At 65.2% G+C, this 41,794-nt stretch carries 34 protein-coding genes and 1 pseudogene (1 of these 35 cut by a window edge); 13 read left to right on the top strand and 22 right to left on the bottom strand.

Annotation, left to right across the window (positions count from 1 at the left end; genetic code table 11):
• The 3 genes and pseudogenes from C0R46_RS16295 to C0R46_RS16285 form a co-directional block, all read left to right on the top strand.
• Positions 1–601, top strand: a pseudogene (locus tag C0R46_RS16295) (calcium-binding protein); the annotation flags it as partial.
• Positions 602–687: 86 nt separating this feature from the next.
• Positions 688–2,481, top strand: coding sequence for a type I secretion system permease/ATPase (locus tag C0R46_RS16290; RefSeq protein WP_102960714.1), 1,794 nt, complete (start codon positions 688–690; stop codon positions 2,479–2,481).
• Positions 2,468–3,811 carry an HlyD family type I secretion periplasmic adaptor subunit gene (locus C0R46_RS16285; RefSeq protein WP_102960713.1) on the top strand — a complete coding sequence of 448 codons (1,344 nt, stop codon included), beginning with the start codon at positions 2,468–2,470 and terminating at the stop codon, positions 3,809–3,811. The genes C0R46_RS16290 and C0R46_RS16285 overlap by 14 nt, the downstream gene beginning before the upstream one ends.
• Here the strand turns inward: C0R46_RS16285 and C0R46_RS16280 are convergent.
• Complete coding sequence (locus tag C0R46_RS16280) at positions 3,801–5,030, bottom strand: acyltransferase family protein (RefSeq protein ID WP_102960712.1); 1,230 nt, start codon at positions 5,028–5,030, stop codon at positions 3,801–3,803. The two genes, C0R46_RS16285 and C0R46_RS16280, sit on opposite strands and share 11 nt — an antisense overlap.
• Positions 5,031–5,316: 286 nt before the next feature.
• On the opposite strand from C0R46_RS16280, the gene C0R46_RS16275 reads away from it, so the two are divergent.
• Complete coding sequence (locus tag C0R46_RS16275) at positions 5,317–6,168, top strand: hypothetical protein (protein ID WP_102960711.1); 852 nt, start codon at positions 5,317–5,319, stop codon at positions 6,166–6,168.
• A 277-nt stretch (positions 6,169–6,445) separates the two neighbouring features.
• Positions 6,446–7,267, top strand: coding sequence for a class I SAM-dependent methyltransferase (locus C0R46_RS16270; protein WP_102960710.1), 822 nt, complete (start codon positions 6,446–6,448; stop codon positions 7,265–7,267).
• A 183-nt stretch (positions 7,268–7,450) separates the two neighbouring features.
• Here C0R46_RS16270 and C0R46_RS16265 read toward each other — a convergent pair whose 3' ends face one another.
• The 5 genes from C0R46_RS16265 to cysD form a co-directional block, all read right to left on the bottom strand.
• Complete coding sequence (locus tag C0R46_RS16265; RefSeq protein WP_102960709.1) at positions 7,451–8,422, bottom strand: NAD-dependent epimerase/dehydratase family protein; 972 nt, start codon at positions 8,420–8,422, stop codon at positions 7,451–7,453.
• Entirely contained in the window at positions 8,422–13,644 is a 5,223-nt protein-coding gene (locus tag C0R46_RS16260; protein WP_157944669.1) for a glycoside hydrolase family 99-like domain-containing protein, read from the bottom strand. Before C0R46_RS16260 ends, C0R46_RS16265 begins: the two co-directional genes overlap by 1 nt.
• 176 nt (positions 13,645–13,820) lie before the next feature.
• On the bottom strand, positions 13,821–14,621 hold the full coding sequence (cysQ, locus tag C0R46_RS16255) for a 3'(2'),5'-bisphosphate nucleotidase CysQ (protein WP_102960707.1): 801 nt from the start codon (positions 14,619–14,621) through the stop codon (positions 13,821–13,823).
• The gene (gene cysN, locus C0R46_RS16250; RefSeq protein ID WP_102960706.1) at positions 14,621–16,534 is read right to left on the bottom strand and encodes a sulfate adenylyltransferase subunit CysN; all 1,914 of its coding nucleotides are present in this window, start codon (positions 16,532–16,534) and stop codon (positions 14,621–14,623) included. The genes cysQ and cysN overlap by 1 nt, the downstream gene beginning before the upstream one ends.
• A 2-nt stretch (positions 16,535–16,536) precedes the next feature.
• Complete coding sequence (gene cysD / locus C0R46_RS16245; RefSeq protein ID WP_102960705.1) at positions 16,537–17,457, bottom strand: sulfate adenylyltransferase subunit CysD; 921 nt, start codon at positions 17,455–17,457, stop codon at positions 16,537–16,539.
• 415 nt (positions 17,458–17,872) lie between these two features.
• Here cysD and C0R46_RS20825 point away from each other — a divergent pair, with 415 nt between their 5' ends.
• Positions 17,873–18,145: a helix-turn-helix domain-containing protein gene (locus C0R46_RS20825; protein WP_157944668.1), complete on the top strand. Its 273-nt coding sequence runs from the start codon at positions 17,873–17,875 to the stop codon at positions 18,143–18,145.
• 75 nt (positions 18,146–18,220) lie between these two features.
• Here the strand turns inward: C0R46_RS20825 and C0R46_RS16235 are convergent, their stop codons facing one another.
• From C0R46_RS16235 to C0R46_RS16210, 6 genes are all read right to left on the bottom strand, one after another.
• Positions 18,221–19,000 (bottom strand): succinate dehydrogenase iron-sulfur subunit, encoded by a 780-nt coding sequence (locus C0R46_RS16235; RefSeq protein ID WP_102960703.1) that lies wholly within the window; start codon positions 18,998–19,000, stop codon positions 18,221–18,223.
• Positions 19,001–19,179: 179 nt separating this feature from the next.
• Entirely contained in the window at positions 19,180–19,701 is a 522-nt protein-coding gene (locus C0R46_RS16230; protein WP_102960702.1) for a hypothetical protein, read from the bottom strand.
• A 294-nt stretch (positions 19,702–19,995) separates the two neighbouring features.
• Complete coding sequence (gene sdhA, locus C0R46_RS16225; protein ID WP_102960701.1) at positions 19,996–21,840, bottom strand: succinate dehydrogenase flavoprotein subunit; 1,845 nt, start codon at positions 21,838–21,840, stop codon at positions 19,996–19,998.
• A 1-nt stretch (position 21,841) separates the two neighbouring features.
• On the bottom strand, positions 21,842–22,219 hold the full coding sequence (sdhD, locus tag C0R46_RS16220; protein ID WP_102960700.1) for a succinate dehydrogenase, hydrophobic membrane anchor protein: 378 nt from the start codon (positions 22,217–22,219) through the stop codon (positions 21,842–21,844).
• Between the two features lie 11 nt (positions 22,220–22,230).
• On the bottom strand, positions 22,231–22,623 hold the full coding sequence (sdhC, locus tag C0R46_RS16215) for a succinate dehydrogenase, cytochrome b556 subunit (RefSeq protein ID WP_102960699.1): 393 nt from the start codon (positions 22,621–22,623) through the stop codon (positions 22,231–22,233).
• Positions 22,624–22,857: 234 nt separating this feature from the next.
• The gene (locus tag C0R46_RS16210; protein WP_102960730.1) at positions 22,858–23,337 is read right to left on the bottom strand and encodes a GNAT family N-acetyltransferase; all 480 of its coding nucleotides are present in this window, start codon (positions 23,335–23,337) and stop codon (positions 22,858–22,860) included.
• A 127-nt stretch (positions 23,338–23,464) separates the two neighbouring features.
• Here C0R46_RS16210 and C0R46_RS16205 point away from each other — a divergent pair, with 127 nt between their 5' ends.
• Complete coding sequence (locus C0R46_RS16205; RefSeq protein ID WP_102960698.1) at positions 23,465–24,739, top strand: GGDEF domain-containing protein; 1,275 nt, start codon at positions 23,465–23,467, stop codon at positions 24,737–24,739.
• Positions 24,740–24,776: 37 nt separating this feature from the next.
• On the opposite strand, the gene trmD is transcribed toward C0R46_RS16205, so the two are convergent.
• The 7 genes from trmD to C0R46_RS16170 form a co-directional block, all read right to left on the bottom strand.
• Positions 24,777–25,469, bottom strand: coding sequence for a tRNA (guanosine(37)-N1)-methyltransferase TrmD (trmD, locus tag C0R46_RS16200; protein ID WP_102960697.1), 693 nt, complete (start codon positions 25,467–25,469; stop codon positions 24,777–24,779).
• Positions 25,466–26,068 carry a ribosome maturation factor RimM gene (rimM, locus tag C0R46_RS16195; RefSeq protein WP_102960696.1) on the bottom strand — a complete coding sequence of 201 codons (603 nt, stop codon included), beginning with the start codon at positions 26,066–26,068 and terminating at the stop codon, positions 25,466–25,468. Before rimM ends, trmD begins: the two co-directional genes overlap by 4 nt.
• A 90-nt stretch (positions 26,069–26,158) precedes the next feature.
• Positions 26,159–27,643 (bottom strand): GGDEF domain-containing protein, encoded by a 1,485-nt coding sequence (locus C0R46_RS16190; RefSeq protein ID WP_102960695.1) that lies wholly within the window; start codon positions 27,641–27,643, stop codon positions 26,159–26,161.
• Positions 27,644–27,892: 249 nt separating this feature from the next.
• Positions 27,893–28,282, bottom strand: a complete 390-nt coding sequence (gene rpsP, locus C0R46_RS16185; protein ID WP_102960694.1) for a 30S ribosomal protein S16 — start codon at positions 28,280–28,282, stop codon at positions 27,893–27,895.
• A gap of 55 nt (positions 28,283–28,337) precedes the next feature.
• On the bottom strand, positions 28,338–28,691 hold the full coding sequence (locus tag C0R46_RS16180; protein WP_102960693.1) for a chorismate mutase: 354 nt from the start codon (positions 28,689–28,691) through the stop codon (positions 28,338–28,340).
• An 11-nt stretch (positions 28,692–28,702) separates the two neighbouring features.
• The gene (gene ffh, locus C0R46_RS16175) at positions 28,703–30,274 is read right to left on the bottom strand and encodes a signal recognition particle protein (protein ID WP_102960692.1); all 1,572 of its coding nucleotides are present in this window, start codon (positions 30,272–30,274) and stop codon (positions 28,703–28,705) included.
• A gap of 419 nt (positions 30,275–30,693) precedes the next feature.
• The gene (locus C0R46_RS16170; RefSeq protein WP_245413619.1) at positions 30,694–32,403 is read right to left on the bottom strand and encodes a methyl-accepting chemotaxis protein; all 1,710 of its coding nucleotides are present in this window, start codon (positions 32,401–32,403) and stop codon (positions 30,694–30,696) included.
• A 512-nt stretch (positions 32,404–32,915) separates the two neighbouring features.
• Here C0R46_RS16170 and C0R46_RS16165 point away from each other — a divergent pair.
• The gene (locus C0R46_RS16165) at positions 32,916–33,911 is read left to right on the top strand and encodes an aldo/keto reductase (protein WP_198598372.1); all 996 of its coding nucleotides are present in this window, start codon (positions 32,916–32,918) and stop codon (positions 33,909–33,911) included.
• A gap of 158 nt (positions 33,912–34,069) precedes the next feature.
• On the opposite strand, the gene C0R46_RS16160 is transcribed toward C0R46_RS16165, so the two are convergent.
• Both C0R46_RS16160 and C0R46_RS16155 read right to left on the bottom strand, forming a co-directional pair.
• Positions 34,070–34,600, bottom strand: a complete 531-nt coding sequence (locus C0R46_RS16160; protein ID WP_102960690.1) for a TetR/AcrR family transcriptional regulator — start codon at positions 34,598–34,600, stop codon at positions 34,070–34,072.
• A 55-nt stretch (positions 34,601–34,655) separates the two neighbouring features.
• Positions 34,656–35,186, bottom strand: coding sequence for a DinB family protein (locus C0R46_RS16155; protein ID WP_102960728.1), 531 nt, complete (start codon positions 35,184–35,186; stop codon positions 34,656–34,658).
• A 330-nt stretch (positions 35,187–35,516) separates the two neighbouring features.
• On the opposite strand from C0R46_RS16155, the gene C0R46_RS16150 reads away from it, so the two are divergent.
• The 3 genes from C0R46_RS16150 (at position 35,517) to C0R46_RS16140 (ending at position 38,709) form a co-directional block, all read left to right on the top strand.
• Positions 35,517–36,443 carry a DMT family transporter gene (locus C0R46_RS16150; RefSeq protein WP_425349896.1) on the top strand — a complete coding sequence of 309 codons (927 nt, stop codon included), beginning with the start codon at positions 35,517–35,519 and terminating at the stop codon, positions 36,441–36,443.
• A gap of 98 nt (positions 36,444–36,541) precedes the next feature.
• Positions 36,542–37,624 (top strand): MBL fold metallo-hydrolase, encoded by a 1,083-nt coding sequence (locus C0R46_RS16145; RefSeq protein ID WP_102960689.1) that lies wholly within the window; start codon positions 36,542–36,544, stop codon positions 37,622–37,624.
• A complete protein-coding gene (locus C0R46_RS16140; RefSeq protein ID WP_102960688.1) occupies positions 37,621–38,709 on the top strand; it encodes an endonuclease/exonuclease/phosphatase family protein in 1,089 nt (362 codons plus the stop codon). Before C0R46_RS16145 ends, C0R46_RS16140 begins: the two co-directional genes overlap by 4 nt.
• Before the next feature lie 42 nt (positions 38,710–38,751).
• Here the strand turns inward: C0R46_RS16140 and C0R46_RS16135 are convergent, their stop codons facing one another.
• Positions 38,752–40,566, bottom strand: a complete 1,815-nt coding sequence (locus tag C0R46_RS16135) for a methanol/ethanol family PQQ-dependent dehydrogenase (RefSeq protein ID WP_102960687.1) — start codon at positions 40,564–40,566, stop codon at positions 38,752–38,754.
• Positions 40,567–40,727: 161 nt separating this feature from the next.
• On the opposite strand from C0R46_RS16135, the gene dapF reads away from it, so the two are divergent.
• A complete protein-coding gene (dapF, locus tag C0R46_RS16130) occupies positions 40,728–41,651 on the top strand; it encodes a diaminopimelate epimerase (RefSeq protein ID WP_102960686.1) in 924 nt (307 codons plus the stop codon).
• A gap of 10 nt (positions 41,652–41,661) precedes the next feature.
• Positions 41,662–41,794, top strand: the start of a protein-coding gene (gene mtaB, locus C0R46_RS16125) for a tRNA (N(6)-L-threonylcarbamoyladenosine(37)-C(2))-methylthiotransferase MtaB (protein WP_102960726.1). It continues 1,154 nt past the right edge of the window; 133 of the gene's 1,287 nt are visible here — the first part of the coding sequence; the start codon lies at positions 41,662–41,664; the stop codon falls past the right edge of the window.

Here is a 41,794-nt window from a genome sequence, read left to right as displayed (position 1 = left end):
TACCATGCAGGGCCTCGGCGGCAGCGACCGCTACTATGTCGACAATGTCGGCGACGTTGTCGACGAGAGCGCCGCCGGCTCCAGTGGCTTCGATGTCGTCTGGTCGAACCTGTCCATCAATTTTGCCGATACGCTCCACTTCAAAGGCGCGATCGAGGCCGCGCGTCTGACCGGCACCGGAGCGGTCAGCGTCACGGGCAACGGCCTCGGCAACACGCTCATCGGCAATGACTCCGCCAATACCCTTGCCGGCGGCTTCGGCATGGACACGCTCACCGGCGGCGGGGGTGCTGACATCTTCTTCTTCAACACTGCGCCCGGTGCCGGCAACGTCGACACAATTACCGATTTCTCCGTCCCGGACGACACCATTTTCCTGCAAAACAGCATCTTCACGGCACTTGCGACCGAAGGGCCGCTGGCCGCGGCTGCCTTCGTGATCGGCGCAGCCGCCACCACCGCGGCCCAGCACATCATCTACAACTCCGTCACGGGCGCGCTCAGCTACGATGTCGATGGCAACGGAGCCGGCGCTGCAGTCCAGTTTGCCACCCTCGGCACTGGTCTCGCGATGACCAACAACGACTTCTACGTGGTCTGAGCGGCAATTGATCGTCGGTCTTCGTCGACCGAATTACCGACGTCCCTTCATTCCGGTCGTTGTAGCGACCGAGGAGAGTTCCCTTGATGCGTGCCCTGCCCGAGCATGGCCATCGGGATGTGCTCGGCACCGCTTTGCGCAGCTGTGCCGGGCCTCTGGTGGCGGTCTGTCTGTTCTCGGCCGTGCTCAATGTGCTCGGCCTGACAGGCTCGCTCTACATGCTGCAGGTCTACGACCGGGTTCTGCCGTCGCGCAGCATCCCGACCCTTGTGGCACTGACGATCATGGTCGTCGGTCTTTACCTGGCCTTCGGCCTCCTCGACTTCGTCCGCCTCCGGCTTCTGGTGCGCATCGGCAACCGCTTCGACCAGCAGCTGCATGCGCTGGTCTTCAGGCTTTCGCTTGTTCTTCCACTTCGTAGTGGCCTCGACGAAGCCCGGATGCAGCCGACGTCGGATCTCGACCAGATCCGCAGCTTCATGTCCGGCTCAGGTCCCTCGGCCTTCTTCGACCTGCCCTGGCTGCCCTTTTATCTCCTGCTCATCTACATGCTGCATCCGATGCTGGGCGTGCTTGCAACTCTCGGTGCGCTCGTCAGCGTCGCAGCCACGGTGATCGCGGATCTCCTGTCACGTGCACCAGCACGGCGCGCCACAGAGGCCATGGTGGCTCGCAAGATCCAGGCGGATGCCGCCCGCCGCAACGCCGAAGTCGTGCAGGCGATGGGCCTCGGCGCGCGGCTGTCGGAGCGGTGGGCTTCGCAGAGCCGCACGTTCCTGGCTGATCAACGTCGCATATCGGACGTCGTCGCATCGACCGGCACCCTGTCGCGCACGCTGAGGATGATGCTGCAGTCGCTGATGCTGGGCCTCGGCGCCTACCTGGTGATCGAGAACGAAGCGTCGGCCGGCGTCATCATTGCCTCCTCGATCATGCTGTCGCGGGCTTTGGCGCCGGTTGATACAGCGATCAGCAGCTGGCGTAGCTTCGTCAATGCACGGCAAAGCTATGCGCGGCTGAAGCGTCTGCTCGCCGTGCCCATGGCACATCACCCAACGACGGTACTTCCCGCACCCAAACGCACGCTCAGTGTCGAAACACTGAGCGTTGCCGCTCCTGGTCAGCAGAAAGTGCTGATCCAGAACATCGGCTTCACCCTGTCTGCGGGCAGCGGCCTTGGGATTGTCGGCGCAAGCGGCTCCGGAAAGTCGACACTGGCGCGTGCGCTCGTCGGCGCCTGGGCACCGGCCCGCGGCAAGGTGCGTCTTGACGATGCGGCACTCGATCAGTGGGATCCGGACGCGCTCGGGCGTCACATCGGCTATCTGCCGCAGGACATCGAACTCTTCGACGGCTCGGTCGCCGACAATATCAGCCGGTTCGACGAGGCGGCGACGCCATCCGCCGTTCAGGCGGCAGCCCAGGCCGCCGGCATCCTGCCGATGATCCTGCGTCTGCCACAGGGCTTTCAAACGCGTATCGGCGAGGAAGGCGTCGCGCTGTCCGCCGGCCAGCGTCAGCTCGTCGGCATAGCACGCGCGCTCTATGGCGATCCGTTCCTGGTGGTTCTCGACGAGCCGAACTCCAACCTCGACGGCGATGGCGAGGCGGCACTGTCGAAGGCCATCGCCAGCGTCCGTCAACGTGGCGGCATCGTTGTCGTGGTCGCGCACAGACCGTCCGCACTGGCAGGTCTCGATCATCTTCTTTTCATGGTCGATGGAACGATGCAGGCCTTCGGCCCGCGTGACGAGGTCCTCGCCAGGATCATCCGCCCTGTGCCGGCCGCCGCGAACGCCGCGACGGCATCCTCGGCTGCGGCCGCGCCGCTTGGCGACGACCGGGCTCAGGTCGTCGTGCCGCTGCATGAGCGACGCTGACATGAACGCCACCACCCTCACCTCGTCCAGCAATGCTCCGGTGCAGGCGAGAGATGGCATTCGTGGCACCTGCCTTCTCGGAGGCGGCGTCACGCTGCTGCTGCTCTGTGGGCTCGGCGGCTGGGCAGGCACGACGTCACTGGCGGGCGCCGTGGTTTCGGCAGGAACGGTCGTCGTCGAGAGCAATGTGAAGAAGGTGCAGCACCAGACCGGCGGCATCGTCGGGACCATTCTGGTCCATGATGGCGATAGGGTCAGAGCAGGACAGGTCCTGGCCCGGCTGGATGAAACGGTTACCCGGGCCAACCTGCAGATCGTCAGCCAGCAGCTCGATGCCGCCGCCGTCCGGAAGGCCCGCCTGCTTGCGGAGGCCACCGGAGCATCGTCCATCACTCTGCAGCCCGCCATGGCGCAACGCGCTTCGGAACCCGGACTGATGGCGTTGCTGACGGGTGAGCGGGCGCTTCTGGACAGCCGCAGGCGATCCACCGCCGGGAAAGAGGCCCAGCTGGCGACGCGCGAGCGCCAGTACCAGGATCAGATCGTCGGGCTGAATGCGCAGAAGCAGGCGACGGACGAGTCGCTTCGTCAGGTCGATAGCGATCTTGCCACCGTGGAGTCGTTGTACCGGCGCAAGCTCATGCCGCTGGAGCGGGTGAGTTCCCTGCGCATCGAGGCGACGCGTCTGCGCGGCGAAGCGGGACGCCTGATCGCCGCGGTTGCCGAAATCGAGGGGCGGATCAGCGAGACGCGGCTGCAGCAGCTTCAACTCGGCGAGGAGATGCGCAAGGAGGTCAACACCGACCTGCGGGAAACGGAGACGACGCTTCTGGAACTCGTTGAGCGCAAGCAGATCGCCGATGATCAGCTGGCACGCGCCACGATCCGCGCGCCTCAGGATGGCATCGTGCAGCAGCTTGCCGTCCACACCGTGGGTGGCATCGTTGCTCCGGGCGAAACGCTGATGGAGATCGTACCGGCCAGCGATGCGCTCTCCATCGAAGCACGCATCGCAACGTCGAGCATCGACGACGTCGCGCCGGGGCAGCCCGTCAGCATTCGCTTCTCCGCCTTCGATCGGAACACGACTCCGGAATGCGACGGACACGTCCGGCATGTCTCGGCCGATCTCATCAAGGATCCGGACTACAAGACGGTGTTCTACGAAGCCCGGATCGACTTCAACGACGCCGCCGACTGCCTCAAGGCATCACAGCGCCTTCTGCCGGGCATGCCGGCCGAGGTCTACATCCAAACGGGCGAGAGGGGCGTCTGGTCCTATCTGATGAAGCCGCTGACCGACCAGCTGGCACGGGCGTTCAGGGAGTAATCCGGACCAACTCCCCCGCCTCCGCTGCCTTGCTGCGATTGGCGCGCCACCGATCATAGTGCTTGGCCGCGTTCATACCCGGCACCTCGATGAAGCGGAAGGTGAGAAGCGACAGCGGGATCAGGATTGCCCAAGTCAGCCCAGAGCACAGAAGAAGACCCATCTCCGGCGAGGTTCGGGCAGTGATCTTGGCAAAGAGCCCACCTCTCGATCCATCCGACAGTAGGCCAATGATGGCTGGATGCCAGAGGTAGAGGCTGAAGCTCGCGCGTCCGAGCGCTGTGGTCAGGCGGTTGACTAGGAAGCCTCCCCCGCCCGTTGCCAGACCGAAAACGACGAACGACAGTCCAGTCGCCATCAACAGCTTAGCGGGTAGCGACTGATCGAGCGAGGGGATGTAAGGCAGCATCCTCCAGACGATGACGCTGAGGAGATGTGCAGCAAACAGCGGCACCGCAGCGACGATACCGATGCCGGCCACCAGGATCAGGTTCGCCACCGCTTCACTGATGCGGCCCCGCCACCGCACCCATAAGAAGAACAGTACAACGCCGAAACCGAAGTAGAAAAGGTAGGACAGGATGAAAAACTGCGCAAAATTAGCCGAGAGGCCCGCGAAATCCTTCGAGCCAGAGCGCCAGAGCTGCGCTAGGAAGATGGTGATCAGCGCAAAAACAACGGCACTTCGGAGCGAATTAACCGCGATGAGAATCATCGGCAGAAGGAGATAGAACATCATCTCCACACCGATCGACCATGACGCCCAGACGAGACCACCGGTATGCTGTGGTATGACGTTAAAGATGAACAGGGCGGAGACGATGATCTGCACCACATCCGGCGTTTTGCCGAATTCGAAGTATAGATAGACTGAGTAGTATAGCAGCATAAAATAGAACAGCGGAGCGATGCGGAAGAAGCGCCTGTTCGCATACGTGCTGATCTCGTCTGCCGTCCGCAGACGGTTCGAGTACCCGATGCATAGGCCGAAGGCGCTGATCACGAAGAAAAGCGGGACGCCGATGCCGAAATTGTTGGGGATGAAGGTAAGGTAAGGGCCGACCTCGAGCTTCGGCATGCGCACGGTGTGGAAGAAGACGATCAATGCCGCTGCATAGAAACGTCCCGCCTCCAGGCCGATCAGACGATGGTGCGCTTTGACCGACTGCGTTGACAGGTCGACCTTCGCACCCTGTGATGGCACTCCCGATTTGCTCATCGCCGCCAGCCTTCCATCAGAGCGTCGACGACGCCTCGATTCTAAGATCCCAACAATAGCAACGATGGAGGCTGCGAGCCTAGCGGGATCGCGCAGTGGTACGAACGTTTATGGCGATGCGTCTTGGCATACGCAGGAGCGCAGCTGATCCGCAGGATGTATCTGTACGCCTTCGGCACCGCTGCGTTATGTCTCTTGCCATCAAGTCAGTACATTGATCATTCTCAGGAACCCTTGAGCTCCCTCGCGGTAAGAGGTGGCCGCAACTTCAGCTAGTGTCGTTCCCATGCGTCTGATTTTTCACGTTGGTGCTCATAAGACCGGAACGTCCGCAATTCAGGCCTTCCTCAGCAAGAACCGTGACGAACTCGCCGTTCAGGGCATCTGGTATGCTCCCTCGGCGGGGCACATGAACCACTCGCCCCTTGCGCAGGACTTTCAGCGCAGCGGACAAGCGGGCTCGGCTGCGATTCACGAATGCATCGAAGATGGCGAGCGGGCAGGATGCTCGACGATTCTCTTCAGCTCCGAATGCTTCAGCGAGCACCCCTTCCGCGAAGTCGCGTTCCAGGAGTCACTGCGCGGACTTGAGACTCTAGTCATCGGCTATGTTCGCAGACCGGATGATATCGTCATCTCAGCTTACAACGAAATCGTACGCGACAGTACGCATCGCTGGACCGACAGCCTCGATGCCAAGCTCCCCTATGATCCGACTTACATCAGCATATTCAAGCGATGGATAGGCCCGGGCAAGCCATGGCGCTTCATTGTGGCACCGTATGATCAGGATCAGTGGGTCGGTGGAACCCTCTTGAGCGATTTCAGCGTGATGATCGGAGCGGATCCGAGTTCGATGAAGCAGGAGATCGACAGGGACGCGGCGAACAGGAGTCTTCCCGCCCCGCTTATCGAGGTGATGCGGGCGATCAACCGCATCGGCTTGTCCGACGACCATCATCGTGCCGTTGTGCAGGCCATGTATCGCGCGTCTGAAGATAGCCCTCATCTATATGAGGTGGACGACGGGATCAGTGATGCGCGGAGAGCCGCCTACCGGAAATCCTTCGAGTCCGTCGCCGTACTGTTCCGTCCGCACTACCGCCCGGGCTTCAACGAGGATTTCATGATCGCCTGAGCGGTCGACCCTTGCGTAGCCCTGGCGCTTGCGAGACGCAGGGCGAGGGTATGTATGCTCCGAGCCATGACGTTGCGGCTGGCCGCTGCCAACAGATTCTCGCGGCGGCATCTCGGCAGCGTTGGGTCCCATCGACCTGATCATCCGAAGGCTTGCCGTTACAGACGCGAACCTGTTCCGTGATTGACGTTGAACAGGTTGGTGTGGTTGTTCTTGCTCCGTCGATCCAGTGAGGGCGCATCAGTTGCAAGAGTTTAGTCGTACTATCGTTCGGCGGGTGGAAGACGAGATCGCGGCGACCAGTTCTGTCGACGAGATCCTCGGCAAGCTTCGTGCGTTGAGCCTCGACGATTTCGGACGCTTGATGTTCTCGCTCCCCGATCCGGCGCTGCCGAAAATTTCAGCCAAGCTGCCAGCGATGGCTCCGGAGACGGTTCAGAAGAGTTGGACGGGCGCGTCTGGCCACGAGCTGCTGCGGCAAACTCTCGCCTTCACCAAGCAGCTCGAGACGAATGTCGTGCGCCATAGGCGCAGGCCGCTGCAGGATCTTCGCGTTCTTGACTTCGGATGCGGCTACGGCCGCTTCATCCGCATGCTCTACTACTATACGTCGCCGTCACGCATCTGGGGTCTAGATGCGTGGGATCGGTCCCTCGCGACTTGCTATGAGGCAAACGTGCTTGCCAACTTGGCTCAGTCCGATCGGGTCCCGACGTCGCTTCCGGTCAACGATGTAAAGTTCGATCTCGGCTTTGCTTTCTCGGTCTTCACGCACCTCTCGCCTAGTACTGCCGTGTCAGCTCTAGCAGCCATCCGCAAGAGCATAGAGGTGGGCGGCCTCTTCATAGCGACCATACGCCCAGTGGAGTTCTGGCCCTTCATCGACAAAAATCGCGGTACAACGCATTCGGAGCGCCTGATGGCGGAGCACCGCGATCACGGCTACGCCTATCTTCCTCACAATGGTCCAGAGGGCGAGACCTATGGTGACTTCTCCACGACGCCGGCATTCTTCGATCGTCCCGGCTGGGAAGTCCTCGGTTACGACAGCACGGTTATGGACGAATTCCAGACCTCGGTGATCCTCCGCGCAGTCTGAGCACAGCGCGGAGAGTCAAAACATAAAGTCGAGCTTGTGGCCGGTTTCACATTGTATCGCTGCAGGCGATCTTTCAGCCTCACGGTTGACTGCAGCGAGAGAGCCGAACGCCCTGAAGGGTAGAGCCGTTCGTGCGTTATCTCCACATTGTCGCGGTGTGCGATCCGGTTTGGCCAGACTGTCTCACACACTTCGCTGTGTCGCAGGCTGGAGAATCTTCTTCTCCGCTCCGCGCAGCCAGCAATGGGTATGCTCCAGACCCGCCTGCAGTGAAAGCCGAGGCTGCCAGCCGAGTTCGTTCTTGATGCGGCCGATATCGAGGACGTTGCGTCTCACATCGATGCCGCGCGCCGGTCGGAAGACCAGATCGGCCGGGGTGCCGACTATCGTGCCGATCATTCCTGCGAGTTCCACCACCGTGGTGCCGCGCCCTGACCCGACATTATAGACGCGCCCGGGTGCGGCACCTTCACCGATCGCGATCAACGCCGCCACGGCGTCATCGACATGGACGAAGTCGCGGATATTGCCGCCGTCGCCCCAGATCTCGATCGTTCGTTTGTTGGCGACGCGATCGAACAGCGCCGCAACGACGCCCTGCCCCGTCGTCGTCTTCTGCCACGGGCCGTATGGGTTGGCGATTCGGGCGATGGCGTAGTCGGTCGAGTGCACTCGGCCGTAGAGCGCGAAGTATTTTTCGATCGCCAGTTTGACGATCCCATAGGAGGAGATCGGCTCGGTCGGATGCGTTTCCGCGATCAGCTCGGCCGAAGGCTGCCCGTACACCGTACCGCCGGATGATGCGAAGACCCAACGGCAGGCAAGGTCTTTGGTTTCCTCCAGCAGCGCAGCCGTTGCTCCGGCATTGGCAGCAAGCTCCGTCGCCGCCGCGGCGGTGTCGGCGGATGGCCGCGACGAGCTGACGAGATGAAAGACGAGCGCACTCCTCATCGCATCGAGGAGAGCGGCTGGCGGCCCCACGAAATCGCCCAGGATCACGCGGCACGCAGGCGGCCAGTGCGGCGACTGCGACCGCGCAAAACACGTCACGTCGTAGCCTGCCGCAATAAGCGCATGCGCGAGATTGATCCCGATGAAGCCGGACGCTCCAAGGATCACGGCACGGCTTTGCGGCCGCTCGACGGACACCATCATCAGGCCGAAAGCTTCAAGTCGTCAGCGATGTCGAGATAGGTGCGGACATGCTCGCGATAGGCTTGCGCGATCTCGCCTGTTTCCGGGGAGACGTCGACCAGTGAACGTGCGATCGTCTGCGCGCTCACGACCTCGGCGAGATGACGTTCGGCCATGCCGGACCGCGTCACACTCTGCGCATGCCGGCGGTGCGAGTTCAGCGCCTTGTGGCTGAAGCGGATTTTCCCCTGCAGCAGGACCTGCATGTAGAGCACCCAGTCGCCCGCGATGCGATATTCGTAGAGGCCCTCGCCCACCGTCTCAAACGCGCTCTCCAGCGCCGCGCGGCGGAAGAGGACGCCGCTGACATTGGGGATGACGTTCTTGACCGCCAGAGCTTGGGCGATCTCGTCACGCCCGTCATGCACGTAATCCGCCGTCCAGGCATCAGAGATGTCCGACGTGTAGGCGAGGTAATCGGGTGCAAGCACCTTGCCTGTGCCATCGACCTGACGCGACTGGCTGAAGGCGAGCACGATCTTCGGGTCGCTGAACGAGGGCACGAGTTCGGCGAGAAAGTCCTCGTCGGCGAAATCGTCGGCCTCGGCGATCCAGACGACATCGCCGCGGCAGCGCGACAGTCCCTTCTGCCACTGGCGGAACACCGAGCCGGAGTTTTCCTCGTTCACCACCAGTTGCCAGTCGATCCCGGGATGGTCGGCGAAGAAGCGGCGTATGACGGCAAGGCTGTCGTCGCTCGATCGATCATCGAGGACGATGATCTCGTAGATCGGGAAGCTCTGGCGCACGATGCTGCTCAGCCGCTGTACCAGATGATGGGCATAGTTGTAGTTCGGCACCACGACGGAGACGCGCGGCATCCCGTTGGCATAATGGAGAAGGTCATAGTTGTACTGCCGCAGCGAAGCCCCCGGCGTGTCCTCGGCGGATCGTCCATTCTCCAGCAGCGAGATCACATTCGCCGCGAAGTCATCGGTGTCGAAGGCCTGCGCCAAGCGACCGCCTCTCTCGACGATGAAGTCGCTACCGCCTGAAGCGCCGGCGAAGGCAACGACAGGAACGCCGACCTCGGCCGATTCCAGGATGACGTTGGGGAACGGGTCTTCACGCGAGGTCAGCGCGTAGACGGATGCCCCGGCATAATAGGCCATCGGCTCCTTGTCGAAGCCGATGAACAGAACACGGTCTTCGAGGCCCAGCGCGGCGATCCGCGAGCGGACAAGGTCTTCCATCTCGCGCTCGGTGTGTCCGACCCAGATGAAGACCGTCTGAGGGCGCGCCGCAATTACCTTGGCGGCGGCCTCCACCAGGAGATCCGGCCCCTTGCGATGATCGACATAGCCGACGCTGACGACGATTTCAGTGTCCGACGGCAGTCCATGACGTTCGCAGACAAGCCGCCGCGCTTCCTCGTTGCGTCCCTTATAGGGATTGGGACGCAGCACCCCTTGTGGCCGGATGACCACCTTGCCCGCTTCGATCGGCACGATCTCCTGGAAGCGCTGGCTGACGAGGTCTGCGGCAAAGACGACGATGTCCGCCTCGCGAGCCACGGCTTCGGCATTCGCCTCCTGCTTCATGTCGCGGATAACGCCCGGCATCTCGTGGATGAGGCTCACCACACGGAAGCCGAGAGCCTTCAGCTCGGGCACGATCGCGCCGCTGACCACCGTGTTGACGATGGCGTCGGCGGCCCCTGCAGCCCGCGCCTCGGCGAGGAACTGTGCGCGTTCGGCCGGCGAGGCCGATCCCGCGTGGAGGAAGTGTCCCTGACGGGCGAAGTCGCCGAGCAGCGGCCCTTCACCGAGCGATACGATGTAGAGGTCGAACCCATCGGCCTTGAAGGCGCGCGCCATCGCCAGTGCCAGGAACTGCGCCCCATGCGGATGAGCGTCATGGGTGACCAGCAGGAGCGCGCCCCGCGCTTGGTTTGCCTGTTCCAGGACGTTGCGGACAGCCTGCAGATAGGCAAAGCCGTAGCGCTGGTCCGGCTCGAGATGCGCACCCTCGGCCCATTCGTTCCAGGCGTTCACGAAGACTAGCCGCTCGCTCGGCTTATCGAAGCGGCGCAGCGTGTCGGCGACCGCATTGCCGAACCACTCCTCAAATAGAGCCGGCGAACTGTTGGCGAAGACCGTACCCTTGTTCTTGCGACGCGCCGTGTTGTCCCAGGCCGGGCAGACGCTGCGGAACAGAGTGTACTCCGGAGCCGCGTAGCTGCGGCTGCGCTCCGGAAAGATCTCCCAGTCGTAGATCTTGGTGGCAAAATCCGGAACGAGGGGCGTTGCCGACGTCGTAATGTCCGGCGGCATCGAGTTGTTGGGTGGGAACTCGACCGCAGCATCGAAGCCGTAGAGGGCCGGATCGGCGGATTCGAACGACTGCGTATAGGCCAGGAAGATTTCGCCGATGCCGTTCTCGCGGCACCAGTCCCGCCAGCGGCCCGCCGTCGCGGCAGGCTCCGGCAGGAGGCTTGGCCGGTAGACCAGCAGCACGGGCTTACCGTCGACGCGAATGTTGCGGGGATCGCGCAGATAATCCGAGACATGCGCGATGAAGGCGAGGTCATCCTCGGGCGAGTGGTCCTGGGCCATCAGGATCTCGCTTTCGAGTCCGTCCCAGCGCCGGCTCCAGTTCTCGTTCGCCCAGCACAGGCAGAAGGGTAGATCGAGTTCGGAACTCGCGAGATAGTTCTGCGTCGGCGTTTCCAGCAGCAGCTTGCCGGCAAACCAGTAAAAGTAGAAGCAGAAGCCTCCGATGCCGTAGAGCTTTGCAAGCTCCACCTGCCGCCGCTGCGTCTCGCTGTCGCGCAGATCGTAGTAGCCGAGATAGGAGTCCGGCACGTGCGGCTGGTAGTGGCCCTCGAACTGCGGTACCGCCGGGCGCACATTCGTCCACTCGGTGAAGCCCTCGCCCCACCAGCGATTGTTCTCAGCGATCGGATGGAACTGTGGGAGGTAGAAGCAGACGACATTGACCGGCGCATCGCGCAGCGGCTCAGCCGTGGTGATCGGCACATAGTTCGCCGTCTCGATCTTCAAGCCGCGCTCGCGCGCTGCCATTCCGCTGAGGTCCAGCGTTTGGGCCCGTGCAGCCGATTGACGCAACGCGCCCGTCAACCCCCGTACGCCGCTTCGCCGCAGCATCGACAGGCCCTGTCGCAGCGTGCTGGTGAGCCCGATACCCCGTTCGCGCCGCGCCGCCATAACCTGGCTGGCCAGGTTCATGTAGTGCTGGATTCGCGGCAACAATCGCAGGCGGGCATTGCCGAATACGATCTCGCCGGGACGCTCGCTCGGGTCGAACCGCAGCGCCACGGCGCCGTTCGGCAGCGTGAGGCGCGCGACAAAGCGCTTCGGATCACTCGAGACACTCGTCAGGAGAGCAGCCTCGTTCTCGCTGTAGCCGTGTCCGCTGTCGATATAGAGCTTTGGCCGGTAGAGCTTCTCATGCCCCTCCGGCGTCTCGATGGTCAGGCGATAGTGGCCGCGATGCAGCCGGATTCCGCCGCTCCAGCCGAGGACCATTTGAGGGTCGACGCCCTTCATCGTCCAGCGCACGGCCGGACCGCCCTGATCCACCGCCTCGATGTCCTGGGACGCATGAAGGCCGACGCGACGGCCGAAATGGCTGCGAATGCGCGACGCGGCCCGCTTGGTCTGCCGCCACGGGAAGCCGATTCGCCACCATATGCTGTGTCGCAGGCGATCCAGCTCGGCTTGTGTGGCCGCTCGAGCGCGCTCCGCGACGTGAAGATGATGCGCATGTTCGCCAGCCAAGCGCTCCACGTCGGCCTGACGATCCGCCAATTCCTTGGTCAGCGCAGCGAACTCGATCTCGAAATGCGCCCTGGCAAAGGCAAGATCCGCCTCCAAGGCCGATCGCCTGGCGATCTCTCTCTCGAGTTCGCCACCCATCGCCGTCAATTGCTGTCGAAGCTCATCGACCTCGACCGTGCGCGCGACAATGTCGCCCGCAAGTCGAACTGCTTCCGCTTCGCGCGTGGCGTGGGCGGTGCGAAGCCGGCCCATCTCGTCGCCGAGCTCAGCGATCCGCAGCTCGGACGTCTCCAAAGCGGCCGATCGCTTGGCGAGCTCAGCCGACAGTGACTCCTTCTCAGACCTGGCCAGCGCGAGCGCCGCGTCACGCTCGGCAAGTGCCGCCACACGCTGCTCGGCGTCCTGATTGCCACGGTCCAGACGCTCTTCGATCTCGTCGCGGGCTGCCTTTGCGGCCTCGACTGAGGCCTGGAGCTCTGCCAGGTCGCCTTCCATCCGCTTCAGCACCTCGGCATGAGATGCATCGCGGACCGCCAACTCGTCATACAGCGCGGCGCCGAAGAGCGGGGCGGCCGCGTCAAACTCGCTGCTAATCCGGTCCAGCGTCGCCATCGCACCCGCAGCGGTCGGATCGGTCTCGAACTCCATGAGTGCGGCGTAGGCATCCTTGATCCAGCCGGCGATATCGGCGCGCTGCTGCAATTCGTCCTTGCTTGCACGATGGTGCCGAAGGTCGTCCTGCAGGAAGGCCTCGATCTCGCCCTGCGCCGCGTCCGGTGCGATCGGCCATTCCAGCCCGGCGTCGCGCGCTACCTTATCAACTGTCGAGCGCCAGTCCGCCATCAGCGCTTCGAAGGACAGGAAGGCGCGAGGCAAGCCACGCGTCGCCTTCTCCGCTTCCAGCGTGTGGCGCAGCCACAGGAGGCTGGCAAAGGCCGTTGTCATTCTGTCGCGGGTCTGAAGCGACTGAATGACGTCGATCGGATTGCGATGCGGCAAGACCCAGCGCGCGGTAAACCCGTGCTCCCGAAGGAGCTCGGCATACAGTCCGGCAAAGCGAGCGATCCGGGGCTCTTTCAGGATAATCGGGCCTCCGCCGGGGTAGTTTTCTTCGACCGTGCGCCAGATCTCGCCGCGATAGGCCTCGGTTCGATCCACGCCGAGCTTGCCCAGCTCGAACACGCGCCAGTCGTCCCAGCGGCTACCGGCTTCGATCAACATGCGGTCGTGGAGCCGCATCAGGTCGATCGGCTCCCAATGCCCGGCCGGGTTGGTCGGGTTGGCTTCAATCAGGCGACTGGGCAGGGCGTAGCCGAGAAGACTGAGCACGCGCGTGAGCGCGCTCGTTCCCGAGCGATGCATGCCGAGAACGACGATCGCCGTCCGGCCGTTCGTCGTGACGGCCTCGCTCCGGATGTCTTCGATGCCTTCGGATGTGCTCATGATCGTCCCGGTCATCTCGTCAACCTGCCGATGCGCAGCAAAGCACCAGGCAGCAACGTTGCAGGTGGATAGCCTTCATCGAAGCACCGGCCAAGCGCTTCCGCCGGCCGGCGGCATCGTTACATCCCCCGCGGCCGAAGCCAACAGCCGGAGCTTCCTAGGCTGATATCGCCTCATCAGGCGGGAGCACCGCCGAAGGCCACGAAGTGCGGATTGGCGAAGTCGCAGTCCCCGGCCTGATGGCGCTTACCATACACTAGCGGACGTCCGTCCAGCGTCGTGGTCGAACCGCCAGCTGCACGCAGCACGGCGTCGCCGGCCGCCGTGTCCCATTCCATCGTGCGGCCGAGACGCGGATAAAGATCGGCCTCCCCCGCCGCCACGACGCAAAACTTCAACGACGAGCCGACCGAAACGCAATCGGCCACCTCATAGCGGGCGAGATAGGTGTCCGTTTCCGGCGTGCGATGCGAGCGGCTCGCGACGGCGGCGATCTGCGACGGCCTTGCCCTCACCGTGATCGCCCGCCTGTCCGCGACGGCACCGTCCGGTCCGATCGTCGCCAGAAAGGCTTCACCGGCACTGCCGCTGTAGAGGACGCCGCGGGCCGGCGCGTAGACCACGCCGAGGACAGGAACGCCCTCCTCAATCAGCGCAATGTTGACGGTGAAATCGGCGCGCCCTTCAACAAATTCGCGCGTCCCGTCGAGCGGGTCGACAAGGAAGAACTGCCCGTCGATCTCCGTCGGCACATCGCCCGCCGCCGTTGCCTCCTCAGCAACGACGGGAACGGTAGGCGCCAGCGCGGCAAGCCCCTCGAGGATGAGCGCCTCGGCCTGCTGGTCGGCTTCGGTGACCGGCGAGGCGTCCGCCTTAAGGCAGATGCTGATCCCACCGTCGCGCACGGCGAGGATCGCCTGCCCGGCGGCAATGGCTAAGGACTCGACGGCGGCAAGGTTCACTGCGACTGCGTCCATCAGATCACGCCTCTCCAACGCAGTTCGGTCTCGATCGCTTCGGCGAGGTCTTCGGGCCGCTGTCCCGTCGTGGAGAGCTTGATCTCCGGCGCCTCCGGCGCCTCATAGGGAGAGTCGACGCCGGTGAAGTTGCGGATCTGCCCGCTCAGTGCCTTGGCATAAAGGCCCTTCGGGTCACGCCGCGCACATTCTTCGAAAGGCGTATCGACGAAGACCTCGATGAACTCGCCGTCCCCCATCAGGTCGCGCGCCATCCGCCGATCGGTTCGGAAGGGCGAGATCAGACAGACCAGCACGACCAGCCCGGCGTCGGCCATCAGCCGCGCCACCTCGGCGACCCGGCGCACATTCTCGACGCGGTCCTCCTCGGTGAAGCCGAGATCCTTGTTGAGGCCGTGGCGAACATTGTCGCCATCGATGATGTAGGTGTGCTTGCCGGCCGCAAAGAGCTTCTTGTCGAGAAGATTGGCGATGGTCGATTTGCCTGACCCGGACAGGCCGGTGAACCACAGGACGGCCGGCCGCTGCTGCTTCTGCTCGGCCCGCTCGCGCCGGCTGATCTCGATCGCCTGCCAGTGGACGTTGGAGGCGCGGCGCAGCGCGAAATCGATCATTCCGGCGCCGACCGTCCGATTGCTGACCCTGTCGATCAGCACGAAGCCGCCGGTCGCACGGTTGGCCTTGTAGGCGTCGAACGCGATCGGCTCCTGCGTGTAGATGTTGCAGACGCCGATCTCGTTCATCTCAAGCGACTTCGCCGCCTCGTGTCCGTGATGATTGACGTCGATGCGATATTTCAGCTCGGTGACCGTCGCTGTCGTCTGATCGGTTTCGGTCCTCAGCAGGTAGGAGCGGCCGGGGATCATCGCATGATCGTCGAACCAGACGATGTGAGCGGCGAACTGATCGGCGACTTCGGGCCGCGCATCCGGCGCGACCAGCATGTTGCCGCGCGACAGCTCCGTCTCGTCATCGAGGACGATGGTGACGGCCTCGCCTTCGCGCGCGCTGGTCCTCAGGCCATCTTGGACGACGATCCGCTTGACGGTGGAGGCGCGGCCGGATTTTGCGACGACGACGGGATCTCCGACGGCGATCCGTCCGCCGGCGATGGTGCCGCAGAAGCCGCGGAAGTCGAGGTTCGGCCGGTTCACATACTGGACGGGGAACCGGAAGGGCTGATCGGCGGCGAAATCCTCGACCGGCACCGTTTCCAGATGCTCGAGCAGGGATGGCCCCTGATACCAGGGCATCGAATCGGAGCGCGCCGTGACATTGTCGCCGTAGCGCGCCGAGATCGGAATCGCGGTGATGCCGGCAAATCCCAGCGCCTCGGCGAAGCTGCGGTATTCGGTTTCGATCCGGTCGAACACGGCACGATCGAAGCCGACGAGGTCGATCTTGTTGACCGCCAGCACGATCCGCCGGATTCCCAGCAGCGATGCGATGAAGCTGTGACGGCGCGTCTGCGGCAGCATCCCCTGGCGCGCGTCCACCAGCACCACGGCAAGGTCCGCAGTGGAGGCCCCGGTCGCCATGTTGCGGGTATATTGCTCGTGCCCGGGCGTATCCGCGACGATGAACTTGCGGCGCTTGGTGGCGAAGAAGCGATATGCGACATCGATGGTGATGCCCTGTTCGCGCTCGGCCTCGAGCCCGTCGACGAGCAATGCGAAGTCGATGTCGTCGCCTGTTGTGCCATGCTTGCGGCTGTCGTTCGCCAGCGCCGACAGCTGGTCCTCGAAGATCAGCTTCGTATCGTAGAGGAGGCGGCCAATCAGCGTCGACTTGCCGTCGTCGACCGAGCCGCAAGTCAGGAAGCGCAGGAGCGATTTATGTTCCTGCTCGCGCAGAAAGGCGGCGATGTCGGCGGCTGCAGGGTCGCCGACGGCGGAATCAAGCCGACCGTCCATGCTCAGAAATAACCCTCGCGCTTCTTCTTCTCCATCGATCCGGCTTCATCCTTGTCGATCAACCGCCCCTGCCGCTCGGACGTCCGTGCGATCAGCATCTCCTGCAGGATAGCCGGCAGCGTTGCCGCCTCGGATTCGATCGCGCCCGTCAACGGGTAACAGCCGAGAGTGCGGAAGCGGACCATCCGCTGCTGCGCCGTTTCGCCTGGCGCGAGCTTCATCCGGTCATCATCCCTCATGATCAGCATGCCATCGCGCTCCACCACCGGGCGCGGTGCCGCGAGATACAGCGGGACGATCGGGATGTTCTCCATCAGAATGTATTGCCAGATGTCGAGCTCGGTCCAGTTCGACAGCGGAAAGACCCGGATCGATTCGCCCCTGGAGATCCGGGTGTTGTAGACCTTCCACATCTCCGGCCGTTGATCCTTCGGATTCCAGCCGTGCTGGGCATTGCGGAAGGAAAAGATACGCTCCTTCGCACGGGACTTCTCCTCGTCCCGCCGGGCGCCGCCGAAGGCAGCGTCAAAGCCATGCTGGTCGAGCGCCTGCCGCAAGCCTTCGGTCTTCATGACATGCGTGTGCACGTTCGAGCCATGGTCGAAGGGATTGATCCCGCGCTTTATACCGTCCGGATTGACATGCACGATGAGATCGAGACCGAGCTCCTGCGCGGTCTGGTCGCGGAAGGCGATCATCTCGCGGAACTTCCAGGTCGTGTCGACGTGCAGAAGTGGGAAGGGTGGCTTGGCCGGATAGAAGGCCTTCATCGCCAGGTGCAGCATCACCGACGAGTCCTTGCCGATCGAATAGAGCATCACTGGCTTGGAAAAGGTCGCAGCGACCTCCCGCATGATGTGGATGGCCTCAGCCTCCAGCCGCTGCAGATGCGTCAATGTCTCTCGCGACACTGGTTGCGACATTCCGTCTGAACCTTCCGCTGTTCGGCAGGCCCTCCTCTGCCGTCGCCGAACCTCAATGGCTGGATTGTGAGCGATCCCATGCCCGAGCTATGGGCGACTAGAGGCATTACGTTGCCACATCAAGGCAGGAGCAGAAAATGTTTGCTCGGATGGATCAGCCGAGAAGCCTTCGCTGACGAGCCCGAGCAATTCAGCGGCAGCCGGACGAGAACTAATCCGGTCATAATTGCCGAGATCAACATCCAGAACCTGAATGGTTAGCTCATATTCGCTGCGACCTCCGGCCGCAGTTGCCGGCATTCCACTGGATTGCAGTTCACCAACAGGTGACTTTTCGCCCGAATGGCAATCTATACAAGAAGATCGTCGCGTCCTGCAGGAGCAAGCACGGACGAAGGCGATGGGATGGAGCAACATGACGATCGAGGAAATCTCAGCAACGTCTCTATCCGGCCGCCAGATCGAGTGCCTGTACTGGGCCGCTCAAGGCAAGACCAGCAACGAGACGGCCATGATCCTTGATCTGTCAGTATTTACGGTCAATAATCACTTGCGAGAAGCCGCAATCCGGCTGAACGCGGCGAATAGGACTCACGCCGTCGCAATGGCTCTACGTCTCGGCATGATCTGCGTTGCGGTGACTTTAGGGAGCGTCGCTCCCATGTCGGATCTTTGCGGCACGAGCTGACCGCCACAGGAGAGCGCATCTTCGGCCCTTCGATATGCCGAAGATGCGCGACCTCTCAGCCCGCCTGCGTCCGTCTCAGACCCGCCGCTCGACCATCATCTTGCGGATTTCCGCGATCGCCTTCGCGGGGTTCAGGCCTTTCGGGCAGGTCTGAGTGCAATTCATGATGGTGTGGCAGCGATAGAGCTTGAAGGGATCCTCAAGCGCGTCGAGCCGATCCCCTGTCGCCTCGTCGCGGCTGTCGATCAGCCAGCGATAGGCCTGCAGCAGCACGGCCGGTCCGAGATAGCGCTCGCCATTCCACCAGTAGGACGGGCATGAGGTCTGGCAGCAGAAGCACAGGATGCACTCATAGAGGCCGTCGAGCTTCTCGCGGTCGGCATGGCTCTGCTTCCATTCCTTTTCCGGCGCCGGCGTCTCGGTCTGCAGCCACGGCTCGATCGAGCGCAGCTGCGCATAAGGCAGTGTCAGGTCCGGCACCAGGTCCTTGATCACTGGCATGTGCGGCAGCGGGTAGACCTTGATGGTCCCGTTGATCTCATCCATGCCCTTGGTGCAGGCGAGGGTGTTGCCGCCATCGATGTTCATCGCGCAGGAGCCGCAGATGCCCTCGCGACAGGATCGCCGCAGCGTCAGCGTCGCGTCGACCTTGTTCTTGATCCAGAGCAGCGCGTCGAGCACCATCGGCCCGCAATCGTCGAGATCGACATGGAAGGTGTCGATGCGCGGATTGGCGTCGTCGTCCGGCGACCAGCGATAGATCGCGAACTCGCGCGTGCGGGTGGCACCGGCCGGCCTGGGCCATTCCTTACCCTTGGTGATCCGGGAGTTTTTCGGGAGCGCAAGCTCGACCATGCTGATGTTCCGGTGCCAGTTTGGAATCGTTCGCGAACATAAGCATTGCGCCGCAAAAGGCCAGCGGCGAATCAGCCCACGCCGGACGGAGAAAGGCTTTCAGCCTCGGCGCCCCGCCGGCGCCGCCGGCCACCTCTGTGGCGACGGTGCTGCGCCGCTTGCGCAGCGCAGCAGCAGCGTCAGTTTGCTGGCTTGTTGCCTTGGCTGCCCTCAGGCGCGGAAGGTTGAGGCTGGGAAGCCGCACCCGGCGCCGCCGACTGGACAGCGCCTCCCGACGGCTGGGCGGTCTTCGGGGGCTCCTTGAATGTTCCGGTCGCGCAGGCGCTCGATGTCGTATCGAGGAAACCGAAGATAAGGACCTGGTCGGGCTTGCCGACCCGTCCATCCTTCAGCATGCGATCGGCAACCGGCGGAGCCACCGCGCTGGCGATCAGGTAATCGCGCTGGGGATCGGAGAGTTTGTCCAGCGCCTGTTCCGCAAGGCAGGTACAGGCCTCCTTGCTCATCGCCTTCATCTGCACGCCGCAAAGGCCGGAAATCAGCTCGACCTGATTGTCCTTGCCCACACGCGGCAGTTCGAACTTGTCGCCTACGGCATTGCGCGGCTGGCCGGGCGCTTGTGCCGCCGAGGCTGGCGGCGTTGCCGTGCCAGCGTTCTCCTGCGCTGACGCCGGCCCGCTGACCAGCGCTGCAAGAAGCATTGCCGCGACAGCGTGGGTTGATTTGGTCATGATCTCCCTCCCGAGAGCATTTCGCCGGCCTGGGCCGGCGCACAAGTGCCCAGCCGCAGACGTAGCTCCGACAACGGCGGTTGGCGAGCCCTCATACTCACGAGCCGCGCACCGTACCTGATCGCCGTCCTTGCCAATCCGGGACTCATGCGATCCGCAGACCGGGTTGAAGCCTAAGTCTGCCACTTCGAAGTTCTTCCGCCGCCACCCGCGGCCAAAGGCGGACAGAAGACCCGCGCTCTGGCGCGGCGCGGGTCTTGTTGATCAATACACCCGCTTCTTCGGCTTGATGTATTCGATCTGGTTCGACAGCGTGTAGGTGTGCACCGGCCTGTCCTCCAGCCGCACCGCCTTGGTGTCGACGTCGCAGAAGGACAGGGTATGCTTCATCCAGTTCTGGTCGTCGCGATCGGGGAAGTCCTCGCGGGCATGGGCGCCGCGTGATTCCTGGCGCGCGAGCGCGGAGTCCATCGTCACCACCGCCTGGGCGATGAGGTTGTCGTATTCCAGCGTCTCGATGAGATCGGTGTTCCAGATCAGCGAGCGGTCGCTGACGCGGATGTCGTCGGACGCCTGCCAGACCTTGTGGATCTTCTCGTGACCCTCTTCCAGGATCTCACCGGTGCGGAACACCGCGCAGTTCGACTGCATGGTGCGCTGCATGGTGTCGCGCAGCTCCGCCGTCGACGTCGAGCCTGCAGCGAAGCGGGCGCGGTCGAGACGCGCCAGCGAGTTTTCGCCGGCCCCTGCCGGCAGCGGCGCCTGGTCCTCGCCGGGCGTCACCGTCTCGGCGCAGCGCAGCGCCGCAGCGCGGCCGAACACGACGAGGTCGATCAGCGAGTTGGAGCCGAGGCGGTTGGCGCCGTGAACCGAGACGCAGGCCGCCTCGCCGACCGCCATCAGGCCGGGCACGACCGTGTCCGGATTGCCGTCGCGCTTGGTCAGAACCTCGCCATGATAATTCGTCGGGATGCCGCCCATATTGTAGTGGACCGTCGGCAGCACCGGGATCGGCTCGCGCGTCACATCGACGCCGGCAAAGATCTTCGCCGATTCCGAGATGCCCGGAAGGCGCTCGTGGAGGATCGCCGGATCGAGGTGGTCGAGATGCAGGAAGATGTGGTCCTTGTTCTTGCCGACGCCGCGACCGTCGCGAATCTCCATCGTCATCGAGCGTGAGACGACGTCGCGCGAGGCAAGGTCCTTGGCCGAAGGCGCGTAACGCTCCATGAAGCGCTCGCCTTCGGAATTGGTGAGATAGCCGCCCTCGCCGCGGGCGCCCTCGGTGATCAGGCAGCCGGCGCCGTAGATGCCGGTCGGATGGAACTGCACGAACTCCATGTCCTGCAGCGGCAGGCCGGCACGCAGCACCATGGCGTTGCCGTCGCCCGTGCAGGTATGGGCCGAGGTCGCCGAGAAATAGGCGCGGCCGTAGCCGCCCGTCGCCAGGATCGTCTGCTTGGAGCGGAAGCGGTGGATCGTGCCGTCATCCATATTGATGGCGACGCAGCCGCGACAGGCGCCCTCCTCATCCATGATGAGGTCGATTGCGAAGTACTCGATGAAGAACTCGCTCGAATAGCGCAGCGACTGCCCATAGAGCGTATGGAGGATGGCGTGCCCGGTGCGGTCGGCGGCGGCGCAGGTGCGCTGCGCCGGCGGGCCTTCGCCGAACTGGGTGGTCATGCCGCCGAAGGGGCGCTGGTAGATGCGCCCGTCCTCCGTGCGCGAGAACGGCACACCGAAGTGCTCGAGCTCGTAGACGGCGGCCGGCGCGTTGCGCACCAGGTACTCGATGGCGTCCTGATCGCCCAGCCAGTCCGACCCCTTAACGGTGTCGTACATGTGCCACTGCCAGTTATCCTCGCCCATATTACCGAGCGAGGCGGCAACGCCGCCCTGCGCCGCGACCGTGTGCGAGCGGGTCGGAAAGACTTTGGTGATGCAGGCGGTCTTCAGGCCCGCCTGCGCCGCGCCGAGCGTAGCGCGCAGGCCGGCGCCGCCGGCCCCCACCACCACGACGTCGAACGTATGGTCGATGAACGTATAGGCACGTCCGGTCTGCGCCGGCGCTGTGCGATGCGGCTGTGCGGTTCCGTTGCTGGCCATGTCAGGCTCCGAAGCTCATCTTGACGATCGCAAACAGGCTCGCGGCGGCGATCGCGATGGCGAAGAAGTTGTTGAGGATCAGGAGCGGGATCTTGGCGTCGCCATGGATGTAGTCCTCGATCACGACCTGGACGCCGAGGCGCATATGGTAGGTGACCGACATCATCGTCAGCGCCATCCCGATCCCGATCAGCGGATTGGCGAAAGCCGCGCGCATATCGGCATAGGTGCCGTCATGCAGCCAGATCAAGAAGATGATGAAGAAGGAGATCAGGAAGAAGTTGGAAACGGCCGTCAGGCGCTGCTGCCAGAAATGCTCGGTGCCGGCCTTCGCCGAGCCGAGGCCGCGCACACGGCGAAGCGGGGTCATCATGTCCATGGGGCCGTTCCTCAGCCGACGAGGGCAACGACGATCCAGAGGATCGCGGTCAGGGTGATCGAGCCGGCGGCTGTCGCCAGCGCCAGGCGCGTCGACTGTTCGCGCTGCAGGCCATTGCCGGTGTCCTGCAGGAGGTAGCGCAGCCCTCCGAGGAGGTGGTGCAGCAGCACCCAGCTGTAGCCGAAGATGACGATGCGGCCGATGATCGAGCCGAAGAAGGCCGAGGCATAGGAGAAGGCCTCGGGCCCACTGGCTGCTGCCACAAGCCACCAGGCCACGAGCAGCGTCCCGGCATAGAGCGAGACGCCGGTGATGCGATGCAGGATCGACATCGCCATGGTCGGTCGAAAGCGATAGATCGTGAGATGCGGCGATAGCGGCCGCGCGGTTTTGACCTGGGACATCGGTGCCTCTTGTCCTCTTGGGCTTTCCCGCGCGCGCATGGCCTGGCATGCACCGACCGCGGCTCGCCTGGGATGGTTCTAAAAGTCCTATCGCGCCTGCGAAAGCAAGCCCTTCAGCAAGCTGCGAGCGTCCGCCGACGCGCTAAATCGTTTCAAAGGGATACGCCGCCTGCGCGGCATCTCCCAAGCCTCTTCGCACAAGCGTGATCGGAAGGAAACCAGCCGAATCGGGTCTCAGGGCGCGGTCGGCTCGCGGTCGGCGAAGCGCAGCACATAGCTCGACCAGTCGGCAGGGTCGCCGACCTTCTCGTAGAGTTTGCGGCCCGCACCGACATTGCGCGGCGCATGCAGGACGAGCTTCGACCAGCCGCGCGTATCCGCCTCCTCCGCCAGGAGATCGATCATCGCCTTGGCGATGCCTTTGCGCCGGTGCGGATGATCGACATAGATGTGGTCGGCAAGGCCCGCCCGCATGCCCGTCCAGGGATCCGGCATGTCGTAGAAGATCAGGAAGGCGACGAGCTGGCCGTTGATGCGGGCCCCCAGGATCTCGGCCGTGCGGTCCTGCAGCAGTTGCTCGGCATAGAAGGTATCCGGCGCACCGGGCGCGCCGCGGAACAGCGACTGGTTGTAGCCGGCGATCAGCGGCGCCAGGTCGCGCGCGTCCGACAGGCGAAGGGTACGGATCTGGATATCGGGGGCGGCATCGTCCATGCCGCATGAATTGCGCGGGATCACCGGGCGGTCAAGGCAGCCGCCGACGTCAGCCCTCCTTAACCTTTCGGAAGTTTTCGCTTAAGCAAAGCGCGCTCGGAAGCACCCGGCTCGGTCGGAGAGTGGAATGCAAGAGGCGATCCTGTACTGGTCCGTGCCGGTGACCTTCTGGATCTTCGGGTCGGCCTTCATGGTTCTGCGCCGCCGCGGCTTCCAGCTGCATGACTGGGGCGCATCCTTCCTCCTGCTCGGTGCTGGCTACGCCTCCATCATCCTGCCGCCGCCACAGGATTGGCCGCTCGCCAAGAACCTCGTCGAGGACATGTTCTTTCTCAGCGGCACGGCGGTGATGAATCACGCGCTGACGCGGCGCTTCCCGGTTCGGCGCGTCCTCTGGCCGATGGTGGCCATCATTCTCGCCTCGCTCGGCGGCGCGGCATGGGCGGTCGGCATCCGCGAAAGCATCCGCATCGAGACGCTGATCGTGCAGGCCGGCTGCGCGCTCCTGATCCTGACGACACTCGCGCAGCTGTCGCGGCGCCTCGACCGCCCGGTAGTACGGCTGCAGTTCACCGCCTTCGCCATCGTCTGCGTGACGCTGCTCGTCCAGTGCGGCATCTATGCGATGACGCCCGAGCCCGGCGGGGAACCGGGCGACTGGCTGGCCTCTGGCAACGGCTTCATCGTCCAGGTCACCGGCGTTTGCATCGCCGTCTTTCTCGCCTTCGCCATCGTCCTGTCGATCGGCATGGATGCGATGGAGCAGCTGGAGCGGGTATCGATCACGGATCCGCTCAGTGGCCTCCTCAACCGGCGCGGCTTCGAGAAGGCCGCCGCCGAGCGCCGGTCGGGCGGGGCCACCGTCATCCTTCTCGACATCGACCACTTCAAGCGGGTGAACGACGGCCACGGCCACGCCGGCGGCGACATCGTCATCGCCGGGGTCGGGCGGCTGTTGTCGGAGAGCGTGCTCGACAGCGGGCTCGTCGCGCGGCTGGGCGGCGAGGAGTTCGTGATCCTGCTGCCGACGGCCGACCGCGCCGACGGCTATGCCGTGGCGGAGACCTTCCGTCAGGCCCTGGAGATCCGGGTCTGGCCGCATTTGCCCGGCCTGCGGATCACCGGCAGCTTCGGGGTCGCAACGCTCGGTCCATCGGACTCCATCGACGAGGCACTGCGGGTTGCCGATCTCCGCCTCTATGCCGCGAAAGCCAGCGGGCGCAACCGGGTCGTCGCCTCGGACGAGCCGGACGAGCGCGCCGTCGGCGCTGCCTGGCTGAGCGGGTCGGAGCGATCAGGCATCAGCGGCCATGCCTCGGGCCTGCCCATCGATGATCGTCACCCCGGCCGTCAGACCGCAACGAATGCAGCGGCGACAGCAGGGCTGGAACGCGACGCCTGAGAGCAGGCGCATCGCGCCTCTACCAAAGCGGCAGAGCTCAGGACCGACCCGAAGCCAGAAGATCCGGCCGACGCTCCGCGGTGATCCGCTCGGCCTCGGCGCGGCGCCAGCGCTCCACCGCGCCGTGATCGCCTGACGTCAGCACCGGCGGAATGCCGCGACCTTCCCACTCGGCCGGCCGGGTATAGTGCGGATGCTCCAGGAGCCCGGCCTCGAAGCTCTCCGTCACACCGGATTCGGCATTGCCCATGACGCCGGGCAGCAGCCGTATGACGGCGTCGAGCAACACGGTCGCGGCGATCTCACCGCCGGAGAGGATGTAGTCGCCGATCGACACTTCCTGAAGGCCCCGTGCCTCGATGACCCGCTCGTCGACACCCTCGAACCGGCCGCAGACGATCACCGCGCCCGGCCCTTCCGCGAGCTGGCGCACGCGGCGCTGATCCAGCGGCCGGCCGCGCGGGCTCATCAGGAGCCGCGGACGCGGATCGTCAGGCGACGAGGCATGGTCGATCGCCGCGGCCAGCACGTCGGCCCGCAGCACCATGCCGGCGCCGCCGCCGGACGGCGTATCGTCGACGCTGCGGTGGCGGCCTTCGCCGAATGCGCGGATCTGCACCGTTTCAAGCGTCCAGTCGCCGCGCTCCAGCGCACGTCCGGACAGCGAGAGGCCCAGCGGCCCGGGGAACATCTCGGGATAGAGCGTCAGGACGCTGGCGCGAAAGCTCAAGTCGGCTCTCCGCCCGAGCCGGAGGCCTCCTCGTCCGCCCCGGTGCCCGGCTCCGGCGCATCATCGTCCGCCGGATCGCTGCTCTCCAGCCCGGCGGCGAAGGGCTCGACCACGATGACGCCGCGCTTGATATCGATCTCGGGCACTGCGGCCTGCGAGAACGGGATCAGGACGCTCGGCCCCTTCTCCGGTTGAATTTCCGCGATCTCGCCGGCGCCGAAATCGTGGAAGCCGATGAGTGTCCCGACGGCCTGCCCTCCGACGGTGACGACAGACAGCCCGACGAGGTCGCTCTGGTAGAAGTCGTCCTCGTCCTCTTCCTCCGGCAGCGCCGAGCGGTCGACGAAGAGCTCGCGTCCGTTGAGCCGCTCGGCGGCGCTACGGTCGCGCACCTCCTCGAAGCGCACCACGACCACCGTCTTCTGCAGCCGGGCCGAACGCACCGTGTAGCGGTTGCCCTCGGCATCATGCAGGGGTCCGTAGGCGCCCAGGCTCTCCGGATCATCCGTGAAGGAGCGCACCCTCACCTCGCCCTTCAGCCCGTGCGCCGCCCCGATGACGCCGAGGAGCACGGAAGTGGCTGAGGTGCGAGGGGGCATGGATGATCTCGGCGGTCTGGACGGGCGCGGCTGACGGTTCTCTGGCCGCCCCGCTCCGCCGGGTCAAGACGCCGCGAAGCCTCAGAGCCGTCAGTGGCCTGGCTGGCGTCGCTCCGGAACGGCGCCCGTCTCGTAGAGGGCCCGCTTGGCGGCATACATGCGCTCGTCCGCGAGCTTCACGACATCCTCCAGCCGCTCGCCCGCCTGCGCCGTCGCCATGCCGAGCGCGAAGCTGAGGCGCTCGCTGGAATAGAACTGGTTGTTGATCTCGACGAGGTTCTCCAGCGTCTCCATCATGGCCGCGCCTTCCACCTCGCTGGCCATCGGCATCAGGATGACGAACTCGTCGCCGCCGATGCGGGCGGCGCAGGAGGGCCGCGCCACCGCCTTCTGCAGAACCTCGCCGGCGCGGCGCAGCAGCCCGTCGCCCGCCGCATGGCCGAGCGTGTCGTTCACCGTCTTCAGGCCGTTGAGGTCGGCGACGATGATGGTGACGCTCGTCGCCCGCTTGCGCTCCAGCCGGTTCAACTCGTCGATGAAGAAGGACCGGTTGTAGAGTTTGGTCAGCGCATCATGCTTGCCGAGGAATTCCAGATACGCCTCGGCGCGCTTGCGCGCGGTGATGTCGGTCAGCGCCACCTGCACCAGCGACCAGTCGTGCTCATGGCCGGGAAAGACCGAGAACTGCATGTGGACGTGCAGCTCGTCGCCCTTCAACGAGTAGTTCACCACCTCGCGCTGCTGGAACAGCTTGCCATTCCAGAGATCGATGAGCTGCTCCTTGAAGTGCTGCTCCATCGCGTCGCGGAAGATGCTGTCGAGCTGGTCGGTCAGCGCCTCCCGGCTCGGCGCGCAGAACAGCTCCAGCGTATGACGGTTGACGTCGATGACGCGGATCTCGCTGAGGCAGCGCTGCACGAACTCGGGATGAACGTCGACGAAGACGCGGAAGTCGCTGACGCCACTGTCGCGCACGCCCTCGATCAGTTCGCGGACGGCGCTGAAGTCCTCCACCCACAGCGAAACAGGCGAATGATCGAAGAGGCCGCGGGCATATTCCTCGCTTTCGGCCGCGCGACGGCGGGCCTGTTCCCGCTCCGTGACGTCCTCGGTCGACAGCAGCACACAGCTCCAGTCATCCTCATGGCCGGGCAGGATCCGCGCCTTCAGCTGCACGTCGAGGCGCTTGCCGGTCAGCGTGTAGTTCGCCGCCAGACTGGCGAATTCGGTCCCGCCCTCGAAGAGCTGCGCTACCTCCTCCAGATGCGACAGCAGCATGTCGTTGCGGAAGATCTCGCCGACATTGGCGCGGAGGTCGTCGAGGTCGCGCGCACCGAACAGGTCGAGCACCTTCTGGTTGACTGCCAGGATGCGGATCGCCTGCGAGCTTGCCGCGACCCGTGAAAGGTCCTCCGCGAGGAATGCGCGGATATCGGTGACGCCGTCGGCGCGCCATCCATCGATCAGCGCTTTGACGCCGCTGTAGTCCTCCAGCCAGAGCGGGATCGGCGACAGCGCGAAGAGAGGCTCGCGAGCGGCAGCGTCATAGCCGCGGTCGACGGAGCCGAAGCGCACAGGCGCCGAGCGACGGGCCTCGGCGATCCGGGCGGCCGATTGCTTGCGTTGAAGAGAAAGGGTCCGCACAGCCGCCACGTCTCCGGAATGCTCCGTTCGAACAATGCAGCTAACGTGCCGCAGCAGCCGTCAACCGCCGGTTAACGCATCGCCAAAGAATCGCATTCTGAACGTCCGCTTCCCCTTTTCAAACGACAACGGCGCCCCACCGGGGCGCCGTCGCAGAAATCCCGGCCGGGAGTCTGGCCTTTACTCCGTCGGGGCTGCAGCCTCTTCGGCAGCCTTCTCGGCGGCGGCGCGAGCATCTTCCTCGCGCTGCTTGCGCTCGGCCTCGCGCTCCTGCGCCTTCTTGCCCGGCAGGGCCTTGGTCGGGTTGGAGCGGGCCGGGCGGTTGGCGATACCGGCCTGATCGAGGAAGCGCAGCACGCGGTCGGTCGGCTGGGCGCCTTCGCCGAGCCAATGCTTGATGCGGTCTTCCTTCAGCGTGACGCGCTCGGCATCCTTCGGCAGCATCGGGTTCCAGGCGCCCAGCGTCTCGATGAAGCGGCCGTCGCGGGGTGCGCGGGCGTCGGCGACGACGATGTGGTAGTAGGGGCGCTTCTTGGAGCCGGCGCGGGCGAGGCGCATCTTGAGGGCCATGGTGATAGTCTCCTAGGTCTGATCTGGTTCGTTGGTGCTTCGGTCGGGCAGCAGCTTAAGTGCGGGCTACGAGACCGACATTCTCTTCCCCGGCCGCGACCGCCTCGTGGTGACGGATGACGTGCCGGATGACGAAGTTGAGGTACTTTTCGGCGAAGTCCGGATTGAACCGGGCGTCGTCCGACAGCCGCCGCAGCCGGGCGACCTGCTCGCGCTCACGCGCCGGGTCGGCGGCGGGCAGCTTGTGCTCGGCCTTCAGCCGGCCGACCGTTTCGGTGCAGCGGAAGCGCTCGGCCAGCATGTAGACGATGGCCGCGTCGATATTATCGATCGAGGCGCGAAGGTCGCGCAGCAGCACGCGCGCGCGTTCCGCGTCGCTGGCCGTGCCGTCGATCTCCCCATCTGCCATCGGCGTCTCCCTCACTTCTTCCGCCCGATGCCCGGCAGGCCCGGAAAGCCGCCGGGTAGCCCCTTCGGCAAGCCACCGCCCAATCCGCCGAGGCCGCCCAAGCCGCCGGGCAGGCCGTTCGGCATCGGCGGCAGGCCACCACCGCCCTGCACGGCGCGGGCCATCTCCTCGAGCTCCTTCGGATCCATCTTGGAGAGGTCCGGCATGCCGCCGCCGAGACCGCCGGGCAGGCCCATCTTGCCGGCCAGGCCGCCCATCATCTTGCCCATCAGGCCGCCGCGGCCGCCCTTGCCCATCGCCTTCATCATGTCGGCCATGGCGCGGTGCATCTTCAGGAGCTTGTTGATGTCGGCCGAGGACGTGCCGGAGCCGGATGCGATGCGCTTCTTGCGGCTGTGCTTCAGGATGTCGGGGTTGGAGCGCTCCTCAGCCGTCATCGAGGAGATGATGGCGAGCTGGCGCTTCAGGAGCTTGTCATCGAGGCCGGCGGCGGCCATCTGGTCCTTGATCTTGCCCATGCCGGGCAGGAGGCCCATCATGCCCCCCATTCCGCCCATCTTCTGCATCTGGCCGATCTGGTCGGCGAGATCGTTCAGGTCGAACTTGCCGGCCTGCATCTTCTTGGCCATCGCCGCGGCCTTTTCCGCGTCGATGGTTTCGGCGGCACGCTCCACCAGGCTGACGATGTCGCCCATGCCGAGGATGCGGTCGGCGATGCGCGCGGGATGGAAGTCCTCCAGCGCGTCCATCTTCTCGCCGACGCCGATCAGCTTGATCGGCTTGCCGGTGACGGCGCGCATGGAGAGCGCGGCGCCGCCGCGCCCGTCGCCGTCGACGCGGGTGAGCACGATGCCGGAAATGCCGACACGCTCATCGAAGGAGCGCGCAAGATTCACCGCGTCCTGGCCGGTCAGCGAGTCCGCGACCAGCAGGATCTCGTGCGGGTTCGAACGCGCTTTGATCTCGGCCATCTCGGCCATCAGCGGTTCGTCGATATGGGTGCGGCCGGCGGTGTCGAGGATAAGGACATCGTAGCCGCCGAGGCGGGCCGCCTGAGCGGCCCGGGACGCGATGTCGACAGGCCCCTGTCCCGCGACGATCGGCAGCGACGCGACGCCCGTCTGTTCGCCGAGGACGCGCAGCTGCTCCTGCGCCGCCGGGCGGCGCGTGTCGAGCGAGGCGATCAGCACCTTCTTGCGCTGGCGCTCGGTCAGCCGCTTGGCGATCTTCGCCGTGGTGGTGGTCTTGCCCGAGCCCTGCAGGCCGACCATCATGATCGTCACCGGCGCGGGGGCATTGAGGTCGATCGGCACCTGGTCGGAGCCGAGCAGCGCCACCAGCTCGTCATGGACGATCTTGACGACCATCTGGCCGGGCTTGATCGACTTGACGATGGCTGCGCCGACGGCCTTCTCGCGGATGCGGTCGGTGAAGGAGCGCACCACCTCCAGCGCGACGTCAGCCTCGAGCAGCGCACGGCGCACCTCGCGTAGCGCCGCGCCGACATCCTTGTCGGAGAGCGTGCCGCGGCCGGTGAGGCCGTTGAGAATGGACCCGAGGCGGTCCTGCAGCGAATCGAACATCAAACGTTCCCGCGTCTTCGAAGGATGAAGACGGAAGGTGGTGCATCGGGCGCCGCCGTGCAAACCGCCGCTCTGGCATGGAGCCAAAGCAGAACGCATCCGCGGGCGAAACTCGCTGGCGGATGGTGACCTCCGGGTGGCTCCGGCATTACCCAGAGGAGCCCGGTCGGCGGGTCGCGGACGAAACCTGTCGCGGATCAGCTGGGGTGAAACACGACTGGCGCGCGAAAGTCAATGCTTGGAGCCGGCGCGGAGGGCGCTGCAACGCCCGAGATCGCGACCTATGCCTATAGCCGTAAGGAGACGGCCCTTGCGGCTTCAGGCGGCGGCTCCACAGCAACAGCCTGTGGCGTCCCATGCAAGAAGGCCGGCACCGCGATCGGTACCGGCCTTCCCGCGGATCAGTCTTAGGCGGCTGCCTAGAACTCCTCCCACTCGCTTTCCACCGGCTTGGCTGCGGCCCCGCCGGCGCCGGCGGTCTTCATCTGGACGACGCTGCGGTTCGAGGCCGGCCGCACGGTCGAGCGGGCTGCGGCCCGCGGCGCCCGTTGCTCTGCCCCGCTCGTGCGGAACCGGCTCATCAGTTCTGCAAGCTGTTCGGTTTCGCCGAGCAGGCTCTGGGCGGCTGCGGTGGTCTCTTCCACCATCGCCGCATTCTGCTGCGTGACCTTGTCCATCTGGTCGGCAGCGGTGGAGACCTCCTTCAACGACAGCGCCTGCTGGTTGGCGTTGCGCGCGATCGTGTCGGCGACCTCGCTCATCTCGCGGACCTGCGTGACGATCTCCTCAAGGCTGCGGCCGGACGCCGACACCAGTCCCACCCCGTTTTCGACCTCAGCGGACGAGGCGGAGATGAGATCCTTGATCTCCTTGGCGGCCTCGGCGGAGCGCTGGGCAAGCCCGCGCACCTCCTGCGCCACCACCGCAAAGCCTCGGCCCGCCTCGCCGGCTCGCGCCGCTTCAACGCCGGCGTTCAGCGCCAGGAGGTTGGTCTGGAAGGCGATCTCGTCGATGACGCCAATGATCTTGCCGATCTTGTCGGACGAGGCGGAGATCTGCGCCATGGCGGCCGTCGCCTGCGCGACGATGGTGCCGCCTTTCTCGGCGTTCTTCAGGGCTGCTGCCGCCGATCCATTGGCGCGCACCGCGTCGGCAGCCGTCGCGTTGATCCCGCGCGACACCTCCGACAGAGCTGCGACCGTCTCCTCCAGGCTCGCGGCCTGCTGCTCGGTCCGCTGCGAAAGGTCTGAGGCAGCGACGCTGATCTCGGTCATACCTTCGCCGATCGCGCCGGATGCGTGCTTGACCTGCCGCATGGCCGCTTCCAGGCCGTCCACGGCTCGATTGAAGTCCACCCGGAGCTGATCGAGCTCCGGCGGCAGCACCTGCCGGATGCGACGGTCGAGATTGCCCTCGGCAAGGTCGCTCAGCGCGTTGCCCACTTCGGCGACGGCGGCGACCCGCGGTGTGACGTCGACGGCATATTTCACGACCTTCGTGACCTTGCCGGCGGCGTCCAGGATCGGATTGTAGGACCCCTGGATCCAGACCTCGCGACCGCCCTTGCCGAGGCGTTTGAACTCGTTGGCCTGGAACTTGCCGCTGCGCAGCTCGCTCCAGAATTCGCGATACTCCGCGCTGTCGCGATGCGCCGGCTCGACGAACATGCTGTGATGGCGGCCGACGATCTCCTCCTCGGAATAGCCCATCACGTCCAGAAAGTTGCGGTTCGCCTGGATGATGGTGCCATCGACCTTGAACTCGATGACGGCCTGAGAGCGGCAGACCGCGGCAATCTGGCCCGCATAGTCCAGATTCAGCAGGCGCTCCTTGGCGTCGGCCCACTCGACGACGAAGCCGACGATCTTCGAGCCCTCGCGCAGCGGCGTGACGAGCAGATCGAAGGCGCGCTGGCCGACGCGAATGGTGGCGCTGTGCGGCTTCTGCAGCGCGGCCAGGAGGTTGCGCTGATGCGACGGGTTCTTGTGGAAGACATCGATGTTGCTGCCGATCAGCGTCGATACGCTGAAGCGGGGCAGCTCCGTCTTCAATTCGCTCTCCGCCTCGCGCAGCAGCGCCTCCAGTGCCGGATTGAGGTAGGTGATGTGCAGGCTGCTGTCAGCCAGCATCACATTGGTCCTCAGAGCGTCGAGGCCGGCGATCTTGCGTGCGTTTAGGGAGCTGCGAAACGAAGGGAAGGCCATGGAAAGGGTCTCACCGGAGGAAAGTCTGGGCCTGCGTCGTTCCCGCAAGTCGAAAAAGACAAGATTACGTTATCGTCTCAGGACTTTAGCATCGACACGCACGGCAATAGACTTGCCGATTCTTGGTAAACCCGAGGTTAAATCGCGGTAGCGGCGCGCGACGTACAACCAAATGTGACCGGCCGAGCGTGCTCGCTTCTGTCCGGCCGCATGAGAGCTCGCCTTCTATGACCGGCCTGCACCATTCCGCTTGTTCCGCTGCCCTGTCCCTTCAAGAGCATATGCGGGAGGATAATCCGCTCGAATGGAAAGCCGGCTCTTACCGCGACGGGCCCCCTGCCTAGCTTCTCGTACCGTGCCGCGAGATTGCGCGAATGCGGCGGCAGCGGCTCCCCGATCAGGCGGGAGCCCGTTCACAGGCATCGAGGCAGCACATCATGACGACGATCCGCACACGACGCCTCGGCCGCACCGGCTGGGACATTTCGGAGATCGGCTTCGGCGCCTGGGCCATCGGCGGCTCTTGGGGCGACGTTGGCGAGGCGGATGCGCGCGCGGCCCTCCATGCCGCGCTCGATGCCGGCGTGACCTTCATCGACACGGCCGACGTCTATGGCGACGGCCGCTCCGAGCGGATCATCCGCGATGTCCTGAAGGAGCGCGGTGGTGAGCGACCGATCGTCGCGACCAAGGCCGGGCGCCGGCTCGATCCGCATGTCGCGGATGGCTACAACGCCGCCAATCTGGAAGCCTTCATCGACCGGAGCCTCACCAATCTCGGCGTCGAGACGCTCGACCTCGTCCAGCTGCACTGCCCGCCGACGGAGGTGTTCTATCGTCCCGAGGTCTTCGAGGCGCTGGATCGGCTCGTCGACAAGGGCAAGATCCGCTTCTACGGCGTCTCGGTCGAGAAGGTGGAGGAGGCGCTGAAGGCAATCGCCTATCCCGGCGTCGCCTCTGTACAGATCATCTACAACATGCTGCGCCAGCGGCCGGCCGAGCTGTTCTTCCGAGAAGCCAAGGCTGCCGATGTCGGCATCATCGTGCGCGTGCCGCTGGCAAGCGGCATCCTCACCGGCAAGATGAGCGCCGGCTCGACCTTCGCGGCCGACGACCATCGCGCCTTCAACCGCCATGGCGAAGCCTTCGACGTCGGCGAGACCTTCTCGGGCGTGCCCTTCGAGGTCGCCCTGCAGGCGGTGGAGGAACTGCGCCCGCTTCTGCCGGGCAGCGCCACCATGGCGCAGTTCGCGCTGCGCTGGATCCTGATGGAGGACGCCGTCTCCGTGGTCATCCCTGGCGCCAAGAACCGCGAGCAGGCCGAGGGCAATGCCGGCGCCAGCGCTCTGGCGCCGCTGCCGGCCGAAACCATGGACCGGGTGCGCGAGATCTATCGCCGCCTGATCGCGCCGCACGTCCACCAGCGCTGGTAGGCCGGCGCGCGACATGGTCGGCTTGGAGAGGCGCAGCCATCATGCCTCATGATGCTCCGCCGTCGGTCCGCTGGCTGCTGCACCTCGTGGCAGACCTCGCCGCACCCTGGAGTCGCTCAGTGCGAGGCTGATAGCGTGCAGGCGCCCCGGTTCGCGCTTCAGCGAACAGCCCGGCGGAAGTGGGTCTCGATCGCGTCGAGAAGCGTTTCGCGAGCCTCGCCAGCCTCGCTCGTCCTGCCTTCGACGACCCCGTGCAGTGCGGCGAACAGGAATACGGCTGTGAAATGGGGATCGGCCAGCGACCAGGCGCCCTTGACGTTTCCATCGCGCAGCAATCCTTCGAGGTGATCGGTCAGGATGTTACGTGCCAGGCCCTCGCGAGGCGGCAGCGGCAGCGCCGAGAAGATGAGGTCGTGCAGGCGGGTGGCCTCCAAGTAAGCCGTCGCGCAGGCCCGTGCCCATGCCTGCAGCCTTGCGTCCGGATCGACTTGCGAACACTCTGCGACAGCACCGACGATCCGATCGAGGACGCCCTGCACGAACCGGGAGCGCAAAGCCTGGACAACGTCCGCCTTCGAGCCGAAATGCAGGTAGAAGGCGCCCTTCGAGATCGCGGCTCCTGCGGTGATATCCTCGATCGTCGTTTGTTCAACGCCCTTCTCCAGGAAGAGCCGCTCGGCCGACGTCATCAGGCTGTCCCGCCGTTCCTCCGGCGGCCTGGTTCTCGGGCGTTTCGCTGCTGTATTAATCATTCGACGGGCTCGGGCACCTCACGCTCCGGCGTTGCGGCTCTTCCCGGTGCAGATAGCCTGCAAAGACATCCCGCATCGACGTACTTTCAACCTCCGGCATCAGTCTGCCGGCTTCGCCGCGATGATAGCCGCTATGTGTCACCACATGGGCCAACATCTCTTCACGCGACATGCGTCCCCTGCTGCCGTCCGTGAACGTGAAATCCACCACCTCCTCCAGTTCGTCGGATCTGACGGCCGAGATGTAGTCCAGATACCATTGGTCCGTTTCGGCAACCGACGAAGCCAGGTCGGATAACGCCGGAGCCTCCGCCGTCCAGCTCGCGTCGAAGGCATGCGGCTGCCTCTGCAGATGGGCGGCGAAGATCAGATCCACCCTGTGCGCATGGGCAAGAACGCGCAGGGCCGACGAGAGGCGATCTGACGGTCCTTCATCAGCCACGGCAGCCATGGCGCTCAACAGTTCACGGTTCGATGCGGTTTTGAACCGAAGCAGCGATGCGAGAAGCAACTGAATGGACATAACAGCCTCCACGGCAACAGGATCACGCATGATCAGCATTTGACTGACCGTCAGTCAACATTGAGATCGAAACCGTGGACGCCGATAAGGTCCGCCCTTGATAAGGCCCACCTGTCGCTGTTGCCGGCTACGAAAAACGCAAGCCCGTAGCGCCGGAGAACCGGGGCTTCGTTGCCGGCGCGGCGTCTTCGCGGTTGCAGCCGCCTGCGGCTCAGCCTAGAGCCTCTGACGGCTTTCGCCCGAGCGCTCACATCCGCGTCGATGTCATGCGGCACGCTTGCATGCCAAGGGTTTCGGCCTGCGGCCCACCGCATGTCTCGAGAGGCGCCGATGACGATGCCACGAACCCTGCCCGCGACCGGCCGCAATGCGGTATTCCTGGGCGTCGTCCTGATGCTTGTCGGCGACCTCGCCTTTTCGCTCAACGACGCCATGGGCAAGTGGCTGCTGGTGAGCTTCTCCGTCGGGCAGGTCCTGTTGATCCGCTCGCTCGGCGCCTTCCTGGTCCTCGGGCCGATGCTGCTGCGCGGGGGAACCGGCGATCTCATGCGCCCGGCTCGGCCCAAGCTCCAGCTGCTCCGCGTCGCTCTGGCCACCGGCGACACCGGCCTGTTCTACGCTGCCGTGATCTACCTGCCGCTCGCGGACGTTCTGACCTTCTACATGGCCGGGCCGATCTATGTCGCAGCTTTCGCACATGTCTTCATGGGCGAGAAGGTCGGCTGGCGGCGCTGGACCGCGATCTTCCTCGGCTTTGTCGGCGTCGTCATCGCCCTGCGTCCGTCCTCCGCCTCGCTGACGCTCCCCTCGCTTTTCGGCCTCCTCGGCAGCCTCTGCTTTGCCGGCACCATCCTGCTGGCGCGGGTGCTGCGCGGAACCAGCGACACGACGCTGGTCACCTGGCAGACCATGGGTGCGATGGCCACCGGCGCGGTGATGAGCCTCGGGGCATGGCAGACACCGAACCTCTTCGACCTCGGCGCCTTGCTTCTTCTCGGCGTCGTGTCCTGCGGCGCCCACCTCCTGATCACGAGGTCGCTGAAGCTCGCGCCGGCTTCGACCCTCGCGCCGCTGCAATACACGCTGCTGCTCTGGGGCATTGTCTTCGGCATCGTCTTCTTCGGCGACGTACCGGACGCGATGATCCTGACGGGATCGGCGATCATCGTCGTTGCCGGCCTCTTCATCTTCCATCGACAGGCGGTCACGGAGACGCCGCCCCTGCCGCAGGGGGGCGCGCGAGGCGACGTGGTCTGAGGAGACGGACCGTTACGCAATTGCCCCCGGGCTGGGCCTCGCCAAGATGGGCGGCTAACCTATGTCGTGCCGATGCTGACGCCCCTTCTGCCTCTCGCATGACACCCCGCTTTCGACGCAGGCGCTTCTACAAGGGGCCGCCGAGCGATCATTTCGACGGTCACCGCTTCTTCAATCCGGATGGGGAGCTGCCGAAGGGCCTCGGCGCCGTGCTGCGCTGGCGGCTGGAAGGCAAGCGCCAGCCCTGGCCGGAGAGCTTCCCGAGCCGCTACGAGCAAGACAGGCCACCGGCCCGCGTCGGCGGCGACAGGCTCCGCCTCGTCTGCGTCGGCCATGCCAGCCTTCTCCTGCAGACCGGCGGGCTCAACATCCTGTTCGATCCGGTTTGGTCGGAGCGCTGCAGCCCGTTCCCGAATCTCGGCCCGAAGCGGCACCAGCCGCCCGGCATTGCCTTCGACGACCTGCCGCCGATCGACGTCGTGCTCGTCACCCACTCTCATTACGACCATCTCGACCAACCGACATTGGAGCAGCTGCAGCGCCGCCATCGCCCGCGATTCATCGTACCCCTCGGCGTCGACACCCTCCTGCGCGGCTTTTCCGGCGGGATCACCGCCGAAGCCTATGACTGGGGTGATCGCGTGCGCCTCGGCGATGAGGTGGCGGTCACTCTCGACCCGGCCCATCACTGGAGCGCCCGCGGCGTCTTCGATCGCCGGCTGACGCTCTGGACCACCTTCGTGCTGGAGACGCCCGCGGGCCTCGTCTACTGCAGCGGCGACACCGGCTTCTTCGGGGGCGTCAACTACCGCGCCGCCTTCGAGCGCTTCGGCGCGCCGAAGCTCGCGGTGCTGCCGATCGGCGCCTATCTGCCGCGCTTCTTCATGCACCCGCAGCACCAGGATCCGGACGAGGCGGTCCGCGGTGCCCGCTTCCTCGGAGCCGAGCTGACGATTGGCAGCCACTGGGGCTGCTGGCAGTTGACCGACGAGGCTGCCGACGATCCGCTGCGCCTGCTGGATGCCGCGCTAAAGCGCTGGGACGTACCGGCCGAGCGCTTCCAGGCGGGATGGCCGGGCATGGTGGTGGAACTGCCGGCGACCTTCGAGACACCGCCGCTGCAGCCGCTTACCGCAACGCCGGAAACGACCCGCCCGACGCCGGAGGCGCTCTTCGTATGATCGCAGGTGTCATCCTTGCCGGCATCACGGCCCTCTTCGTGGCGGGGACGCTGCTCTCCTTTGCGCGCATCCCGCACGGCTTCATCCGCGGCCTGTCGTTCCCGCGCCTGCAGATCCTGGCGGCAACGGTCGTCCTGCTGCCGCTGACGATCCTCTACGCCGAGCCCCGTCTGTTGCTCTATGCAGCGCTCGCCGGACAGGCGCTTGTCATCGCGGTGCAGGCGGTCTCGATCGCGCAATACACGCCGCTGCGCTCTCGCCAGTCGCAGGGTTTCGACGGCGATCCGGACGGGCCGAACACGGTGCAGATCCTGTCCTGCAACGTGAAGATGTCGAACCGCGACTACGCCAAGGCGATCGACATGGCGCGCCGGATCGATCCGGACATTGCCGTCTTCATGGAGACCGACAAGCCCTGGACGGATGCGCTGCGCGTCCTCGCGGACCGGCTGCCGCATGTGGTCGCGCATCCGCTCGACAACGCCTACGGCATGATCCTCCTGTCGCGGCTGCCCTTGAGCGATACGCTGGTGCGCGATCTCGTGATGGAGGACGTGCCCTCCATCGTCACGGCGGTGACGCTGCGCAATGGCCGGCGCTTCCGCTTCCATGCCGTGCATCCGGAGCCACCGGTGCCGCATATCGATTCCGTCGGCCGCGACGCCGAGCTCCTGAAGGTTGCCGAGGAGGTGGAGGCCGACACGCTCCCCGTCATTGTCTCGGGCGATCTCAACGACGTCGCCTGGTCGCACACATCGCGGCTGTTCCAGCGTGTCTCCCGTCTGCTCGACCCGCGCATCGGTCGCGGCTTCTACAACACCTTCGATGCGCGCTACTGGTTCATCCGCTGGCCGCTCGACCACCTCTTCCACGACTCCCGCTTTCAGATCGTCGACATGCGGCGGCTGCCCTTCATGGGCTCGGACCATTTCCCGATGTACTTCAAGCTGGCGCTGACCGGCGATGCCGCCGAGGCGGAGGAGCCGCGCGAGGCCTCCGCCTCCGACCGCGCCGAGGTGCAGGACATCGAGGACGAGGCCGAGGTCCTCAACCGCGAACCCGTCGGCGTCGACTGGGAGAGCTGACGCGCATCGTCCGCCGGCAAGTGCTGCCGGCGGCAGCCGGGTTCAACGCGGCAGGGAAAAGACAGTGAGCTGGCCGCCAAGCGCCGTATAGCGCGACAGGCTCTGATAGGCGCCGACCGCGCCGGAGCCGTCGGCCGGATCCGTGAGACCCGCCGCGAGCCCGATGCCGGCCCAGCCGCCAACGCCCGACAGCACCGCCACATATTGCCTGCCGTCATGCCGGTAGGTGGTGACGTTGCCGATGATCCCCGACGGCGTCTTGAAGCGGAAGAGCGCTTTGCCGCTCTCAGCATCAACCGCCTTCAGATAGCCTTCCAGCGTGCCGTAGAAGACCACATCGCCGGCGGTTGCCAGGATGCCTGACCAGACGGAGAAGCGCTCGGGGATGGTCCAGGCGATCTTGCCCGTCGCGCGATCCACGGCGGTGACGCTGCCCATCGGATTGTCGCCCTTGAACGCGCCGACTTCGTCCGGTCCCGGAAAGATGCGCAAGGTCGCGCCGACATAGGGCTGGCCCGCCGTATAGGCGACGCGGAACGGCTCGTAGTCCATGCAGACATGGTTGGTCGGCACGTAGAAGAGCTGCGTCTTCGGCGAATAGGCAGCCGGCTGCTCGTTCTTGGCGCCGGGCGCGCCGGGGCAGATGCCCTCGACATTCATGTCCTCGCCCATGCCGTCCTGGTCCGTCGAGAAAGCCGGGTCACGGATCGGCCGGCCATAGTCGGGGCTCGCCGGGTCCGTCTCGACGCCGCTCGCCCAATTTACCGATGGGTCGAACTTATCCGCCCACAGCAACTCGCCGGTGGCGCGGTCCAGCGTGTAGCCGAAGCCGTTTCGGTCGAAATGGGTCAGGAGCTTGCGGTCCCGTCCCGCAACGGCGCCCTCTGTCAGGATCATCTCGTTGACGCCGTCGAAGTCCCATTCGTCGTGCGGCGTCATCTGGTAGACCCAGCGCGCGACCCCGGTGTCGATGTCGCGGGCGATGATGGCGTTCGACCACTTGTTGTCGCCCGGCCGCTGCACCGGGTTCCAGGACGCCGGGTTGCCGGTCCCGTAGTAGACAAGGCCGAGGTCCGGATCGGCGGAGAACCAGCCCCAGGGGCAGGCGCCGCCGATCTGCCACTGCTCGCCTTCCCAGCTCTTGAGCGAGGACTCCGCGCCAACCGGCTTGCCGAGGACGGTGGTCGTCTTAGGGTCGAACAGGATGTCCGCATCGGGCCCGGTGGCATAGGCGCGCCACAACCGCTCGCCCGTTGTCTCGTCATAGGCGGTGAGATGGCAGCGCACGCCGAACTCGCCGCCAGCAAGGCCGACGATGACCTTGCCCTTGATCGGCAAGACGGTCGCCGTGTTCACCTCGCCCTTGGTCGGATCGCCGTTCTTCACCGACCACTTCACCGCGCCGGTCCTGGCGTCGAGCGCCACCAGCGTGGTGTCGGCCTGATGGAGGAAGATCGTGCCGTCGTCGTAAGCAAGGCCGCGATAGACGGTGTCGCAGCACATCACCTCGATCACCTGGCTGTCCTGCCGCGGCTCGTAGCGCCAGAGGATCGCCCCGTCATTCTTCAGGTCGAGCGCATAGACCGTGTTCGGAAAGGGCGTGTGGACATACATGACGTCGCCGACGACCAGCGGCCCGCCCTCGTGGCCGCGCAACACGCCGGTCGAGAAGCTCCAGGCCGGCCGCAGCGTGCCGACATTGTCGCGGGTAATCTCGTCGAGCGTGGAATAGCGCGTGTTAGCGAAGTCGCCGGTCTGGATCGCCCAATTGGCGGGATCGGCGATGAGGCCCGGGAGGTCGGAGGCAGCCGCCGGTTGCGCGAAGTACCAGGCGATCAGCATCAACAACAGTCGCATGCAGCAAACCTCCTCGTCTGCCCGGCCGGCGTTCCGCCCTGAAGGTTCTGGATCGCTGCTGTGCCGTTCCGGTCGGCTGTAGTCTCCTCCGGCGCAGCACCGCAAGCGCCACATGCCCCACGCATCTTTCATTCCTCGCCGTCTTCCGCCATATGGACGCCATGCAGGAGCCAGCCCACAGCGGCGAGCCGTCCATCCCCTTTGCCAGGATGAACGGGCTCGGCAACGAGATCATCGTCGCGGACCTCCGTGGCGGGTCGGCGCGCATCTTGCCGGCTGCGGCCATCGCCCTCGCCGGCCAGCCGGACACGCATTTCGATCAGATCATGGCGATCCATGATCCGCTGACGCCGGGCACCGACGCCTTTATCCGCATCATCAATGCCGATGGCACTGAAGCGGGCGCCTGCGGCAACGGCACGCGCTGCGTCGTCCAGGCGCTCGCCGCCGAGACCGGCCGCACCGCCTTCACCTTCGAGACCCGCGCCGGCATCCTGAATGCCGAGGAGCGCGAGGACGGGCTGATCTCGGTCGACATGGGCCAGCCGCGCTTCGCCTGGAACGAGATTCCGCTGGCCGAGGAGTTCCGCGACACCCGGGCCATCGAGCTGCAGATCGGCCCGATCGATGCGCCGGTGCTGCATTCGCCCTCCGTCGCCTCGATGGGCAATCCGCATGCGATCTTCTGGGTCGATCGCGACGTCTGGTCCTACGAACTCGATCGGTTCGGTCCGATCCTCGAGAACCATCCGATCTTTCCCGAGCGCGCCAATATCTCGATCGCTCAGGTGACGAACCGCTCGGCGCTGACGCTGCGCACCTGGGAGCGTGGCGTGGGGCTCACCAAGGCCTGCGGCTCGGCCGCCTGCGCCGCCGCCGTTTCGGCGGCCCGTACGCGCCGCACCGGCCGCACCGTTTCCGTCACCGTTCCGGCGGGTGGCGAACTCCTGATCGACTGGCGCGAAAGCGACGACCACGTGATCATGACCGGCCCGGCCGAGTGGGAATGGTCCGGCCGGCTCGATCCGGTGACCGGCGCGTTCACGCGTGATGCCGCTGCGGCCGATGCCGCAGTCGCTGTCTAGGCGGACCATCATGGGCGTCGAGGTGATCTCCTTCGGCTGCCGCCTCAACACCTACGAGGCGGAGGTGATGAAGCGCGAGGCCGAGGCCGCCGGGCTCGGCAGCGCCGAGGGCGGTGCCATCCTCGTCAACACCTGCGCCGTTA

The organism is Mangrovicella endophytica (genome assembly GCF_002893625.1).
GTDB lineage: Bacteria > Pseudomonadota > Alphaproteobacteria > Rhizobiales > Rhizobiaceae > Mangrovicella > Mangrovicella endophytica.
Note: the sequence above shows the minus strand (reverse complement) of the source record. Positions and strands in the feature narration are given on the sequence as shown.

Excerpts from the sequence above, each read along its gene's own strand:
- C0R46_RS16290 (WP_102960714.1), top strand. The coding sequence starts at position 688 with ATGCGTGCCCTGCCCGAGCATGGCCATCGGGATGTGCTCGGCACCGCT.
- C0R46_RS16285 (WP_102960713.1), top strand. The coding sequence starts at position 2,468 with ATGAGCGACGCTGACATGAACGCCACCACCCTCACCTCGTCCAGCAAT.
- C0R46_RS16280 (WP_102960712.1), bottom strand. The coding sequence starts at position 5,030 with ATGAGCAAATCGGGAGTGCCATCACAGGGTGCGAAGGTCGACCTGTCA.
- C0R46_RS16275 (WP_102960711.1), top strand. The coding sequence starts at position 5,317 with ATGCGTCTGATTTTTCACGTTGGTGCTCATAAGACCGGAACGTCCGCA.
- C0R46_RS16265 (WP_102960709.1), bottom strand. The coding sequence starts at position 8,422 with ATGATGGTGTCCGTCGAGCGGCCGCAAAGCCGTGCCGTGATCCTTGGA.
- C0R46_RS16260 (WP_157944669.1), bottom strand. The coding sequence starts at position 13,644 with ATGAGCACATCCGAAGGCATCGAAGACATCCGGAGCGAGGCCGTCACG.
- cysQ (WP_102960707.1), bottom strand. The coding sequence starts at position 14,621 with ATGGACGCAGTCGCAGTGAACCTTGCCGCCGTCGAGTCCTTAGCCATT.
- cysN (WP_102960706.1), bottom strand. The coding sequence starts at position 16,534 with ATGGACGGTCGGCTTGATTCCGCCGTCGGCGACCCTGCAGCCGCCGAC.
- cysD (WP_102960705.1), bottom strand. The coding sequence starts at position 17,457 with ATGTCGCAACCAGTGTCGCGAGAGACATTGACGCATCTGCAGCGGCTG.
- C0R46_RS20825 (WP_157944668.1), top strand. The coding sequence starts at position 17,873 with ATGACGATCGAGGAAATCTCAGCAACGTCTCTATCCGGCCGCCAGATC.
- C0R46_RS16235 (WP_102960703.1), bottom strand. The coding sequence starts at position 19,000 with ATGGTCGAGCTTGCGCTCCCGAAAAACTCCCGGATCACCAAGGGTAAG.
- C0R46_RS16230 (WP_102960702.1), bottom strand. The coding sequence starts at position 19,701 with ATGCTTCTTGCAGCGCTGGTCAGCGGGCCGGCGTCAGCGCAGGAGAAC.
- sdhA (WP_102960701.1), bottom strand. The coding sequence starts at position 21,840 with ATGGCCAGCAACGGAACCGCACAGCCGCATCGCACAGCGCCGGCGCAG.
- sdhD (WP_102960700.1), bottom strand. The coding sequence starts at position 22,219 with ATGGACATGATGACCCCGCTTCGCCGTGTGCGCGGCCTCGGCTCGGCG.
- sdhC (WP_102960699.1), bottom strand. The coding sequence starts at position 22,623 with ATGTCCCAGGTCAAAACCGCGCGGCCGCTATCGCCGCATCTCACGATC.
- C0R46_RS16210 (WP_102960730.1), bottom strand. The coding sequence starts at position 23,337 with ATGGACGATGCCGCCCCCGATATCCAGATCCGTACCCTTCGCCTGTCG.
- C0R46_RS16205 (WP_102960698.1), top strand. The coding sequence starts at position 23,465 with ATGCAAGAGGCGATCCTGTACTGGTCCGTGCCGGTGACCTTCTGGATC.
- rimM (WP_102960696.1), bottom strand. The coding sequence starts at position 26,068 with ATGCCCCCTCGCACCTCAGCCACTTCCGTGCTCCTCGGCGTCATCGGG.
- rpsP (WP_102960694.1), bottom strand. The coding sequence starts at position 28,282 with ATGGCCCTCAAGATGCGCCTCGCCCGCGCCGGCTCCAAGAAGCGCCCC.
- C0R46_RS16180 (WP_102960693.1), bottom strand. The coding sequence starts at position 28,691 with ATGGCAGATGGGGAGATCGACGGCACGGCCAGCGACGCGGAACGCGCG.
- ffh (WP_102960692.1), bottom strand. The coding sequence starts at position 30,274 with ATGTTCGATTCGCTGCAGGACCGCCTCGGGTCCATTCTCAACGGCCTC.
- C0R46_RS16170 (WP_245413619.1), bottom strand. The coding sequence starts at position 32,403 with ATGCTGGCTGACAGCAGCCTGCACATCACCTACCTCAATCCGGCACTG.
- C0R46_RS16165 (WP_198598372.1), top strand. The coding sequence starts at position 32,916 with ATGACGACGATCCGCACACGACGCCTCGGCCGCACCGGCTGGGACATT.
- C0R46_RS16160 (WP_102960690.1), bottom strand. The coding sequence starts at position 34,600 with ATGACGTCGGCCGAGCGGCTCTTCCTGGAGAAGGGCGTTGAACAAACG.
- C0R46_RS16155 (WP_102960728.1), bottom strand. The coding sequence starts at position 35,186 with ATGTCCATTCAGTTGCTTCTCGCATCGCTGCTTCGGTTCAAAACCGCA.
- C0R46_RS16150 (WP_425349896.1), top strand. The coding sequence starts at position 35,517 with ATGACGATGCCACGAACCCTGCCCGCGACCGGCCGCAATGCGGTATTC.
- C0R46_RS16145 (WP_102960689.1), top strand. The coding sequence starts at position 36,542 with ATGACACCCCGCTTTCGACGCAGGCGCTTCTACAAGGGGCCGCCGAGC.
- C0R46_RS16140 (WP_102960688.1), top strand. The coding sequence starts at position 37,621 with ATGATCGCAGGTGTCATCCTTGCCGGCATCACGGCCCTCTTCGTGGCG.
- C0R46_RS16135 (WP_102960687.1), bottom strand. The coding sequence starts at position 40,566 with ATGCGACTGTTGTTGATGCTGATCGCCTGGTACTTCGCGCAACCGGCG.
- dapF (WP_102960686.1), top strand. The coding sequence starts at position 40,728 with ATGCAGGAGCCAGCCCACAGCGGCGAGCCGTCCATCCCCTTTGCCAGG.